This window comes from Viridibacillus arvi, from assembly GCF_001274945.1.
Taxonomy (GTDB): domain Bacteria; phylum Bacillota; class Bacilli; order Bacillales_A; family Planococcaceae; genus Viridibacillus; species Viridibacillus arvi.
Window position 1 is genome coordinate 130,779 of sequence record NZ_LILB01000007.1, and the last position, 57,671, is coordinate 188,449.

Genomic DNA, 57,671 nt, shown 5'->3' on the forward strand with positions numbered 1-57,671 from the left:
CAGTAGCTGTAGTCGCTGATCTTGTGAAATCCCGGCGATACTTGCACGTAATACGTCAAATTTCCCCGAGTCAACTGAGATTTTATATAACCAAACCGCCATAACAATAATATAACCAATGGGCCATATTCCTTGAATGGTACCTTGAATGACACTCCCAACTGATTCGCTAAAAGGTAATTTAAACACCATCATTGCGATAATGAAGGTGATCACTAAATTTAATAATGCTGCATAAATACCTTTCATTTTAAAAACGGTCAAACACAAAATAAAAACAATAATTGGAATTGCTGCAACCATTGAGGAAATGAGTAGTTGATTAAAAGGGTTGTAAGTTTCTACCAACATAGTCCGTGGCTCCTTTGTTAGAAATTCCTACTTCATTTCGGAATTACTTCCAAAATGGAGATTGAACATCTTTCAATGTTTTTACGGAATTCGCCAATTTTTCCTTTTCCTCTGGGTTTAAAGAAAGTTCTACGATACTCTTTCTTCCCCCACGATTAATGATTGTAGGAACACCAACATATACATCGCTGTGACCATATTCTCCTTCTAACAATGAGCCAACCGGTAATACGACCTCTTCATTTCGTAAAATGGCTTTTGTTATTCGAGCTAGCCCCATTGCGATTCCATAATAAGTAGCTCCTTTTGATTCAATAATTTCATAAGCTGCATCGCGAACTTGGACGAAAATTTCATCTTTTCTTTGATCAGTTAAATCAGATGCAATTAGCTTTCCTGAAATATTAGCAGTACTCCAAACTGGAAGTTCTGAATCGCCGTGCTCACCAATGATATAAGCATGAACACTTGTTGGTGCTACGCCAAATTCTTCCCCCAATAAAAAGCGGAATCGAGCAGAGTCTAAAATTGTACCAGAACCAATAACTCTTTCTTTCGGCAGACCAGAGTATTTCCAAGTTGCATAAGCTAAAATATCAACTGGATTGGAAGCGACTAAGAATATACCATTGAATCCAGAATCCATAATGCTTCCTACAATGGATTTAAAAATAGCAAGGTTTTTACTTACAAGGTCCAGGCGTGTTTCTCCAGGCTTTTGTGCTGCCCCTGCACAAATTACAACGATTGCCGCATCTTTACAATCACTGTAACTCCCATATTTAATTTTTTGAGGTATTGGAGCGTAAACAAGTCCATGATTTAAATCCATTGCATCGGCTTTAGTTTTAGCTTCGTTTATATCAACAAGTACAAGTTCTTCACATATCCCTTGATTGATCAACGCATACGCATAACTAGACCCTACTGCACCTGTTCCAACTAATACAACTTTATCTCCTTGTGTTAAATTCATCTTTCATTCCTCCAATTCAATTTTTATATTTTTACTATGCTTATCATTCGTTTAAAAGAATTTTATAAATGAATAAGCGTAGTTTGGCACTGTTTATTTGTAATATACCTTGAGCTATTTAAAGAAGTATTTCAGCTAATCCCTAAAAAAATCCCATTGGATGCTAATCCAATGGGATGATTGATTATTGTATGGGGAATTCTACTTTCGATATTGTAATATCCATTTCAGATTTTTTAATGAACTTCTTAAATGGATAGTTGTTCTATTGCCTTCTCCAAATAACTCATCAATTCATCCAGAGATATTATAACTGAATTCAAATTCTATTTGAAGGGAAATAATTCCCCTCAAAATACCTATTTTTTTCTTTTGCTTTTAGCAACTAATGTATCAAGTTCAGCTAACTCTTGAGAGAACTCCTCATTAACTTTGTCTGGCGCTATTTTTTGATTTTTAGGTGTTTGAGGTAATGTACCCTTGTTATGACTTTTCCCTTGCTTATTGTCTCTTCCCATACCAAATCGCTCCTTTCATTTTGAATTATTCTTAATATGGCATTGATACATTTTTTTATCACAAAAAAATCAACAGGATTGAAATGGTTTAAATTTTGATAACATATGGTGAATTTCAATAAACGTATATTAATCTTGATGTAAAAGTGCAAGGTTAATAATAAATTCATCAACTATTGTAACAAACCATACAATACAAACTTTAGTTGTAAAAAATTTCTCAATCCAGTATACTTTTCCCGGTAAAGAACGCATGATATTACTGATATAAAGGATGAGAATAATTGACTTTTGAAGAGGTATTACCACGTTTAAAAACTGGCGAGAAAGTGATTCGTGAAGGTTGGAGCGGTGCCGAATTGTATGTGAAGCTTGTTGGACAAAGCGAACATGATGGCGAGAATTTAAACCCATACTTTTTAATTAATGTACAAGGTGAGGGCTATACAATGTTCACACCAACAGTATGTGATTTATTAGCAGAAGATTGGATAATCGTCGATTAATAGGAAAAGCTCATGAGAAAAATCATGGGCTTTTTGTTATGGGGAGTGAAGTGTTGAAATTTGAAGAGTATACGGGGAAAACAGTATTTGTAACAGGAGCTTCATCCGGCATTGGAAAGGCTCAAGCAATCGCCTTTTTAGAGAATGGGGCGAATGTATTTGGTTTTGATCTAGAAGAGGGGGGATTAATAAGCATTAATCAAAAATATGGTGCACGCTTTGCTTACTCAATAGGTAGTGTTTGCATTAAGTCAGATGTAGTGCAAGCGTTTGAAGACGCTGTGGCTACATTCAAGCAAATAGATATTTTACTTAATACCGCTGGCGTTTTAGATGGCTTTGCGAAAACACTGGATACAGATGAGGATCTTTGGGATAAAATTATGAATACGAATGTAAAGGGTACTTATTTTGTAACAAATACAATTTTACCTCAAATGTTAAAACGAAAATCGGGTGTGATCGTGAATATGGCATCAATTGCAGGGCTTGTGGCAGGCGGTGGAGGTGCAGCTTATACAGCCTCTAAACATGCAATTGTTGGTTATACAAAGCAGTTAGATCAAGATTATTGCCGTGAAGGAATTCGTGCAAATGCGATTGCACCTGGTGCAATTCAAACACCGATGAATAAGGCTGATTTTGAAGGAGACGGTGAAATAGCAAAATGGGTAGCAAAAGAAACACCAGCGGGACGTTGGGCCCAACCAAATGAAGTGGCAAATTTAACGCTTTATTTGGCTAGTCAAGCATCTGATTATATTCATGGGGCTGTTGTACCGATTGATGGGGGCTGGATTGCAAGATAGCCTTGTTCAATGTTAAATTCTTCTGATATAATACGCAAGTAAGCAAATAGAGCTTGCACTACGGCACTTCAGATAGGGCGATAGGCTCTCTTCCTTTGGTCGTAGTTATTACTAGAATAGCGGACGTGCTATTTTACAAAGGAGAATAAAAATTGAATACATCTATTTCAAAGGATTCACCACGTACTCGTATTTCTGTAAGTGAGCTTACAAAGACTTCACTTGTAGCAGCCGTATATGTGGCAGTGACTGTTTTGTTTTCAGTCATTAGTTTTGGAGCAGTGCAATTACGTTTGTCCGAGATGTTTAACTATCTGGCATTGTATAACAAGCGCTACGTTGTGGCAGTAACAGTGGGGGTAATACTTGCAAATTTTATGTCACCAACTTGGGTACTAGATGTACCAATCGGTGGTATTTCTACTTTTCTTGTATTAATTCTTTGTCGTGCAATAACTAAAAAAATAACCAATGATATTTTGAAGATGGTAATTACCGCATTGATTTTTGCTATATCAATGTTTACAGTTGCAGGACAATTAACGATTCTTTATGACCTTCCTTTTTGGCCGACTTGGTTTACAGTAGGAATTGGTGAATTATTGTCTATGATTGTTGGAGGTATTACTATGTACTTATTAAATAAAAGAATTGATTTATCAAAATGATTTAAAACACATTCGCATTAGCGAGTGTGTTTTTTTATGCGTATAGAGCTGAATTTCAAACACTTTACTCACCCCTAGAGCAGAGATTGTAACTATTTTCAGCCTGGTTAAATATTATAAATAATGCTTAAAAGTAGGTCTTTGGCAATTAGATTCAAACAGTATGAATGAAATTTTAAGTGTTGATAACTATTCAACAATTAAATGAAAGGGGTTGAGTAATGTGGGAACAGCATGGCATGAAGATTTTATTTTCCAAATGGGGAGTCTTGTACGCCCGAAGGTATATGTAGAACTTGGATTATTTCATTGTGGTCTTTTTAATCGTATGGATTCCGTCGCTGACCAATTGATAGGCGTAGATATTAACGCAGATGCAGGCAATTATATGAAAAATTCGGCGAAAGCTCAATTTTTCCATGGTACTACGCAGGAATTTGCTAAGGAATTAGAAGTTCACCCCTTGCAAATTGATATGTTATTCATTGATGCAAATCATGCTAAAGATGCAGTGTTGCAGGATTTTAAGGATTTCTTTCCATTTGTCGTTCCTCATGGTTTAATTTTATTGCATGATACACACCCTGCAGATGAGAACATGATGCATCCAGCTTTGTGCGAAACCGCGTATCAGGCAATTGAAGAATTATCAAAGGATACTGAATCATATGAATTGATGACAATACCTATTTCACCAGGATTAACGATTTGTAGAAAACGTAAGATGCAATTATCTTGGCATGAAAAGTAAATGGTTATAGGGTAGGTTTATATACTACTCATGAATTGTTTTTTTTGTTGAAAAGGCAGCGAATTTACATTTAAATTAGATTATTGCTTGGGAAATTTAATAAGTACTTTGCTAAAAAAACTAAGAACCGTACTATATGTAAGTGCGGTTTTTTAGTTGACTGAGTATAAAGGGAAAATTGCAAGAACCTGAATAACTTTATTTTCACCACTCATATCATTTTTTTTAGGAATTTTATTATGTATCAATAGGCTTATGTTAATGAGATTGTGAAAGTTTCTACTTAAACCAACCTAGTTGATTAGCTTAAGTAGAAAAATAAAGCATGCTGATTCAAGTGTATTTTATTGAAGCTGATTTCATATATACGACTTTAAAGAATAGTTATTAAACTTAAAACATTGGTATGGGAATTTACAACTTCTAAATTATTTCTACCTTGAACAAAATTTAATCTCAATCATATGTTAATCATATGCCGCAGACCTAAAAGAAGGTTATGAATCTAGCCACCAGTTCTATATGCAATGCAATTTTGAAGCTAGGTTTTAGATCTAAATAATCTTTTCCATTCATTTTACATAAAATAAAAAACAAACTTTTTTTCACTGATTTAATGTGCTTCTTATCAAAAAAGCCAAGTAACCCAGTAATATAAAATTACTAATGTAAAAATAACTGTAGGTGGTATAACGACAATAGTGACTTTTATATATTGCCACCATGTGACTTTTACTTTTCCACGTCTTACAATGTGCATCCACATTAACGTTGCCAACGTTCCCATTGGAAGTAGTAAAGATCCTATGTCACTGCCAATAACATTTGCTAGGTAGGCAACCTTTAAGGATAGTAAATCTAAATTCATACTTGTTAAAGTGAGAGTTCCAACCATAAGGGCTGGGTGGTTATTAAAAATGTTGGATAGTACAGATAGTAATACGCCCATTAACACACTGGTATGGAGTAGACTTCCAGAAACCATAGGACGCATAAAGTCGATTAACCAGTCTGTTAAACCAATGTTATTTAAGCCATAAATAATGATGTACATACTAAATGCGAAAATAATAATATACCATGGTGTTTTTTTCAGCATATCAGTTGGAGGTACTTTTAAATATGCCCATCTCCAACCTAGAAGTACAAGTGATCCAATAACAGCCATGACAGAGATTGGAATTGAGAAGAATGAAGCGACAAAGAGACTGATACGAACCGCAAATACAAATAGTAGGATGTTTCGCATAAACTTTGAACGATCCTTCTCCGAAGAATAGATAGAATTTTGTTTGAGAGGATGGTAAGAAGGTAGTGACAGTCCGGTTACTTTAGTAGGCACAATTTTTGGTAAGTCTTTTTTAAATCGTAGGAACAGAAGCCCAACTAATAATAGTAAACCTAGAGTTGCTGGAATAAACATCATCGCCGTATGTGCATATAAACTCATATGAACGATTTTTAGAGCAATTAGATTTACAATGTTACTTACGCCGATAGGAGCACTTGAGGCGGTTGCGATTAAGCCCCCAGATAGTAAATACGGGATTTTTTGATGATTTTTTAATCCCATATTGTTTAGTAACATGACCAAAATCGGTGTTGTGATTAATATACTACCGTCGTTATTGAAAAAAAGTGTCATGAGAAAACACAAAAGATTGACATACCAGAATAATCGAATACCTGATCCTTTTGCTCTTTCAGCCAGTTTTTCTGCGACCCAGTTAAAGAACCCAAAACTTTCTAAAACTATTGCCATAACAATAGTTGCCATAATAGTTATGGCTGCACCACTTATGGTTTCTGTAATGATGCCAAGCTCAGTAAGCGAGACACTTCCACTTAGTAATACAATAATAGCACCGATTGTAGCAGGTATGGCTTCATTAATTCCTTTAGGTCGCCAAAGAATAAATACAAGAGTAACCAAGAAAGTTAAAATGGTCACCCAAGCCATTGGTTGCATATTTTTCTACCTTCTTTCTAGCTAGGTTTTTTAATTATTGTTATGAATTGAATACATAAAATGTTTAGAATGAGTTTTCCTTTATCACCCCTCTATTTACTTTTTAGTTATACTGCTCTGTATTTATATGTATATTAAATAAGACTTGCTTTGGCTTTGTACCTATCTTTTGAAAATTCAGCTTGAAAATATCAAAAAACCCTAATAAAGCCTATGATTTTGAAAGAAAATATGTAAGTAAGAAAAAATGATTAACCGCCAAATAGAATTAGGTAGTATTTTTTTGCTAGTTATGTTGTACAAAACTTTTTAGGAGAATTTTTGTCTTCAAAATAACAGATAATTCATTTTTCTAATTTAGATTGAGCTTATAGACAAGCAATGAACATTCTAGAAACTGTTTAACAATTTAAAATAGAAGTCAAAAAACTTTTAGAGGAACGTGTTTTGTTGATTCACGAAAAAAAGCAAGCCAAAGGAAGTGTTCCTAGGCTTGCTTTAATTTTTGAAGATATTGAGGAGAGTCCCTTGCCTTTAATTAAATCGCCTATATAATCACTTTCCTTCAAATAGTGAAATTCCAATATAATGCTATTAAAATAATTTAAACGTCTAAATAATACCTAGTTTTTTTCTTTCTTGTTAAAGAACCATAAATGGATAGGTCTTTCTAGTGGAGTAATATTGATAATGAAATAACCTATAATCAGAATTAAAATTATGAGTGAATATATTAATGTATCGGTAGGATGGTCATGCTCAACAATAATAAGGCGGATCATTGCAGTAATGCCAATATATATAAAATATCTAAGTGGAAAATGGTAATCTTCTTTAAAATATTTTACAATCATCGTAATAAATTCGAAGTACAAAAAGAAGATAAGGATATTTTCGAGGAATAGTTTATAGTCACTACTACCACGAGTCATTAAAATCTCAAAGAACACGATTATCTCTTTCACAAGTAAGAATGATAAAATGAGCGCTAAAATAACTAGACAAGAATTTAGGAATAATTGTAAAAATACTGGTATTTTCTTTATTATTACAGACAAATTCACTTTGTTCTTATTCATTCGATGCTCCTATTCTATTTAAATTGTTTAAAAGTTAGTATGGAAAAATAATAATGTCATTACAGTCTATGAGAACAGTCATTAATTGATGAGAAATCACTTTGAGTACATCATTAAAACTCTTTTGGTTATATTATTAGTGGCAGAAATGCCTGTGCGAGTGAATTTTCGAGTATAATTGAAGTTTGTATAAGATAATCATCTTTTCGGAAATATTAATAGTAAATAATTTAAAAATGAGGCTTAGTTATGAGTGGAAAAAGTTTTAAAGATTATAAATTAAGTAATGAAATCGTAAATGCGCTGAATAGCTTAGAATACAAAAATCCAACAGAGGTTCAAAGTAAAGTAATACCACTAGTCTTGGAGAATAAAGACCTTGTCGTTAAATCCCAAACAGGTAGTGGTAAGACGGCTTCTTACGGAATTCCAATATGTGAATTAGTTGATTGGAAAGAAAATAAACCTCAAGCATTAATCTTAACACCAACAAGGGAACTGGCTGTTCAAGTAAAAGAGGATTTCACAAATTTAGGCAGATTTAAACGAATTAAAGCAACAGCTATTTATGGAAAACAACCCTTTGCCATCCAAAAGACTGAATTAAAGCAAAAAACGCATGTAGTTGTGGGTACTCCAGGTCGTGTCATGGATCATATTGAGAAAGGCACTCTAGCTTTAGATCAAATTCGCTATCTTGTAATTGATGAAGCAGATGAAATGTTGAATATGGGATTCATTGAACAAGTGGAGGCTATTATTAAAGAATTACCACGAAAAAGAGTGACGATGTTATTTTCTGCAACTTTGCCAGAGGCTGTTAAAAACTTAGCTCTTAACTATATGAAAAAACCTACTGATATTGAAATTAAGGCTACTGGACTTACAACGGATAAAATTGACCATGCCCTAGTCGTTGTAGAAGAGAATAATAAACTTTCTATCCTGAAAGATGTAACAATTGTAGAAAATCCAGATAGCTGTATTATTTTTTGCAGAACAAAAGATCGAGTAGATACTTTGTGCGAACAATTAGCAGATTTAGGTTATAGCTGTGATAAGATTCACGGGGGCATGGTACAGGATATTCGCCTTGAAGTGATGAATGATTTTAAACGAGGTGATTTCCGTTATTTAATAGCAACAGATGTTGCTGCTAGAGGAATCGATATTGATAATATTACACACGTCATTAACTATGATCTTCCTTTAGAGAAAGAAAGTTATGTCCATCGTACAGGAAGAACTGGACGAGCGGGTCAAAAAGGGAAAGCCATCACGTTAGTGACACCATTTGAGGATAAATTCTTAAGTGAAATTGAAGAGTATATTGGTTTTAAAATTCCGAACATGGAAGTTCCATCAAAAGAAGAAGTCTTAAATAAGAAATCTGATTTTGAAGCAAAAATGAATATTGAACCAATATTGAAAAAAGCGAAAAGCGAAAAACTAAACAAACAAATTATGAAATTGTATTTTAATGGTGGGAAGAAAAAGAAACTGAGAGCTGTAGATTTTGTTGGGACGATTGCAAAAATCGACGGTGTCACAGTAGAGGATATAGGTATAATCACAATTTTAGATGCATTTTCTTATGTTGAAATATTGAATGATAAAGGTCCAATTGTGTTGAAAAACATGAAAAATACGACTATAAAAGGTAAACTATTGAAGGTATATGAAGCTAATAAGAAGTAAACTTCTAACTTGTTATATTTACTAGTAATGAAATTAGCCGTAATTAAATATTAGATACATTAGAAACCCCGTACCATAAGCAGGTACGGGGTTTTCTTTGAACTTGGTGCAATGATTCTTGCCGCAATCATCTGAACGTTTATACAGTAACAAGCATATAGTAATTGAGATGGTCTTTATTTGCGATTTATAAATATTTTAAGTGAAAGTACATGTTTATTAGTTATTTCAAATAACCTTTTCAAAGGTATATAACTGCCACTTTAATAAACCTTTTAAAGAAGGGCGCGATTCAAGTGAAAATTATTCATACAATGCCACTTATGTATCAGTCCTCGGACTTAATATTATTTGAACAATGTTTTGAGAGTTTAGGGGAATCGGATGAAAAATTTATTGTTATCTATAACCAAGGGAATCTTAGTAAATCTATTTTAGAAGAAAAGCTCGCTTATTACAAAATACCTAACGTAATTTTAGGAGATGGAAAAAACATTGGAATTGCCCAAGCGAGGCAAAAGTGTTTTGAGTATATTTGGGAGGATTTTAAAGAAGTAGGCTATATTTCTGAAATACATCTGGATATGGTGTTCCCTAAAAACTGGTATGAACCTCTAATTCATTTTTTAGAAACTACTGATGAACCCATGGTATCGCCTGGTATTTTAACTAGCAGTGGGGAGTTACAACCAGTAGGACAATTTATAGTCCTTCCTCAAAAGAAAGAGGATATGATTTCAATACTAGAAAGTCTTGCTGAAGAGGTAGTGAGTGAACGATTTGTTCATCCTGTCATTCATAAGGCAAATGCTTTAAAAGCTATTGGCGGCTATGACCTTCAGTTCTTTAAAGGAAAGCAAGGGTATGAAGATGATAGTTTACTGCTAGGCTATCTTTATTATATGGGAACCCGAACTAACTGGCGTCCAAAGTGCTATTTAAAATCTTGGGTATATCATGCTACGATGGCTCAAAGAATGTCCGTACCAGATAAACACCTGGATTTTCAGGCAAATAAAGAGGGATTGTTTTTACAATATGGAGCTTATGGAATGAAACATTTATCTCATCTCCATCAAAATCAGACTTTCTTTGATAGTCTACTCAAGGAATTTTTACAATAGCTATCGATTAGTCTTCTCAAACCGACAAATTTTGTCGGTTTTTTATTTTTATTAACGCTTCAAATACATGTTTTCTTTATAAGGATGATCAATATTCTTATTTCTTAGGCGGTGTCCACGCACTGATAAAGCTTTCTACCAGACTTGAATCGAAATAAGATTGAACAAGAGAAGCTACTAGTTATAAAAGACTCTTATGCGCATAGCGCAATCCCCTTTCTGATAAGTCATGTGCCAGATGTGGACTTTTATGGATAAATAGAAATGGTTATTCAAGAATTTACGTGACGATGGATTTTAGAACTATTTTCCAGGAAATAAGTTTTATTCACTTGAAAATTATATAATTTATTCGGCATCTGATTTTAGACGATTTAATACAAACCTCTTCTAACCCGCACTCTAACTTTAGAGTGCGGGTTTTTAGTTAATTTCTTTGAATTCTAAATATTTTAATTGTATTTATCATATTTTTTAAAAAAAAGTGGTTGTAAACATTTCCATTGTCTGATATATTTCTAGATGATAATGATAATTATTTTCAATTAAAATTAGACGGGGGATTTTTTTATAATGAAAAAGGGCTTATATGGAGCGGCATTTTTATCGGCATTACTTGTTTTAGGAGGATGCGGAGAGGATAAGGCAGAACCAGAAACAACTAAAGAAAAAGTTGTAACTAATCAAGAGAATGATGCTACGAAATCTCAAAGCAATGAAAAGGTTTCTAGTGAACATACAGAAGCTGTAGAGAAATTATTGAAACAATTTCCAGCAGAACAACCTACATCAATCGTTACAACATCAGTTTCTATTTTAGAAATGATGAATATTTTAGATGTAAAACCAGTTGGAATTCCAACTTCAACACATAAATTACCTGAGGGATTCGATAAAATCGAACAAATTGGTTCTACTATCGAGCCGGATGTAGAGAAAATTGTAAGCCTTAAACCTGACATCTTAATCGGACCAGAATCGATTAAAGATAGTTTAGATAAGAAAATAAAAAATAGTAAAGTAGCAACTGCATATATTCCAACAGATTCTTATGAGGATCTTAAAATTTCATTTGAAGTAATGGGGAAAGTTTTACATAAGGAAGATGCAGCAAAAACATATCTTTCACAATTAGAAGAGAAAGAGACAGCAGTATTAGAAGCGGTGAAAGGTAAAGACGCATCTAAAGTAATGGTGTTATTTGGTTCAGGAGAGTCATTCATGTTAATGAGCGAAAAAACATATGTTGGTAGTTTAGTGAAGAAGTTAGGTGCTACGAATATAGTTAATGAAGCGTTAAAATCAACAGAAGCGTATGTACCGATGAATATGGAAGATGTAGTTGCCTCAAATCCAGATGCAATCCTTCTTGTTTCACACGGTGATCCAACAGCAGCATTAGAACAATTTAAAGCAGAAGTGAAGAAGAATGGCGCTTGGGAGAAGTTACAAGCCTTTAAAGAAGATCGCGTTCAAGCCCTTGACTATGAAGTATTCGGTTATGCTTCAATTGAAAAAGCAACAAAAGGATTAGAGCAGTTAAACGAAATTTTATATAAGTAATATGACTTAGGATGAGGGTTGGACGTAATGAAAGTGAAACCGAAGAAAAAATTTAGCATAGGTATAACAGCTGTTCTATTAATCATTTTTATGATTTTGTCGATCGGTATTGGAAGTGTGCAACTGTCACCTATGGAAACGATAAGAACAATATTCGGTTCTGGTGAGCCATTGTCAGAAACAATCGTCTGGGATTTACGGATACCTAGAGTCCTTATTGCTGCTATAGTGGGCATAAACTTAGCTATATCTGGTGCATTGCTACAAGCCGTAATGAGAAATCCGCTTGCAGATCCAGGTTTAACAGGGGTATCAAGTGGTGCTGCAGTTACAGTATTATTTATCTTATTGTTATTTCCTGAATTCGGTAAGTGGATTCCTCTTGCAGCAGTAGTAGGCGGATTGATAGCTGTTACGCTCGTTTATGCATTGGCATGGAAGAAAAATGGTATTTCACCTGTTCGGATTATATTATCAGGAGTAGCGGTGAATGCAGTATTCGGAGGAATAACGGGGCTACTATCGATTCTTTATAGTGATCGTCTTCCTTCCGCTTTACAGTGGATGAATGGTAGTTTATCAGCGAAAGGAATGGGAGATGTAAGTATTCTTTTCCCGTATTCCATTGTTGGGTGGATTGCCGTATTATTTTGTATTCGTTCAGCGAACATTTTGAGTTTAGGCGAAAATGTGGCTGTAAACTTAGGGGAAAATACAAATAGAATCCGAATTATCTTGTCTTTAGTGGCAGTGTATTTAGCAGCTATTTCAGTATCAATCGTAGGGTTGTTAGGTTTTGTAGGACTCATTGTGCCACATATGTCTAGATTATTAGTCGGTTCAAATTATCGTCTTCTAATGCCTATGAGTATGGTATTAGGGGCTGTCGTTCTGCTAGTTGCGGATACAATTGGACGATCCCTATTCTCACCTTTAGATATTCCAGCAGGTATCGTCATGGCAATGGTAGGCGGACCTTACTTTTTATATTTAATGAGAGCGGGTGACATTTAAAATGCTAAAAGCTCAATCATTGGATATTAGCTATGATCAGAAAAAAATACTAGATAATTTTGAGATAAACGTAGAAAAAGGCGAAATCGTTTCGATTATAGGTCCGAATGGTTCGGGGAAATCTACAGCTTTAAAAGCGATGTCTAGATTGATTCCAGTGCAAAAAGAAAAAGTATTTTTAGATGGTAGAGATTTGCAGTCATTAGGAACAAAATCAATTTCACAAATGATGAGTGTTTTATTTCAATCAAATGAGCCACCTTCAGATATAACAGTTGAAGAACTAGTGAAATATGGACGTATACCTCATAAGAAATGGTATGAACGTACGAGTGATGAGGATTTAAGTATAGTTGAATGGGCCATTGAAAAAACAGGATTAACACCTTTGAAAGACCGATTAGTAGCCTCACTTTCAGGTGGAGAAGCGCAGAGAGCTTGGATTGCCATGTCCTTAGCGCAGAGACCGAAAATTTTGATGCTTGATGAACCTACAACTTACTTAGATATTGCTCATCAACTTCAATTGTTAGAACTAGTCCACACCGTTAATCGTGAATTAGGCATGACGGTTGTAATGGTACTACATGATTTAAATCAGGCGAGTATTTATAGCGATAAAATATGCGTTATTTCCAAGGGAATAGTCGTAAAATACGGTACGCCAGAAGAAGTAATGACTCAAGAAATGATTCGTAATGTTTACGGAGTGGAATGTGAAATTGATTCACATTTTCAGCATGGAAAACCACGTATAAACTTATTAGGAATCTCAAAAGTAAGTGCTCAATAATAGGAGGAAAACAAATGGTAAAACAAATTGATATCACTAAAAAGAAGGAACAATATTTACAGTTTATCGATAAGTGTAAGACAGTTGTCATTAGTAGCTTAGATAACGATGGAAACCCATTCACTAGTTATGCACCGTATGTTCAGCATGATGGGAAGATTTATATTTATATAAGTATCATTACTGATCATTATAAATTTATTGAAGATAATAATTTAATCAGTATCATGATGATTACAGATGAACAAGATTCTCCAAACTTATTTGCACGTGAGCGAGCTCGCTTCCAATGTGTTGCAGAGAATGTCGGAAATGATGGCCATGAAGAAATTTTTGCTAAGTTTGAAAAGAATCATGGCGCACCAATGATGGGCGTTTTACGAGGATTAGATCTATCTTTATTTGAACTTACGCCAAAAGAAGGCCGCTATGTAGTTGGCTTTGGTCAAGCATTTGATATTGATTTATCTGGCGAAAAATTTGAGCATGTTGTAGTAGATAAAAAGGATAAATAAGTTTTATCTTAATGAAATTATTTTTCGATACTGAGCTTTAAATGATAAAATAAACCTGGGTTAAAGGTATATATTAATATAGTAGGAAAATTGAATTCGATTAATATGAGGAGAAGTAATATCATCCACTGGTGATGATATTACTTCTCTTTTTCTTATTTATATCTGAGTATGAAGATGAAGGGTACTTTAATTTCGCAGCTCTTAAATCTCTCTTGTACTTCCTCAGTAGTTATATTAATCTTCGCTTACATACTAAGAGATTCTATCTATAGTAAAATTAATAAGAAGATCATTTTCATTAATTCTCACTACCTACGTTCGCTTCATATTGAGTTCATAATGAAATGCTAAAGTAACTATTATAAGATAGCTAAACCGTTGTATGGGAATATATAAGGAGGAATATGAACAATGAAAGAAGATATAAAAGAAAATAAATTAAAGGGTTGGCGACAGTTTGTGCAGTTAATAAAACAAACTGAACCGCCTAAGCTTTTGTTAATTATCGCACTTTGCATGAGTTTTGCGACAACAGGGGTAGGCTTTGTCGTACCGTTGTTTACAAAAAAATTAGTGGATGGTTTTTCGTTAGATTCACTTAACTATTGGCAAATAATTTTATTAGTAATTGCTTTTATTGCCCAAGCAATAGCGAGCGGACTCTCAATCTATTTGTTAAATCGTGTTGGTCATCACGTAGTAGCAAAATTGAGAGATAGGTTGTGGAAAAAACTACTTCACCTACCAATACCTTATTATGATAAGAATGATACTGGGGAGACGCTGAGCCGTGTAACAAATGATACTGCTGTTGTGAAGGAACTCATTACAGAACATCTTGCTAATTGTTTATCTGGCATTATTGCAATTATCGGTTCTGTTACGATTTTGCTATTCTTAGATTGGAAAATGACTTTAGTAATGCTTGTTGCTATTCCAGTTGCAATGGTGATATTAATGTTGTTAGGTAAGCAAATGTATGTAGTTTCAAAAGGAATGCAAGATGAAACGGCAAAATTTACTGCAGTGTTAAATCAAGTATTACCAGAATCTCGTTTAGTAAAAGCTTCAAATGCAGAGAACATAGAATATGATCGTGGAAAAAGAGGTATTACAAATCTTTTCAATTTTGGTTTAAAAGAGGCTAAAATACATGCACTTATTTCACCATTGATTTCATTTATCCTTATGATTGTGTTAGTGGCAGTTATTGGGTACGGAGGAGTCCGTGTTTCTTCCGGTGCATTAACAGCTGGCGATATGGTTGCTTTTATTTTATATTTGATTCAAATTATTATGCCGATGACGCAATTAACGATGTTCTTTACGCAATTGCAAAAAGCGATGGGAGCAACAGAACGTATTAGTGCAGTACTTGAACACGATGAGGAAGATATTAATGAAGGTAAAGAGTTAGATCTAGTGACAGAGCCTATTCATGTGAATCATGTGGACTTTGCATATGGAAAAGAAGAAATTTTATCTGATATTAATTTTACAATTGAACCGGGTAAAGTAACGGCTATTGTTGGTCCGAGTGGAGGGGGAAAGACTACTACATTTTCTCTCTTAGAAAGGTATTATCAACCTACAAAAGGAAGTATTACATTGGGGGATACACCAATTGATACATTTTCCTTACACTCTTGGAGACGCAAAATTGGGTATGTTGCTCAGGAAAGTGCACTTATATCTGGAACAATACGAGATAACATTTGTTATGGAATAGAAAAAGAGGTTACAGATAAAGAACTCGAAAAAGTCGTAAAAATGGCGTATGCAGATCAATTTATTCAAGCACTTCCAAATAAGTTTGATACTGAAGTAGGAGAGCGGGGAATCAAGCTTTCGGGCGGACAGCGACAACGAATTGCAATTGCTAGAGCACTATTACGTGACCCTCAAATTTTAATGCTTGATGAGGCTACTTCTAGCCTTGATAGTAAATCGGAAATTTATGTTCAAAAAGCATTAGACAATTTGATGAAAGGCAGAACGACACTTGTTATTGCTCACCGTCTTTCTACCGTTGTCGATGCCGACAATATAATATTTATTGAGAAGGGGCATATTACGGGAAGCGGGACACATAATTCGTTATTTCAATCACATGAGATGTACAAAGAATTTGCGAAACAACAATTACGTATTCAAGAGTAAATATGAAGGGATTTGTTGTCATGACAAGATTGTTGGTTGTGGATGATGATGAGCATATTAGAGAATTAGTAAGTGTGTTTTTACAAAATGAAGGACTAAGTATACTTGAAGCGGTGGACGGTGTTGATGCACTGTCCAAGCTAGAATCGGAAAAAGTTGATATGGTCATTATGGATATAATGATGCCGAATATGGATGGATGGGAATTATGCCGAGAAATACGAAAGTTGAATAATGATTTGCCTATTCTTATGCTGACTGCAAAAGGAGAAACCGCTCAAAAGGTAAAAGGATTTAATCTAGGTACAGATGATTATCTTGTAAAACCATTTGAGCCAGCAGAGTTAATAGTGCGTGTTAAATCTATTCTAAAGCGTTATCGTATTTCTGCATCCCAAACAGTAGAGGTCGGTAATGTTAAGATGAATCGGGAAACCTATGAACTAATGTATAGAGGAGAAAATATTACGCTTCGATTAAAAGAATTCGAATTATTATTTACATTAGCTAGTTACCCTGGGAAGACATTCTCACGAGAACAGTTAATAGAAGAAATTTGGGGATATGACTATGAAGGTGATGATCGTACAGTAGATGTTCATATTAAAAGACTTCGAGAGCGATTCCCAGAAGATAAAAGTGAATTTACAATACGGACGATCCGGGGGCTCGGTTATCGATTGGAGTTAGGGGCATGAAGAAATGGGTAATTTCGTTAAAAGTATTGAGTATGTTTATACTTTTTCTTTTAACTAATACGCTCTTTGCATTTATTTCTTATCACGTGACCTCATTTATATATGATTGGCTTGGCAAGCATCCCCAAGGTTTTTGGCAACAATTTTATACTGTAATAGGTGTATTTATCCTTTTTGCATGTACTGCTGCTATTCTCTTTTTATTTGGATTTAGAAGGCAGCGTAATTATTGGGATACAGTGGTTGATGCTATAGGGCGAATTGCGAAAGGGGATTTTAACGTCAAATTAGACTTGAAATCAGACGATGACGAAGATCATTTTGGACAACTCATTAGCGGAATAAATCATATGGCAATTGAATTAGGTGAAATAGAAAAAATGCGTCAGGAATTTATATCCAACGTTTCGCACGAAATTCAATCGCCTTTAACCTCGATTAATGGATTTGCAAAAGCTTTGAAAAACATTAATTTGACTGATGAAAAACGGCAGCATTATTTAGAGATTATTGAAATGGAAAGCCACCGATTATCGAAAATTAGTGATAATTTACTAAAGTTAACATCATTAGAATCACAACATCACCCCTTTGAGCCGAAGTCGTATCGTCTGGATAAACAATTGCGTAATGTGGTTTTATCCTGTGAACCTAGATGGATATTTAAAATTATTGAAATGGAACTCGATTTGGAAAATGTTCTGGTTTTTGCTGATGAAGATTTGATGAATCAGGTGTGGATGAATTTAATTAGTAACAGTATAAAGTTCACACCTAATGGAGGAACGATTTATATTCGCTTATTCAAACAAAGTGATACGGCCATTGTTTCTATTACTGATACTGGGATAGGAATGACAGAAGAAGATCAAAAACATATATTTGAACGTTTCTTTAAAGCCGATAAATCGAGAGCAGTATCCAACGGGGGCAGTGGCTTAGGACTTTCTATCGTGCAAAAAATTATAGATATGCATAATGGCAGTATTTCAGTGCAAAGCCAACTAGGTGAACAAACTACATTTTTTGTGACGATTCCTATAGAGCAAGATGAAACCGTTCATAAATAGCCATGAGGCATGTATTAAATAGTAATTGATTAATACTAAGAAAGACTTCTAGAGTTTGCTAGAAGTCTTTTCTACTTTCTAAAATAAGCTAGGCGAATATTTGATTAAGTAATAGATGACGTAAAGCCAGCTAAAACACCCATGTATGATGGCCCATCCTATGGAATGATATGCGGTATAAGAAATAATCATAGATAAGCATGTTCCATAGCTAATACCTTTCCTTATAACATGAGTTTGAAAGGAATATTTTTTATTATCATTTGATTTCAATACGCACTTTGCCCCCTTTTGAGTATTCTGTAAGTGTTTGTTTCTCTAAGGTTTTTCTTTGCATAAACTATATATAGGCTTCTATCAAGAACAATTTATGTAGGAGGAATCGAATGTATACTCCGCAATTTAATGATATGTGGATACATCTACTAGGGGAATATAAAGGGCAGATTGTTAATTCGGAAAAGATTATTAACGATTTTGCAATGGATGCTTATGTGTATGGATTCCCTCTTGTTCTCATGGATTTAACGAAGAGGAAGGGAGGCGTAAGTTTAGCACGGAAGAATAGATTTTATCATCAAAAGGTATTATCTACACCTCAATTTACTGAGGTGGTTAGACCTAACGTGGATACACTCTATTCTTCTGCATGGCTTGATTTGAGAGATGGTCCATTTCTATTGCATGTTCCGAATACTAAGAATAGATATTATCTCTTACCGATGCTAGATGCTTATTCAAATGTCTTTGCTTCCATCGGTGCACGTACGACAGGGACAACTGAACAGCAATTTGCCATCGTTGGCCCAAATTGGCGGGGAAAGCTCCCTTCAAACATTCCAGTTATTTATTCACCTACAAATACTGTTTGGATTACAGGAAGAACTCAAACGAATGGACCACAAGATTATCAGGCGGTGCATGCTATTCAAGATAAGTATTCTTTAAAAAGGATTTACGAATTAAATGATAACTATGCAAGTGCATCTTCAAGTGATCATTTAATTATTACTAAAGAGTCACCTAAAGAACTAATCACGACAATGGATGCACCTGCATTTTTTCAATTAATGATGGAACTTATGTATAAAAATCCTCCTTATCCTGCTATTCAATCCTATGAAATGACTGCAAAGCTATGTACATTAGGTCTTATTCCGAATGAGAATTTCAATTTCTATACACTACATCCAGCAGTTCAATGGGCATTAATAAATGCTGCACGCAATGGCCCGTTTTATATTCAATCTGCTGGTGAACAAATCTTAAATAATAATAAAAATAACGGGTGGAGTACGCTACTAAATGATATGGGTAATTACGGAACAAATTATCAGCAAAGGGCGGCTGTTGCACTAACTTTATTCGGAGCAAATGTTCCGCAGGATAGCATTTACGCGTACAATTTTGGTGATAACTATAACGTACCTTTAGCTGGCCAGTATAATTATAGAATCCATTTTGATGCCGAGAATTTGCCTCCAGTAAACGCATTTTGGTCTGTTACACTTTATAATTCTGCTGGTTTATTGGTGGAGAATCAGTTAAAACGTTATGCCATTAGCCCGCATCTTGATCCTCTAAAATATAACATGGATGGTTCATTAGATTTGTTTATTCAACATGTTTCTCCTGGAAAAGAAAGTGAGAGTAACTGGTTACCAGCACCCCTTGAATCATTTAATCTCTTACTTAGAATGTATTGGCCGCAATTGAGTGTACTAAATAGCGAATGGCGTCCACCAACTGTAACACGTATCCAAAAATAAAAGCGGGTTGATTAAACCCACTTTTATTTCATAATAAATTTACGTAGTTATTTCTCTGAAGGAGTAACTTTAGATTTGTTATTTTTCTCTTTTGGTACCATGTTTTTACCTGAACGCAAAGGAATTTCTTTTAAAAATAAGGCAATAATAACAGCCACAGCAGCCATAATAGCCCCTACTAAAAGGTAGTTGTAATGGCATAACTCAGGGCTTCTTGAACTGTATCCAGTATTTTCGTAAATATTACTTGTGATTCAGGAGATAAACTTTTTAAAGTAGCTTCGATTTTGGGTTGATCTAATAGGTTCTGTGGATTATTAAAAAGAGCAAGTTCTTCTGCTAATGCAGGATCTGTTGATACAGGTATTGTACTTTGACCTTTTATTCCGGATAGCTCAGTCATCTTATTTGTGATGCTGGTACTCATGATGCTTCCCATTACAGCAATACCAATAGTTCCGCCAAGATTACGGAATAGTTGAGATGTTGCTGTTGCTACACCGATTTGTTGAGGGGCGACTGCATTTTGTACTGTTATAGTAAATACCGGCATTGCTAATCCGAGTCCAAACCCTAGTATAAGTAGATATGCAATTAGGACATATATAGGTGTCTCAGGTGTCATAAAATACAGCAACATGATGCCAATTGTCATCACGATTAACCCTAGAATTCCTCTTTTTTTATATTTTCCTGTTTTGGTCATGAGGTTACCAGAAAGCGCTGAAGCCAGTAACATAGCGAGGGACATAGGCATTGCTACATAACCTGCAGTGGTAGGTGAGATTCCCTTTACGCCCTGTACAAAGAATGGTACATAGATGATTGCTCCCATCATCCCTGCATTTAAAAAGAAAGTAACTAAGTTGGAAACAGTAAAGATACTGTTTTTAAATAAACCAAGTGGTAATACTGGGCTTTTTACTCTTGTTTGAATCCAGATGAAGAAAATTAAAGCAACAATAGTAATCGCAAATAGTCCAATGATTTGCCACGATCCCCATGCATATTTGTTAGGGCCGTCGCCTGCCAATGATACGGCAAGAAGTAAGGGAACAATGGTTGATGTCAGGAAGAATGACCCCCAATAATCCACCGATTCTCCAGTTCTTTCCGTACCTTTAGGGAAGTTGATGAGTATTAAAATAAAAGCAATAACACCTAGGGGTAAGAAAATCCAAAATACCCAATGCCAATCAAGATGATCGACAATATAACCGCCTAGTAAAGGACCCGCTACACTGGATATTCCAAAAACTGCACTCATTACGCCAGACCATTTAGCACGCTCGCGCGGTTCGTATAGATCCCCAACAGCAGTGAAAACGGTAGACATAATAATACCAGCTCCAGCACCTTGAATAGCACGGAAGGAAATTAGTTGAAAAATATCTGTAGCAAAGCCAGATAAAATTGCACCAATCATAAATACACTAATTCCTAACAGAAGAAAAGGTCTTCTACCGTAAATATCAGAAAGTTTACCTACTAAAATTGATGAAACTGTTGAAGTGAGTAGATAGATGGTAATGGCCCATGAATAATAGTCCATACCTCCAAGTTTAGCAATAATACGTGGCATCGCAATGCCGATAATTGTTTGATTTATTGCAGCAAAAAACAATGAAGTAAGTATAGCTATCATTATAGTAATCTTCTTTTTATTGGTTAGATGTGTCATTCACTTTTCGCCTCTTTCTTTGTAGCAATATTCATTAACACATGCTGATAAATACGTATCAAATGGTTGATATCATTGTCCGGTAAACCTGAGAAAAATTGTTGTATGACACTTTTAATTTCTATTTTAAATTGTTGTAATAATTCACGCCCTTGTTCAGTAATTTCTAAAAGTACCACTCTACGGTCATTACTATCTCTTTTTCTTTGTGCATAACCATTAATAATCAACTTATCTGATAGGCTAGTAACTGCACCTGGCGTAATATGCAAGTGTTTTGCCAATGTAGATGCATTTTGTGGTCCTTTTTCTTCTAGACTTCGTAATATTGTCGCTTGTGATCCAGAAACAAGCCGATCTAAACGGTTATTCCATTCAACTGACACTTTCCGCTGAAATTCCACGTAAAGTTCTTCAAATTCGGTTAGATTATTTAAATTAGATATGATTGAACCCCCTTATTTCTAGTCAAAATAGGAAAAATTAATTTACCATTTAAATTGTTTACCCCCTATAATACTTTACAAGCTTGCACTTTATTACCTATTTTTGTAAACTCAGCCCCTAATTTTTTCAATATTTTAAATCGCACAAATTGCACATTAATATAAGTCTTTAATATGGTAGAAAAGTTCTTTTTTAATTAATATTTCATGTATTTTCTAAAAAATTACAAAATGAGGTTTTTATTTATCTTATGATTTTTCAGGAAAAATTATAAAGGAGAACATAAAGCGTTTATAGAAAAATATATTAGTAAAGTATGGATATGAGAGTAGGGAGATTATATGAATTTACAATTTTTGTTTAAAGATCCGATTAAAGAGACGCTGGAATTAAGCCCTGGTTATGAAGAGCATGCTAGTGATGTATGGTTGGTAAAAACAAATAATCAAGAAGTAGTTGTGCGTTCATCTAAAATGAAAGAAGATCCTAATAATGAATTTTGGTGGGGATGTAAAAAGTTATTTGGAATTGACCCAAGGCAAGTTTATGAATTAGAACACGTAAATAATACATTGAGTAAACTTACTTCAATACCAATACCAAGAGTAATAGATAAAGGGAGGATTCTAACAAAGGAATTTGTTGTTGTAGAAAAACTAAAAGGACAAATAGTGGGGTCATTTATTGATCAGCCATCTTCAGTTTTGCAAAGTTTTGGAGAAGGTTTAGCTAAAATTCATCGTCATAAAGAAAATTTTGTTGGTAATCCATCAAGAAGCTTTCAAGTAAGCTTGAAAGAATTTAATCAACATATGAAGGATGCTTTAATTGAACTAGTAACCCGTTTTCATTTTAAGGAAGAAAGAATAAAAAGCATGCTCCCTGAAATAAATAATTTAATCAATGGATTGCCTAAACCTGAATATTCTACGTTTGTGCTCGTTGATATGGATCCAACACAATTTTTATCGGATGGTAGAGAAATTACTGGTCTTGTCGATACGGAAGCATATGTTATAGCTCCTAGAGAGTTAGATTTTATCGCATTAGAATATGTACTAGATGTAAAATCAGCTCAAGATTTTAAAAAGGGTTATGAAAGAGTAATGGAAATTCCCAACTTAACAAAATGTAGAATGCCGTATCGATATCTATACAGATTATTAGAGGTTCAAGGTAGTGTGGATATAGAAGGTTGGATGGGACATAAGACGTTATTTTAATTATTGGCTTAAGACAATTAGGTAGTCGTCCGTAAGATAGATACTTATTACATATTTAAAGGGAGTATATGAATATAAATTGTTCTATAAAGTTAAAGGAGAAGTTATCAATGATTTCTTCTTTTTTGGTTTCTAGACCATAAGAGCAAGAATGAGGACGAATTGAATGTGAATGCCTTGTTAAAATGAGATTCAATACACCATAGGAGGAAATAAAATGACAACAATTCAGGAATTCAATAAACTTCATTCGTCGACGGAACCATTATTTTTGGGGAATGCTTGGGATCTAATATCTGCCTTAACTCTTGAAAAAGCAGGATTCAAAGCAATTGGTACGACCAGTTGGGGGATTGCCAATTCACTTGGATATGCGGATGGTGAACTAATTGATTTTGAGAAGCATTTAGAAATTATTAAGATAATTACAGATAATGTTAAAATACCTGTTTCAGCGGACATTGAAGCGGGATATAGTGAAGATATTGATAGAATTGTTAATCATGTATTAAGAACAGCAGATATTGGTGTCGCAGGAATCAATATTGAGGATTCGCTAAAAAAACAACAAGGATTAAGAGAGTTAAAGGATCACTGTAATCTTTTAACGAAAATTAGAACAGCACTAGATCAAAATGGTTTTAAAGACTTTTATATCAATGCTAGAACGGATACTTATTTACAAATGGAAAATCCACTTTTGGAAACGATTAATCGAACACGGGCGTACGTTGAAAGTGGGGCTAGCGGCATATTTATCCCAGGATTAATTAAAGAGGATGAAATTAAAGAGATCGCTTTTCTTATAGGGGCTCCTCTTAATATACTGTCTTTACCTGGTTTAACGAATTGTAATAAGCTGAAGGATATAGGTGTGAAGCGGTTTAGCTTTGGAAATGCTTTATCGGATAAGGTAATTGCTTTTTTAGAGAAAAATGCGACACAAATGCTCGATTTAAAGGATACTTCACTTTTATATGAAGATTAAACTAAAAGAACGGAGAAATTAAAGGTGAAAAATATTAATCTCTCTTTTGAAGAAATGTGGGAAAAGATTATTGCGTGTGATAGAACATACGATGGGCTATTTTTTACAGCAGTAAAAACAACAAAAATCTATTGCCGTCCTTCATGCAAATCAAGGAAACCCAAAAAAATAAATGTAGAATTCTACTATGACATAATTGAAGTTGAAAAATCGGGATTCCGTGCTTGTAAGAGATGTCAGCCAGAAGTTGAGCATACCCCGCATATCGGACTTGTAAGAAATGTAACTAGCTATTTGGTCAATAACTATAAACAAAAGGTAGCATTACAGGATATTGCCGATTACGTCGGCATAAGCCCGTATCATCTTGATCGCCTATTTAAACAAGAAACTTCAGAAACTCCGCGTACTTATTTAGAGAAAATTCGAATCGATAAGGCGATGCATCTTCTTAAAAATACTAATCACACGAATCTCGAGATTTGCTATGAAGTTGGGTTTCAAAGCACTTCCAATTTTTATAAGTCATTTCGCCGTTTAACAAATTGTTCCCCTAGCGAATATCGTACCCTTGAAGGGTAAGGAGTTGTTGAAATGAATTGGATTGATCACCAATCATATATAGAAATTTATACGCCTGAAGAATTCAATTTCGAAGAGTGTTTATTGTTCTTAAGCAGGTCTAAACAAGAGATATTGCACCAAATAAAAGATGGATATTTATATAAATTAATAAAAGTAAACCAAGAGTTAATTTTGTGTAAGATTGGATGCACTCAAAATATAATTCTAGTTAATTTTCCAATCACTCCACCCTCCAAAGGAATCCGTGAAGAAGTGGCATCGTATATATGGGAATGGTTTGATTTGGATACAGATCTTCGAGTATTTTATGATGCAGCAAAGCAGGACAAGATATTACAGGGTTTTGCTCAAAAATATTATGGCTTAAGGATCATGTGTATTCCAGGTTTATTTGAAGCACTATCATGGGCAATTATTGGACAGCAAATAAATTTAACATTTGCTTACATATTAAAAAAACGCTTTGTTGAGAACTTTGGTGAAAGTCTTACCTTAAAAGGAGATACCTTTTGGGTATTCCCGAACTATGAAAAGATCGCAACTATAAGTGTGGAAGAGTTAAGGGAATTGCAATTTTCAGTTAGAAAGGCCGAATATGTAATAGGCATAGCTAAGATTATGGCAAATGGTGAATTAACAAAGGACTTGCTACTTGGCAATCAAAATTATCAACAAATTCAAAAGTCGTTAATGAAGATTAGGGGAATAGGAGCTTGGTCCGCTGACTATGTGATGATGAAATGCTTACATCATCCATCCGCCTTTCCAATAACAGATGTTGGTCTCCATAACGCATTAAAAGTTCATTTAGGTCTCGGACGTAAGCCGACGGTAGAGGAGATCAAAGAGTTATCAGTAAATTGGGGAGGGTTGCAAGCATACGCAACCTTTTATCTATGGAGGTCTTTATATGAGTAAGTTATATAAATTAGATTATGAATCTCCAATTGGAGTGTTAGAAATAATAGGTACAGATAAAGCAATTAGTTCTATTATGTTTTCTGAACAGGATAGAGCCGTAAATAATAAACAAGACAAAACGCCAATTGTTTTAGAAAATTGCTACGATCAACTTGATGAATACTTTAAAGGGGACCGTCGTGAATTTACTTTTCCCATTAAATATGAAGGGACAAACTTTCAAAAAAATGTATGGAACGCCTTAACAAGTATTCCATATGGAAAAACGGTGTCGTATACAGATATTGCGGTTTTAATTGGAAATGAAAAAGCTATTAGAGCAGTAGGAAATGCAAATGGAAAAAATAAAATGAGTATTGTTATACCTTGTCATCGAATTATTGGATCAAACGGTAAATTAACAGGTTATGCAGGGGGCTTGTGGAGAAAGGAATGGCTACTTCAGCATGAAAAAACTAGTAGTAAATGAATTACTACAGGTTATGGAATATAGATCGATAAAATAAAAAGGGAGAATAGACAATTGCCTACTCTCCCTTTTTTGATAAGAGTACTGATTAAAGTTTTCACAGTCTCACTCATCATATTTATATCTTATTTAGTATAGTTATCAAAGTAACCTTGGATAAAGATCATTGGAGTACCTTTGTCACCACTGCCTGATGTTAAATCAGATAAAGAACCGATTAGGTCAGTTAGTTGGCGAGGTGTAGTACCTTGTGCTTCCATAGCTCCTACAAGGTCAGTTCCTTTATTATCAATATACTCAGAGATAGCTTTTTTAAGTTCTTCGCCTCTTAAATCAGCAAAGTTATTATCAGCAAGATACTTTAATTTGATTTCATTTGGTGTGCCATTAAGACCAGCTGTGTAAGCAGGTGATACAACTGGATCAGCTAGTTCCCAAATTTTGCCTACTGGATCTTTGAATGCGCCATCACCATAAATCATAACTTCAACATTTTTGCCTGTTTTTTCTTTCAGCATTTCTTGAATTTTATCTACAACAGGTTGGCAATTACGTGGGAAAAGCTTCACGCTGTTTTCTGTTGATTTATTTGATCCTAGTAGACCGTAACTTTCGTTGAAGCCACTACCATCAATTGACTCAGCTAGGATGTTATCTAGGCTGTAGATTTTTTCTCCACCGTTAGCTTCTAAAATTCTCTTTGTTCTAAATCTTGTATGGATATCACAAGTTAATACGCTCTTAGTATATTCTAAGATTGTTTTTGGATTGTTTGAGAAGATTACTTCACATTCAACACCGTATTCTTCAACTAATGATTTGTAGTAATCGATATAGTCAACTCCAGTGAAAGTATGTTTGTTATGTCCAAATAATTCGCGGAATTGTTTTTCAGTTAAAACGTCTGTCCATGGGTTAACACCTTTTTCATCAAGTATATCAAGGTCAACTAAGTGGTTACCTACTTCATCTGATGGGTAGCTAAGCATTAAAACAACTTTTTTAACACCTTTTGCAATACCACGAAGACAGATGGCAAAGCGGTTACGGCTTAAGATAGGGAAAATAACGCCTACAGTGTCATCTCCGAATTTTGCACTAACATCTTTTGCGATGTGATCGATTGTAGCGTAGTTACCTTGAGCGCGGGCAACGATTGATTCTGTTACTGTTACGATATCTTTATCTTGAATATTAAAGCCTTCAACTTCTGATGCTTTTAATACACTTTCTACAACGATATCTTCAATGCTATCGCCTTGATTGATGATTGGGCCACGAAGACCTCTTACAACTGTTCCAACTACTCTTTCCAAAATAATCGCTCCTCATTGCTATATTGTTTACTATCATTTTTTTAAAACTCACAACTTGTAATATACCTCAAAATAGTGGTATAAGTAAAATTAATATATCAAATGATAGGCATAAGGTGATGTTATATGGTGAGTAAATTAGATTTATATAAAGTGTTTTGTAAAGTGGGGAAAAGTTCAAGCTTTTCAAAAGCCGCAAATGATCTGTATATGACACAACCAGCTGTTAGTCAGGCTATTAAACAATTAGAAAAAGAATTAGATATCCGCCTATTTAATAGAACGCCTAAAGGGGTCACTTTAACATATGAAGGTAGCTTGTTATTTGAATATGCAAATTCAGCTATTAATTTGCTTCATGTTGGAGAAGAGAAGCTTTTAGAGTTTAAAGATTTAACTACGGGTGAATTGAAAATAGGTGTGGGTGATACAATTTCAAAGTATTTTTTACTTCCTTATTTAGAAGCTTTTCATAATCAGTACCCAAATATTAAATTTAAAATAATGAATGGTACGACAATGGAGCTTTGTACAGTATTAAAATCAGGAGAAGTTGATATTGCCTTCTGCAATTTCCCTATTGATGATCCAACATTAGAGCTTAAACCTTGTATTGATGTTCAAGATATATTCGTTTGTGGAGAGCAATACATGAAGACCATTACGGAGCCACTTAGCTTTGCTTCAATAGTAGATTTGCCACTAATACTACTTGAGCGCCAATCTGTCTCGAGGAAATATGTAGATGATTACCTAATGACAAAGGGTGTTAAGATTTCTCCAGAATTTGAACTAGGTTCACATGATTTATTATTAGAGTTTGCAAAAATAAATTTGGGAATAGCGTGTGTAACAAAAGAATTTTCCAAAGAGTATTTAAATAAAGGAATACTATATGAAGTCCCTTTAATGGAAGATATCCCGAAAAGGAGTATAGGCGTATGCTTTTTAAAAAGTGTGCCTTTATCGCCAGCTTCAACAAAATTTGTTGAAATCGTAGAAAGTAAACAAATATAGATAAATGAAAAAACCGCCAAAAATTTTTTAGCGGTTTTTAATGTATTTCACGTTCTTAGTACGTTTTATCACCATTAAAGATAGAGTTTTTAACGACAACATAATCTACTGTACGGATAGCGTCAAGTTTTTTGCCACCAGCATAAGAGATAGATGATTGAAGGTCTTGTTGCATTTCAGTAAGAGTATCTTTTAGAGAGCCCTTATGTTCAACATACAGTTTTTTACCTTCTACGTTTTTCTTCTCACCTTTTTGGAATTCAGAAGCTGAACCAAAGTATTCTTTAAGAAGTTTACCGTCTTTTTCGATAGTCTTACCAGGAGATTCTTCATGTCCAGCAAATAATGAACCGATCATGACCATTGAAGCACCGAATCGTACAGATTTAGCTATATCACCATTAGTACGGATACCACCGTCTGCAATTATTGGTTTAGTAGCAGCTTTTGCACACCAGCGTAGAGCAGCTAATTGCCAGCCGCCTGTACCAAAGCCAGTTTTAATTTTTGTAATACATACTTTACCTGGTCCAATGCCCACTTTAGTAGCATCAGCGCCAGCGTTTTCTAATTCTCTTACAGCTTCTGGTGTACCAACGTTACCAGCGATTACAAAGCTAGTAGGTAAGTGTTTTTTAATATGTTGAATCATATTGATTACTGCGTTTGAATGACCGTGTGCAATATCGATTGTGATGAATTCAGGAATTATCTTATCTGCTGCTAATTCTTCGATGAATGCATACTCTTCTTCTTTTACACCTACGCTAATTGAAGCGATTAATCCACGAGCTTGCATATCTTTAGTGAAATCTGCACGTTTTTGTGGTTCAAAACGATGCATTATATAGAAATATCCATCTTCAGCTAATTGAATGGCTACTTTTTCGTCAATAATAGTTTGCATATTTGCAGGTACTACCGGTAATTTAAATGTATGTTCACCTAAAGTAACTGATGTGTCACATTCAGATCTACTATTTACTATACATTTTGCGGGAACCAATTGAATATCTTCGTAATCAAATACATTTTCCATAAAACACACTCCTAAAACCGAATAATAATTATTCTTATAAATAAAACGTTCGTCTTTTAGTAATTTACATTATTTTTGGCCTTATGTCAAAAGAAAATAAGCGTTTTCATCTTTTTCTGTAGTTATACAAGAAATATTCATAAAAAAATCACGTTGGGAAGTTGAAAAAGAGTTTAAAGTTAGGGATGCTTAAGGGAGAGAAGCCTTTAGTGTCAAACGATGATATTTATTAATAGTAGCATTAGGAAATCTTGATAAAATATACATTGAAGTTTTAGAGTGTAGTTTGTAAATCGCTGTTTATATTCATATTTATTAAAAGTTTTTATTAATACCGTATGTAGTATAGTCTGATCTCCATCACTGGTAGGTACTTTGAAAAAGTTCCTTCCATTTCATTTTATAATTATTTCTGTTCTTGGAATTTCAAAATATTCACTTTAATTTAAGCAAATTATGGACATTAAAAAGCACTACATTTAGTGGTATACTAATTAAATAGATTAACCATCTGAAAGGAGATGAAAATCTTTGAAATACATTAAATCACAAATGCAACAATTAATAAATGAAAACAAAGAATTGCATACAAAATTTAAAGAGTTGAAAAAGTCTTTAGATCTTGAAAAAAACTATGCATTGAAAGCTTTATATCATGCAGAAGTTGCTGATGGCGGAAAATATCAACAAGACTATCAGGCGTTAGATGACCCAAAATACTAAGAGCATTTTATGATATATATTTGAGTATCAATAACGTAATAAAAGGCTAAATCGATAAATTTAATATAACTTATATAGGGATATCTGCTTATTGTAAAGTTATCATCTACAGAATATATTTATGGGTTAATTTAGTTTTAATTGGATAATGACAGGAAAAAAGACTTGCAAAAGACGGGTCTTTTTTCTTTTTTTTGTTTTTTTTTCTGTTAAATTAGAAATATGACGTTATTTGTAGTTAATTTTTTTATATTATGTCCGATTTGATAGTAATTCACTGTTTAAGAAGTTAATATTATAGTAACAATAATACATTTCTTGAAAGGGAGCATCGTATGATAGAGATAGAAATGAAATTGAAGAAATATTTACTTGGACAGCCTTCCATTGTAATCAATGAAGATGAAACGATGGAAGATAGTATTGAAGTACTGGATGCACGAAATGATGTCAATTACGGTTATATTGAAGTAACGGACGATAAAGAGCTGACAAACATCAATATTGATTTTGATAAACTAGTAGAAAATAACGATGTAGAGCTAGAAAGTCTAGAAGAACTTGGGATGGATGAAATTTTACATATTACAGAGTCCTTTGTGAAGGATTTTGGCCGTGAAGTAGTACAATTTAGTAATTTCTCTGAGATTGGTGAAGGGGAATATTTAGTAGTTTATGAAGCTATAGATAAAAAACTAAAACTCCCTTTACCTAATTCTGGTGCAGTTATAGAGATTAATTCATACGGTACTATTACAGCGGCTACTATATTCCAAGAGTATTATCAACTTACATATCCAAAAGTAGAAGTAACTGAAGATGAAGCAAGAGAAATTTTATGTAAAGAAACATTAGTGGAATTAGGAATCGAAGAAAATGAAGAGCAAGGAGAATTTGAATTAGTTTATCAACCTATTCGAGATTATATAGGTGTTACTGTTGATGGGGAAGTTCAAAAAGCAAGTCAGTTGTTCAGTGAAACACAGCTTGAACAATTTGCTGTTACACCCGTTCAAGTGACAAAGGCATTGCCAAAATTATTAGGTGCAACTGATCAATATGTATTACGTGAAGAAGAGGGTAATTTATATTGGTATGATGCAGAAGAGTTAGATGCCAAAGGTGAAGAAGCAGAAGCTATAATCGAAGTGCTACATTTTGATGATGCGGGCGCTAACTATGAATCTAATGTGGAATGGGATACAGAAGAAAAGACTGAGTTACCTTTTGAGCAATTGAAAGAAAATGCAATGCAATTTTTAGAGATTATTGCTGGTGATATACATTATAAATACATGCTTGAAGAACAATCTGTGTCGAATGATGATACAGAAGAATTTGATGATGATTCAGATGAGGATTTCTTCAATGTGGATGAATATGATGAAGACGAGCATGAAGATGAACATGAAGATGAGCCGACGATTATGTTTACTTTTATCCCATTTTTCCATGAATACAAATTAGACAAATACTCCGTCCTAATTGAGGTGGGTATACATACAGGAATTATTCGTTCATGTCTGTATAGCGCATTAAATATGGAGGCTATTCGAGGTGTTAATACTACACCAATGATTACATTGGAAGAAGCGGATGCTATATATAAACAGAGTTTGCAGATGAAACTTTCACGTTTTGAAGAAATAGATGAAGATGATGAAATGACAATTTATAGCTTAAATTACTCTATTAACACCCCTTCTGAAAATGGTGTAATTGATAAGATTAATGCTACAACAGGTGAAGTTACGTATACTGAATCAGATATTATTCGAGGCTAAAAACTAGTTGTAAGAAAGACAATAGTATTCTGAGTATTTAACAAAATGGTTATTGACAGTGAAAGTTCGTTACTGTAGACTGTGTACAATGATAATTGAATACAACCTCACTTTTTGATAGGTGAGGTAGAGGCGCGATATCTATTAGTCTTTAGTGGAGCTTGAGAAACTATGAAACTATTGAGAAGGAGATGTCGCCGAAGTTTGTAATACACTCGATGTTACTTGCTGGGTCTGCAGTTAATAACTGCAGGACTGTCTCAATGAACGTCCTAGTTCGTTGAGTTGAGCTATCTCATTAAGGGATAAGTAGAGGATTTAGGCTATTGTACAATGCGACCTGAGTTCATCTCAGGGCGCGTTTTTTATACGTACAATAGCCTTTTTTAGTATTTTGAAGAAAATTAAGGATATTATTTAAAGGGGGAGAATATAATATGAAAAAAACATGGGCAATTTTTTCTGCTATGACACTACTTGCTATTTTACTATTAGCTGGTTGTGGAACTAAAGATGCAGGTTCGGGATCAGGTGCATCTACTGAAGGGGAAACAAAAAAAGAAACATTCACAATTGGTATGGAAGCGGGATATCCTCCGTTTAACTGGACACAAAAAGATGATTCAAACGGCGGCGTGAAAATCTCTGGTAACGCAGAATATGCTGGCGGTTACGATGTTGAGATTGCAAAAAGAGTTGCAGAGTCTTTAGGAAAAGAATTAGTAATCGTCAAAACAGAATGGGACGGTCTAGTGCCTTCATTAACTTCAGGTAAAATTGATGCAATTATGGCGGGTATGTCTCCAACTAAAAAGCGTAAAAAGACAATTGATTTCACTGATAACTACTATACATCTAATTATGTAATGGTTGTTAAAAAGGGCAGTAAATACGAGAAAGCTACTTCAATCCAAGATTTTAGTGGTGCCAAAATTACAGGTCAATTAAATACAACACACTACGATGTAATAGATCAAATTACTGGTGTTAAAAAACAAGCAGCAATGGATAACTTCCCTGCAATGCGTGTAGCACTTGAATCTGGTGTGATTGATGGTTATGTATCTGAACGTCCAGAAGGTATTAGTTCTTCAGCTGCAAATGACAAATTTGTAATGGTTGAATTCACAGATGGCTTTAAAGCGTCCGAAGAAGATACAGCAATTGCTGTAGGAATTGAAAAAGATAGCGAGTTAAAAGATAAAATTAATGAAATTTTAAAAGGTATCTCTGAAGAAGAGCGTACAGAAATTATGGATAAAGCGATTGCAAACCAACCAGCTGCAAAATAATGTATGACGGATACCGGCTGCATATGAAGCAGTCGGTATTACTGCTTTTGAAGGAGGAACAGTATGAGTATTGACTGGATTATAAGTATAGCAACTGAAAACTGGGAAATGTTCCTTCGCGGGGCATGGATGACGTTATTAATTGCAACACTTGGTACAGTTTTCGGTGCTATCATTGGATTACTTATCGGTATTATTAATACGATTCCAAAACCTGAAAGAGGATTAAAAAGAATTGTATTAAAACTAATTAATATAATTCTTGGGATATACGTAGGATTTTTCCGAGGTACACCAATGATTGTTCAGGCAATGGTAGTTTTCTATGGTGCTGCTCAAGCATTTGGTGTAGATATGGACCGTACGTTTGCAGCAATTTTTATCGTTGCTATTAATACAGGAGCGTATATGGCTGAAATTGTACGTGGAGGTATCATCTCCGTAGATAAGGGTCAATTTGAAGCAGCTCAAGCGATAGGTATGAATCATTGGCAAACTATGATTCATGTAGTATTACCTCAAGTTTTACGGAATATTTTACCTGCAACAGGTAACCAATTTGTTATGAATATTAAAGATACATCAGTATTGAATGTAATTGGTGTTACAGAACTATACTTCCAAACAAAATCTGTTTCGGGGAATAATTTTAGATACTTCGAATCATTCTTTGTAGCATGTATTTTATACTTAATCATGACATTTGTAGTGACGAAAATTCTACACTACTTTGAAAAAAGATTAGATGGTCCACAAAACTATCAAATGATTGATGATTTAGAACAAGTAGAAGGTAAAAAAGCATGATTGCGAGCAAAGGAGATAGACTTATGAAAAATGTAATCGAGATACAACATCTAAGCAAATCCTTTGGCACTCATGAAGTTCTTAAAGACATTGATTTCTCTGTAAACAAAGGGGAAGTTGTCTGTGTCATCGGCTCTTCAGGATCTGGGAAATCTACGCTTCTACGTTGTATTAACTTATTAGAAAGACCAAGTGGGGGACAGATTGTTTATCAAGGTGAAAATATTTTAGATAACAACCATAATATAAATAATTATCGTACAAAACTTGGTATGGTATTCCAATCATTCAATTTGTTTAATAACCTTAATGTATTAACAAATTGTATTGTAGGACAAACAAAGGTTTTAAAGCGCTCTAAAAGTGATGCTGAGAATGTTGCTATGAAGTACTTGAAGGTTGTAGGTTTGGATCGATATATCAATGCGAAGCCACACCAATTATCAGGTGGTCAAAAGCAACGTGTAGCTATTGCTAGAGCGCTGTCTATGGAACCAGATGTATTGCTTTTTGATGAACCAACATCTGCACTTGACCCAGAAATGGTTGGAGAAGTTCTAAAGGTTATGAAGGAATTAGCAGGTACAGGTCTTACGATGTTAATCGTGACACATGAAATGGAATTTGCAAGAGAAGTTTCAGATCGTGTTGTTTTCATGGATAAAGGGGTCATAGTGGAAGAAGGTTCACCAGAGCAAATCTTTAACCATCCACAAAACGAACGCACAAAGGCATTTCTAAAGCGCACATTTAAACAATAGGGGTATTGAATAAGAAAGCCGTTTCCTACATCACTCGTTTGATATCAGGAACGGCTTTTTATATATGCCACTTATTGTTGATTTCTTTTATAAACATGGAGGTATTCTTTTTACTTCCCATAATAGGTGAATATACATAGGAAAAACTCCGTTTAAATACACGGTCCTCTAAACGGATAATAGCGAGTGTCCCTCTTTTTAATTCATGTTCAATAACGTTTTTGGATAGTAGTGTAAGACCATCAATTCCTTGAGTCATAAATTCCTTTAATCCTTGATTGCTGCTAATAGAGATAAGCGATTTAATATTAATGCCATTAGATTCTAGTAAATGAAGTAAGTAATTACGCGTGCCTGAGCCTTCCTCGCGAGTTAGCCATGTGTGATTATGTAAGTCTTGAATCGTAATGCTATCTTTTTGGGCAAGTACATGTGAAGGAGATGCGACTAACAATAATTCGTCTTCCATAAAGGGTTCTACAATTAACTCTTTATTGGTTGTTTGCCCTTCGATTAATCCGATATCTATCTTAAGCAATAGAACAGCTTCAACAATCTCATCCGTATTTCCGATTATTACTTCCAGGTCAAGTTCAGGATATTTTTGTTGTAAAGTAACGAGTAATGAAGGTAGTACATATTCGCCAATGGTAAAGCTTGCGCCAATAAGCAGTTTTCCTTTAATTTCATTTTGAAGTGTTAGAATATCAGATTTGGTTTGATCATAAATGGCTAACATTTGTTTAGCGCGATCATAGAGAATTTCACCAGACGGAGTAATTTTTAGAGACTTAGGTGAGCGTATAAACAATTGTGTATTAAACTCAGTTTCTAAATTTTTTATGTGTAAACTAACGCTAGGTTGAGAAATATGGAGGTATTCAGCTGTTTTCGTAAAGTTTTTAATATCTGCTAAAGCAACAAATGTCTTTAAGGCATCGTAATACATTAAATTCCCCCTTATTAGAAATACTAATAGTCATAATTACTTATCTGTATTTTACTGATTATTAATTCTCCAGTAAAGTTTAGGTACAAACAAAAATAAATGGGGTTACAAAATGAAGAAAATAATAAATGTTCTACCTGGATTGATAACTTGTATTATTATTGCCTTTATTGGAATGGTATTTGGTCGTTTCTTTCCGAGTTTAGGCAGTGGATTATTTGCTATTTTAATAGGTATTTTGGTCGGCAATTTAAAGTTTGGGTCTAACCCGATGTTAAGACCAGGAATAAAGTTTTCAGAAAGTAGCCTACTTTACTATTCAATTATTTTATTGGGTGCAACGTTAACATTTAATTCTTTATTTAATATTGGGCTAACGGGTATCACTTTTATACTTATTCAAATGGCTGGGACAATTGCTTTTGTAATTTGGTTGGGAAAATATTTAAGTTTTGGTGAGGACTTTCGTTTATTGATGGCGAGTGGTAATGCAGTTTGTGGATCTTCAGCAATTGCATCAACAGCACCAGCAATTAATGCAAAAACATCAGATACGGCTGTATCTATAACAATTGTTAATTTACTAGGTACAGTAATGATGATTCTTTTACCTGTCATTACAAGCACCGTTTTTCATAATAATGTTCTGCCATCTTCAGCTCTGATCGGTGGTACATTGCAATCCGTAGGGCAAGTAGTTGCCAGCGGGAGCATAGTTGGCGAGGCAGTGAAAGATCAGGCAGAAATTTTTAAAATCAGCAGAATCATTTTCTTAGCATTAGTCGTATTTGTTCTAACACGTATAAAGATGGCAAATCAAAAAGCTCAAGAATCTCAAGAAACTCAAAAAGTCACTAAAGGGAAATTCAACATACGTTCAATTGTTCCTTGGTATGTAGCAGGGTTTTTATTATTGTGTGTAATCAATAGTATTGTTTTATTTCCAACATCAATTACACATCCAACCAAAGTTTTTGGGAACTATTTGGAAATCACAGCACTTGCAGGTATTGGTATGAGTGTTAATATAAAAGATTTAACGCAGCATGGATGGAAATTATCTGCATACGCAGGTGGTATTGGCCTATTCCAAATTATTTTCGCGTTGATCCTAATATTCATTTTGCTTTAATACCCTGACATTACTGCTTTCAGTTGAGAAATTGGTAGTGGTGAGTCATATAAAGAAGACAGCAATATTAATGTATTTAGTTGATTGGAGCGGAGGGCGGCTCGGCTCGCCCCTAGCGGAAATCAAAGATAGTAGGTAGCATTCATCCATATTTAATATAAAAGAAAAAAGACTGTAGGCAAATTCGAAATTCTTCGAGTTTAGCTACAGTCTGAACCTCTCTTAAATGGGAGGATTAAGTCTATTTTTTAAATAACAGGTAAATAAAGTACGGTGCCCCAATTAGAGATACGATTATACCTGCTGGAATGCTACTAAAGTTTATAATGTTACGACCTATAGTATCGGCAAGTAGTAACAGCCAACCGCCTGTTAAAATGGCTACAGGTATAAATAATTGATTTCTTGGTCCTACTAATGCTTTTGCAATGTGAGGCGACAAAAGACCAATGAAGGCAATTCCGCCGGTCACTGAAACAGCAGAAGCAGCTAATGCAACAGCAGTTAACAGTAAGACAATTCTTTCTTTCTCAAGTGAAACACCTACTCCGATAGCAACAGGTTCGCTCAAGTTTAGTAAGTTCAGCTTATTTGCCTTAAAAAGAGTAAAAGGAATTAATATAACAAGCCAAGGCAGAATTGCCCAAACAAATGCCCAATCATTACCCCATATATTTCCCGCTAACCACTTGGCGATAAAATCCACTTTTGAACGTTCAGCTGATGAGATTAGAACAATCATTACGCCTGAAAGCGCCATTGAAAATCCAATACCTACCAAAACTAAGCGTACCGGTTGTAGACCTTCTTTCTTACTATAAGAAAATGCATATATCAATATAGCCGTTAGCAAAGCACCTAAAAAGGCGACTGCCGGTAAGACATATATAAATGAACCAACATCAACAGGGAAAAATAAAAAGAAAATAGCTACGCCAACTCCAGCGCCAGCATTAATCCCGATAATTCCTGGATCGGCTAAATCATTACGTGTAATGCTTTGCAAAATGGAGCCGGATAATGCGAGTGCCATACCTGCTAAAACAGTAATAAGAATTCGAGGTAGGCGTATTGAAAAGAGAACAAATTCTTCTTTGAAAGTACCGTTACCTAGAATGGTTGGAATGATACGGTCAAATGAAACAGAAGATGCGCCCATACCTAAACCGATAATAAATGTAGCTATAATTAATGCGCATAGTATAAATATGATTAATCGTTGTCTTCTAATCAAATGAGGTGCAATCATGAGAATACTTTGCCCCCTCTACGAACAATGATTAAAAAGAACGGTAGTCCTAAAACAGCAATAATAGCAGCAATAGGCGTTTCATAAGGTGCGTTAATTGTACGCCCAACTGTATCAGCTAGCAGCATAAAGCAAGCCCCTGTGATCGCTGACATGGGAATAACGAGACGATAATCCGTACCGACAATGGCACGTACGATGTGAGGTACCATTAAACCGATAAAAGCCATATTCCCTACAAGTGCCACGGAAGTTCCAACTAAGATGATAATGATGAAAAATAAAATGATTTTTACACGCATTGTATTTTGTCCTAAGCCAACTGCTACTTCTTCACTTAAACTTAGTAAAGTGAGCTGTCTTGAAAGAAGGAGAGCTACAATTAGGCCTACAATAATAATAGGTATAATTAGTTGTAACTGACTCCATGCAGTTCCGACAAGGCCACCAGCTGTCCACATAGAAACGTTTTTTGAGATTTTAAAGTATAAGGCTACCCCGTCAGCTATAGCATAAAGGAATGCAGAAACTGCAGTTCCGGCTAACACCATCCGCAGTGGAGAAAATCCACCTCTTTTTAACATGCCAATTCCAAATACTAAAACAGCCCCTATTGCGGCACCTATAAAACAAGCAATCATAATACCAAAATAGTTTATGGACGGTAGAAGAGCAAAGGTGATAGCTAGAGCAGCATTTGCACCAGCAGTTAGTCCTAGTAATCCGGGATCCGCTAATGGATTTCGTGTCATACCTTGCATAATAGCACCCGCAACAGAAAGGGCGGCACCAACAAAAATGGCGCCGACCTCTCTTGGTAAACGGATTTCTCGAATCATCGTAATGGTATCACTCGCTGAATCTGAAGTAATAGCTAGCCATACTTCTCTTACAGAAGTATTTGCAGCACCGAATACCATAGCTACTGTAAATATACAGATCAGAACGATAATTCCTACTATGAATTTAATAACAAACGGTATGGATTGTTGTTTTTCTTTTGTCATAGTTAATCATCATTCCTATTTTAAAATTAGTAATGCTTATTTTCCTAAGAAATGGTCTTTGAAGAATTCTAACTGATATTCAAGAGTTATAGGGTCATTGAAGTAGAATTCATTTGCATTTGCTTCATATACATGACCATTTTTAACAGCAGGAATGTTTTTATAAGTTTTCGTTTTTTGGAATGAAGTATCACCATCTGAGAATTTACTTAAGATAACATAGTCACCAGCATAATCAGGTAAAACTTCTTGAGATAAAGCATAGTAGCCATCTTTTAAGACTGACTCTTCTACCTTTTTAGGCATTTTTAATTTCATTTCTTGATATAAAATTTCTGTACCACGGCCCCAGTGATCGCCGTATACATATAGGTCTTTATTGAAATTTTCAATGACAGAAACTGTTGTATCTTCCCCTATTTTAGCACGGATTTCATCACCTGCAGTAGAAGCACGTTTTTTAAAATCGTCAACCCATGCTTTTGCTTCTTTTTCTTTATTTAATAATTTACCAATTTCTAAATGTTGTGTAAGGTAGTCTACTTTTCCATAAGTAAATGTAATTGTTGGAGCGATTTCTTTTAATTTATCAATGTTTTTAGCAGTTGAAAGACCAATGATTAAGTCTGGTTCAAGCTCTATAATTTTCTCTATATCTTCATCTGTTACTTCTTCAACATTTTTTAAAGTTGAATCAAAGCGAGGATTCATTTTTGCCCAAGCGTCAACACCGACAAGGGGTACATCAAGTGACATTACGTTACCTGCAAAAGAACCTAATACTATTACTTTTTGGGGGTTAGCTGGCACTTCTACTGGACCATCTTCAGATTCATATGTAATCGTCGCTGGCTCACTGTTTTTATCTGCTGAAGTATCCTCAGCTTTATCCTCAGTTTTATTGCCACAAGCGGCAATGATTAGAACGAATAATAATAAGAATGGTAAAAATAATTTTTTCATTTTTCTGCTCCTTTTAATAAATCATATGTGACACACATTGGTTTGTTTGTTCTAGGGTCTATTCCGATATGAGCATCAATCGCGAATACTTTTTCAAGTACTTCAGCTGTCATGACATCTTCACAATTGCCAGCTTTCACGATTTCTCCATCTTTTAAAGCAATAATATAATCAGCAAAACGTGCTGCTTGGTTTAAATCATGTAATACCATGATAATAGTACGTTCTTGTTCTTCGTTTAACTTTTGTAAAAGATTGAGAACTTCTAATTGATGAGCTAAATCTAGATAAGTCGTTGGCTCATCAAGGAAAATAATTTCTGTTTCTTGTGCAAGCGCCATGGCAATCCAAACACGTTGTCTTTGACCGCCCGATAATGCGTCTACAGATCGATATTTGAATTCAGTAGTTCCTGTTACATCAAGAGCCCATTCAATGACGTCATAATCCTCTTTTGTTAGTCGTCCTAACCCTTTTTGATAAGGAAATCTCCCGTAGGAAACAAGTTCTCCAACAGTCAACCCACTAACGCTCTCTGGAGTTTGAGGGAGAATAGCCATTTTGCTCGCTAAGTCTTTCGTATTTTGCTTCGCAATATTTTCACCATCAAGCAAGACAGCACCTGATTGCTGTGAAATAATACGAGTCATTGTTTTCAAAAGCGTTGATTTACCACAACCATTTGCGCCGATGATCGTTGTAATTTTTTTATCAGGAATTGAGATGCTCAATTCTTTGACAATTAAACGGTCACCATAACCAATGCTTAAGTCATCTGTATATAGGCGAACCATAATATGACTAACCTCCGTTTACAAAATAAAATTAATAGATTACAATTGAGAATGAATTTCACTATCATTGCACATGCTTAAATATAAGGTCAATGATACTGAAAGTCAATTAATTTTTTGAATTGAAGAGAATAGATAGATACATAAATTATTTAATACAAATTAGGAGTGTTAATATATGGAGCTACAAGACTTATACGATGTAACTGTCATTGGTGGAGGACCAGCTGGACTATATTCAACTTTTTATAGTGGATTACGTGAAATGAAAACAAAAATCATTGAATATCAACCTTATTTAGGTGGTAAATTACATGTTTATCCTGAAAAAATGATATGGGATGTAGGGGGACATAAGCCACTTCCTGGAGAGCAATTGATAGAGCAGTTAGTCGAACAAGGATTAACGTTTAATCCAACTGTCGTGTTAAATGAAAAAGTAGAATCTATAGAAAAAAATGATGGAAACCTTTTTGAATTAACGACAGCTTCAGGAAACAAGCATTACTCCAAAACCATAATAGTTGCAGTTGGAAGTGGTATCTTGAACCCAACGAAAATTCAACTTGAAGGTGCGGAGAAATTTGAAGTATCGAATTTGAATTACACAGTAAAATCCATTCAACGCTTCAAAGATAAAACGGTCATCATTTCTGGCGGTGGTAATTCAGCAATTGACTGGGCAAATGAATTAGAGCCAATAGCAAAAAAAGTGTATTTAACATATCGAAAAGATCAACTAAATGGACATGAATCGCAAGTGAATCATTTATTAGAAAGCACAGTTACTTCCTTTTTTAACACATCTATTACAAAATTTATTGCTAGTGATAATAGAGAAATAATTGAAAAAGTAGAATTAACAAATCATCAAAATAATGAAGTAGAATATGTAGAAATTGATGAAGTCATTATTAATCATGGTTTTGAACAAGATGCATCTTTACTTCAAAATAGCGAAGTTGAAATTGATATTGCGGATAACTTTTATATTGAAAGTAACTCTTCTGGCGAATCGTCAGTACCAGGTCTATATGCTGCAGGCGATATTGTAAAATATGAAGGTAAAGTGAATTTAATTGCTGGCGCATTCCAAGATGCAGCAAATGCAGTAAATAAGGCTAAGAAGTATATTGAACCTGAAGCAAATGGTGTTGGAATGGTTTCTTCACATAACGAGTTGTTTAAAAAACGTAATCGGAAGTTAATTGAAAAAATGATGGAATGTTAAAGTATATTGATCATTCATAAGTATTACTACTAGCCAACCAATTTTTAAAGTATAAAAAATGAAACCCGATAAAGCCAGTGCATCAACTGACTGCTTAATCGGGTTTTTATTTTTAATAAAGGGAAGCTAATCGAAAAAATTATTTATTATGGATAAACAATGCTTTTTATATGAAGATATTTTTTAACTATAAATGACTAATCTAACTGCATAGAAGCTATCTTTCACTGTATTGAGAACTAGAACGGATTAACTTGGAATTTGCTTTTAATATTTTTGGAGAAAATCTGAAGAATTTAACCAGTTTAGTAGCAAACAATTTAGGTCTTCATGTTTCTTCTTTTGACTATATTACCTGTTTAACATAAAGATTATTTTCTTAATATAAGTAGAGCATTAAGTAAATGTTTTTCCTTGTAAATAGAACAATGGTAAAATGGCTTAGTGATTGCGTTTTCATAAAATAGAGATTTTTAAGCAAATTCATTTTTATTGGTAATTTATTATAGGGGAGTTCTAATGAACAATTTAAGTATTAGATGGAGGAAGTCCGAGCTGATATGGATAATTCTCATCGCTATTTTGACAGCTATTAGCAGTGAGATAAAAGTGGCACCTTTCTATGGAGAGAATTTTCGATTTGGTCTTGGGAGCATAATGTTCCTTTTACTTATATTAATTCGCCCGCCTTATGCGATTATAAGGGCTGGGATTGTTACGGGGTTAACGGTAGTTTTATTCCGGATTATGAATGATGTAGCGTTTAATTTGTTTGATTTAACGGAAAGCTTAAAGCAAAATGCGCCCGCCTTTATTTATTACTTTATTTTTTCTAGTGGTTTTCGAATATTTGGAGTTAAAAAATACCAAGATAAACCATTGCACTTAGGCATATATGCAACACTTCTTGAAATAATAGGGAATAGTGCAGAGCATATCATTCGCGCTTTCTTAATAACTGATACGAATATTGATCTATATGATTTGGGACTATTAAGTGCAGTTGCTTTATTGAGAAGCTTTTTTGTCGTAGGTTTATATAGTTCGGTTGTTATTTCAGAGCAACATAAACGATTAGAAGAAAAGTTAACGGTAGACTCAGGTTTATATGTAGAGACGTTATATTTGCAAAAATCAATGAATCATATAGAGAAAATTACAGCTTCTAGCTATGATTTATATCGTAAATTAAAGGACATTGAGCAAAGAGAGCTAAGTGTGAAGGCTTTGCATATTGCCCAGGAAATTCATGAAGTAAAGAAAGATGCTCAGCGTATATTCTCGGGTTTATCGAACATCACGCTTCAAAAAACAAATGATGTATATTTTTTATCGAATTTACTTGATTTCGTTACAACAGCCAATACGAAATATAGTGAGTTATTAGGTAAACAAATTGTTTTTCATGTGAAAGTATCCACCGATTTTGAAACGAATCAACAAATTCCGTTATTAGCTATGCTCAATAATCTTGTAGCAAATGCGGTTGAGGCAATAGATGATGTTGGTGAAATTTCAATTGAGGTATTTGATATAGAAAAGAAGACATGCTTTAAAGTAAGTGATTCTGGTAATGGTATATCTAAAGAGGATTTAGATTTTATTTTCGAACCAGGATTTACGACGAAATACAATAAGCAAGGTGTTGCAGCAACCGGGATTGGTTTATCTCACGTGCGCGAAATTGTACAAATGCTTGAAGGGGATATTTCTGTTAGAAATTTTGAGAGTGGCTTAATTTTTCGAATCGAAATACCAACGAAGAATATTCGAAAGAGAGTTGAATAATCCTGCGTTATTTTATAGTGGACGATGATGCAGCTAGCCGCCGAATGCTTAAGCAAATAATTATTGAAGGTGATTTGGGGGTAGTAATTGGGGAGGCTGATAGTGGAGAAAGTGCATTGCCACTTATTTTGTCAAGCCATCCTGATCTTGTATTAATCGATTTATTAATGCCGAATTTAGATGGTATTGAAACAATAGAACAATTGAGAAAACAAGGATTTAAAGGTCATTTCGTGATGATTTCACAAGTCGTTAATAAGGAAATGGTGGGGCAAGCATACGAAAAAGACGTGGAGTTCTTTATCCATAAACCCATCAATCGGGTGGAAGTGCAAAATGTCCTAAAAAAAACAGCAGAGCGTTTTTTATTAAAACGATCACTGCTCACGATTCGTGAGTCATTAATAAACTTTGAAGAGACCACGAAAGAAGAGACGCATCGAACTATAAAAGATGTAGTTTTATCCATTTTAAATGATATGGGTATTGTAGGAGAAGTAGGAAGCGACGACATTCTAAGTATAATGGAATTGCTGATTAATCGTAGTGAATCTTCCATGCAATTGCCGGCTTTAAAGGATTTGTATGAGGAACTTGCATCTGAAACAAAGACTAACGGTGTTGAGATAATGAAAGAAAGTAAGGCCATTGAGCAACGAATACGTAGAACGATATTGGCCGCAATGAATAATTTAGCAACTTTGGGTGTTGTCGATTATACAAACCCTGAGTTTGAATATTATGCTCCACGCTACTTTGAGTTCTCAGAAATTCGAACATGTATGCGTTCCATTCAAGAGGATTCTAAGATGACTAGGAAGATAAAAGTGAATGTGAAGAAGTTCTTACAAGTGTTATATGTAGAGTCTTTAGAGAAGTATCATCATCCACCTAAATAGGTAAATAGTTAGTGGAAAAACAATATAATTTCTTATTTCAAAATTTTTTAATTAAATAAATGTCGGATTCTGTCGGATTTAATAAGTCGTTAATAAAATGTGAATAAGGCTTTTTCTGTAAAAAGTAAAACAGAACAAAGGGGTGACTTATTGATGAAGAAAAAATTTAAGATAAGTTTAGCTGTTCAAATATTGATCGGACTTGTTTTAGGTATTACAGTAGGTGCAATCTTCTACGGTAATCCAAAGGTTGAAACTTATTTACAACCAATTGGTACGATATTCTTGAATATGATCAAAATGATCGTTGTACCGATTATTGTTTCTACATTAATTTTAGGTGTTGCTGGAACAGGTGACATGAAACAGCTTGGTAAATTAGGTGCGAAAACTCTTATTTACTTTGAAGTTGTAACAACAATTGCAATTGTTGTTGGTTTATTGGTTGCAAATATATTCCAACCTGGTGTTGGTGTGGATATGAGTGCTATCACTAAAGGTGATATTTCTCAATATCTTCATACAACTGAAGAAGTACAAAGTCATGGTTTCGCTGATACAATTATTAATATTGTTCCAACGAATATCATTGATGCTATGGCTAATACGAACATGTTAGCAATAATCTTCTTCTCTGTATTATTTGGGCTTGGTGTAGCTTCTATTGGTGAGAGAGGGAAACCAGTTCTTGCTTTCTTCCAAGGAACAGCAGACGCTATGTTCTGGGTAACAAACACAGTTATGAAATTTGCTCCTTTTGGTGTATTCGCATTAATCGGGATAACCGTTTCAAAATTTGGTTTAGAGTCATTAATTCCTTTAGGTAAATTGGCGATTTTAGTTTATGCATCCATGATATTCTTTATAATCGTGATATTAGGTTCAATTGCTAAGCTCGTTGGTATCAATATTTTCCGTTTGCTTAGAGTATTAAAAGATGAGCTAATTTTAGCATACTCTACCTCAAGCTCTGAAACCGTATTACCAAAAGTAATGCAAAAAATGGAGAAATTTGGTAGTCCAAAGGATGTCGTATCTTTTGTAATACCTACAGGATATTCATTTAACTTAGATGGTTCTACGCTATACCAAGCAATTGCGGCAATTTTCATCGCGCAAATGTATAATGTTCCTTTAACTATTATGGATCAAATTACATTAGTACTTGTATTAATGGTTACTTCTAAAGGTATTGCAGGCGTACCAGGTGTATCTTTTGTTGTATTATTAGCGACTCTTGGTACTGTAGGTATACCACCAGAAGGTTTAGCATTTATTGCTGGTATTGACCGTATTCTTGATATGGCTCGCACAGTAGTAAATGTAGTTGGTAACTCTCTAGCTACAATCGTTATGTCTAAATGGGAAGGTCGCTTCGATTATGACAAAGCGGCAGCCTACTTTGACACACCAGAAGATTCAGTACGATAAATAGCTTAGTGGAAGAATTATATTCATTCATTTAGTATATGTAGGACATACCTTAAATAAAAAAACTCCACTAACGGCGATGTTAGTGGAGTTTTTTGTTTTTTTACTGCTATTCAATTATGTACTAGTTATCTATGACATCTAGTTGACGTATTGGAATGCTATAATGTTTGAAAAAAGAATATAACAGCGATTTGGAGGGATTTGTATGGATAAAGTACTCATTGTAGAAGATGAATTTGCGATTAGCCAAGTACTCAAGGCATATTTACAAAAGGTGAATTTTCAAACAGAGCAGGCCTACAATGGTTCTGATGCAATTAAGAAATTCCATGAATTTAATCCTAATCTCGTGTTATTAGATATTATGCTTCCGGGAAAAAGTGGTTGGGAGATTTTAAAGGAAATACGTCAAATAAGTACTTGTCCAGTTATCATGTTAACAGCTTTAGGTGAAGTTAATTATCGACTTGAAGGGCTAAATGAAGGTGCAGATGATTACATTACAAAGCCATTTGTTGCTGAAGAGGTTGTCGCACGGGTTAAAGCCGTTTTAAGAAGAACTCAAGGTGATAATGCCCCTAAGAGGAAATTTGGTAGCTTAGAAATTAACTTACAATCACATGATGTACATGTGAATAATCAAGTAATAGATTTAACGCCAAGAGATTTATCAGTATTAATGTTTCTAGCAGAGCATCCAAACCAAACATTTACACGAGATCAGTTAATTGAGCAAGTGTGGGGGTGGGAATATGACGGTAGCGACCGCGCAGTCGATTTAGCAATAAAGAGATTACGTAAATCACTACAAGACTGGCCTGTCGAAGAAGGGGAAATAAAGACACTTCGTGGATTGGGGTATCAGTTAAGTGTTAAAAAATCGTAAAAAGAAAAGGGTATCCTTAACGCGCTATTGGACTACGCGCTATTTGCTAACTCTCTGTATAGGGCTAACTATCATTGCATTTATATCAGCAATCTGGTTACGTCATACAACGCTTGTATATAGATTGGATATGATTGAGTTCATGGCAGAGGAAATGACTCATCGCATTTCAGATAATGTTGATGCAGGAATTCCAAGTGGTGATAATCCTGGACTATTCAGAGAGCGGGATCGGTTTATGAATATGGACATTAAGCCGGTTATTTATATAGTAAATACTGAAGGGAAAATCATTTCAAGTAATCGCCCTAAAGGACCGCGAGAGCAAACTATTCAAGCCGATATTTTATCATCTAGTGATGAGGTACAAAAGCTCACTTATAATGGAACATCAAAAGTTTTTTATGCAGTAAAGAAGAAAATTGAAATTGCCGATGAACAAGTCGGTTGGGTAGTTATTGTGGAGTCAAAAGAGAGGCTTACACATTTAAACCAAGAGTACGGTCAGTTGGCGATTATGATAGGTAGTTTAGCTTTGTTAGGTTTAGGTGCAATTTATTTTTTATCAAGAAGGTTAGCTACACCAATTAAAGAGGTTGCTGCCGCAGCAAAACAAGTACAACAAGGTAACTATAATATCAAACTCCCTGAAAATTTAAAGGAAGAAGAAGTTTACGAACTTGTTCGTTCTTTTAAAGAGATGGCAATGCGCTTGGAACAACTGGAGTCAATGCGAACCGAATTGTTAGCAGGTGTTACACATGAACTGAAAACACCTGTAACCTCTATTAGTGGTCTGTTACAAGCCATTCAAGATGGAGTTGTTTCAGGTGATGATGCTCGCGAATTTGTTAAAATGGCGATAAATGAAACATCAAAATTAAAAACAATGGTTGGTGATCTATTGGCATTCAACTCATTTGCTGTAAACGCCATTCCTGTGAAATTTGAAGAACTTGAAATTAACCAAATGTTAAAAGACGTAGTTAATCAATGGAGGTTAATGCAGGACACTGACGACATCCAGTTAACACTTACTACATTAAAAGAGTTAGTAACGGTGAATATTGATGCTATTCGTTTTCAACAGATTTTCACCAATTTATTTACAAATGCTGAACAAGCTATGAAGGGGCAAGGCAATATTAACGTCGTTTTGTATGATGAGAAGGAATCGGTTGTTATTACTGTATCTGATCATGGACAAGGTATTCCAAAAGAAGAACAAGATTTAGTTTTCGAACGTTTCTATCGAGGTGAAAACAAGAAATACGAAGTGCGTGGCTTAGGTCTAGGTTTACCGCTTAGTAGAATGATGGCGCAATCCATCCATGGCGATCTACAACTGGTAGAAAGCTCTGAGAAAGGTACAACATTCAAATTAATAATTCCAAAAGCAACTAACTGATAATGACCTAGAAATCCAATTCGATCACAAAATCGAATTGGATTTTTTTCTTTCAAAAATATAAATCCCGACATTTAGCTGACACATTGATTCTGTAAAGTGGGTTTTGTAAAGAACAGAACATAAGGAAGGATGATATAAATGACAAACGAAATACCAGAAGATAAAAAGGGGAAGGGGAAACGCCTCATACTTGTTATCGGAATCCCGCTAATTTTACTAATGGCGTTAATTACCTACTATGTAACAGTTCCAAAAACAGATGATTACGTCGCCAAAATTAACGGTGAAATAATAACTCAATCAGAGTTAAATAAAGAACTTGTTTCTCAATATGGGACTGACGTGCTTAGTACACTGATCACAAGTAAAGTCATTGAGCTAGAAGCCGTTAAGAAAAAAATTACTGTTTCAGATAATGAGATTCAGGCGGAGCTAGATGACTTGCAAAATTCTTATGGAGGTAAAGAAGCATTTGAAGCTGCGCTAGAATCTAACGCTATGACATTACAAGGTGCAAAGGACAACATCAAGACGTATTTAACAACTACAAAATTAATTGAACCAACAATAGATATTACCGAAAAAGAGCTGAAAACATATTTTAAAGAAAATAAAGATACTTTTTCTCAAGAAGAGCAAGTACAAGCAAGTCATATATTAGTTGAAGACAAAGATACAGCAAAAGAGGTACAAAAGAAAAGTGAAAAAGGTGAAGACTTTGCAGAGCTAGCTAGTGAGTATTCAACTGATACAGCAAGTGCTTCGAATGAGGGTAACCTAGGCTATTTTGGAAAAGGTGAAATGGACGAAAGCTTTGAAAAAGCTGCCTTTTCAATGAAAGTGGATGAAATAAGCGATCCTATTAAAACAGATTATGGCTACCACATTATTAAAGTCACAGGTAAAAAGGCAGCAAAGGAAGCTACATTTGAAAATTCAAAGGATGATGTAAAAACAGCTTTAATGAACGAAAAGATAAATGCCAATTATTCAACATGGTTGTCTTCTTTGTATGAGGAATATGAAATCGAAAATGCATTAGCTGGCGAAAAATAAGAGCGGAAAAGGGAGCAGGAAATTATGAGATACCAAGATGAGTTTACTGTTAAAGGTCGAAAAGAACTCAAACATGCCATCTCACAAATGGATTACACCATATTACGAAATAAACTACAACATGTGATGAAACTTGATGCGCATGCTGGTGGTGATGGAAAGTATTTAATTCGTAGTGTGTATTTCGATAACTTTGAAAACAAAATCTTGAATGAGAAAAAAGAAGGTTATTTCAAGCGTGATAAATATCGCGTCCGTATTTACGGGCATAATTCAGCACTCAGTAACCTTGAAAAGAAAAGTAAGAGAAATAATTTAACTTTTAAAGAAAAGTGCCGTATTTCATCTGATGAATATGAATCAATGCGTATTGGACAGATTAACTGGATGGAAGAGGACGAGCGTCAACTTATTCGTGAACTATTTATTCAAATGTCTTTATATCAATTGAAGCCGATGACAGTTGTTGATTATGTTCGCGAAGCATATGTTTATCCATTTGGGAATGTACGCGTAACATTTGATGGCCAAATCAAAACAAGCTTTCGCAATACAGATATTTTTAATCCAGATTTACCAATGGCATCTGTATTTGATTCAACACAAGTAATTTTAGAAGTGAAATACGATGAATATTTGCCAGATGTAATCAAAATGATGTTGCAAATGATGGATCGTAGACCTGATGCATATTCAAAATATCAATTAAGCCGTATGTACGGTTAATACTTTTTGGAGGAATTAATAATGGATACAACAAATTTCACAGATATTTTCAAATCAAGTTTTATAGAGAAAACATCAGCTTTCTCATTAACAGATGCATTAATCGGACTCTTTGTCTCATTTATCATTGGCCTTTTTATTTACGCAGTATATAAAAAGACATTTTCAGGTGTAATTTATTCACACACTTTCAATATTTCATTAATGATTATGACAATGGCCACGGCATTAATTATTATGGGTATTTCTTCAAATGTCCTATTGTCCCTTGGTATGGTCGGTGCTTTATCAATTGTTCGGTTTAGAACACCTATCAAAGACCCAATGGATTTAGTCTTTTTATTCTGGTCTATCGTATCAGGTATTTTATGTGGTGCGGGATTTATTCCATTAGTAATCGTAGGTTCAATATTAATTGGTTTAGTGCTAGTACTATTCGTCAATAGAATCACAATTGAAAACCCATACTTATTAATCATAAAATATGCAGATTCAACAGTTGAAGATACGATGGAAAAAGTTATTTCATCTCAATCTAAGAAACACGCTTTAAAATCAAAATCGGTGATGCCTGGTGAAGAGTTAGAAGTGACTTACGAAATTCGAGTAAAAGAAAATGATTCAAACTTCATGAATGATTTAACAGCTATTCAAGGTGTGAAATCAGCAGTAATGCTTAGCTACGATGGTAACTTCACAGCTTAATACAAGGACCATAAATCATCGTAAAGGAGTTACAGCATGATCAAAAATAGAGTAGTATACGGCATTCTCGCTGTACTCGTGATTGTGTTCATATGCGTTGTAGGAATCTTACCCAATCTTTCTTTGGATTCTAAGAATACAGAAACAACTTATACAAATAAGGTATTTAACAAAGATAAAGTAACAACGGTCGATCTTGAAATTTCTGAAAAGGATTGGCAAGACATGTTAGACAATCCACTGGATGAAGAAATTAAAGAAGCAAATGTTACTGTAAATGGTAAAACCCTTGAGCATGTCGGTATACGTACAAAAGGTAATTTGTCGTTGCGCGAGGTGGCAAGTGACGAAGATTCAGATCGATACAGCTTGAAAATCGACTTCGATTACTACAATGACGAGCAAAGTTTATATGGTTTGAAAAAACTGAATTTGAACAACAATTATAGTGATTCAACTCTAATGAGAGAATATCTTTCTTATCAGCTAATGGAAGAAATGGGCTTGCCAACTCCTTCATACTCATACATGTATGTAACGGTGAATGGTGAAGATAGAGGACTTTTCCTAGGCGTTGAACAAGTGGACGAAACTTTCTTAGCCAAAAATTTCTCAACAAATACCGGGTCATTATATAAACCAGATGGTGCAGGCAGTGATTTGAAATGGATTAGTGACAATATCGATGATTACACTGGTTTGAATGCAAAAACAAGTACAGATGATTCTGATGATGAAGCGATGATTAATTTCTTAAGTGCCATTAATAGTAAGGGTGCTAGTATAGAAGATACAGTTGATGTGGACAATATGTTGCGCTATTTTGCAACAAATACAGCACTAGTAAATCTAGATAGCTATCAAGGAAACATGAAGCATAACTATTACTTATATGAAGAAAAAGGCAAGTTATCCATTATACCTTGGGATTACAATATGAGCTTTGGAGGTTTTGGTGCAGGGGGAGGAGGTGGCAGCCGTGATAGATCCCAAGAAAACACTATCGAAAATACTGAAAAAGATTCTTTAGCTACTAAAGGTGATAGCGATCCTGAAACAACTTCAACTACTGAGGGTACTCCAGCAGACTCAACTAGTGATGAACAAGGGGATATGAATGGTATGCCAACACCCCCAGAAGGTACACAAGGCCAGCCACCAAGTGATGGTGGACAAATGCAGCCACCACAGGAAAATAACGTAGCAAGACCAAATCAGGAACCTACAAGTAATGAAGAACTAGAAGTATCAGCAGACGCTAAAATAGGAACTGAATCAAACAAAAAAGAGGTTGACGGAACATCAGATGCCACTAAGGATAAAAATATTATCGGAAAACGTGGAGGTATGGGAGCAGGGAATGGTCAGTTGATTTCTGATTCAAGTATCAATTTCAGTGTAACAACACCGGTCTCCGGGACGTCTATTGAAGAGCGTCCATTATTAAATGCTTTACTATCAAATGATGAATATCGTAAAAAATATGAAGAATATTTAAATGATATCGCTACTAAATATTTAACAGAGGATAAAATTGCCGTAGAAACAGCCAAAATCGCAAAATTAATCACGTCTTATGTTGAAAAAGATCCAACGAAATTTTACACAACAGAAGAATTTAAAGCTGCAGTAGCAGGCGACAATAGCTTACCTGAATTTGCAAAACAACGCTCACAATCAATCTTGAAGCAATTATCAGGTGATTTAGTTGTAGATTCATCCACCTCTACAGGTGATAAAGTGAATCAAAAAAATCAACTAAATACAAATGCTGATAAAGATTCTACCGCAAAAGCTAACACAGAAATCAAAGTAGAGGTTATGCCAAATCAACCTGACGGAGAAGGTTTTGATCCTAATAATATGCCTGAAAGAGGACAATGGGGAGGAGGACAACCTCCTAATGGTATGCAATGTGGTCGCGGAGGAGATGGTGGGAAGAATCCAGGCATACCTGAAAAAAATAATCAGCAAACAACGGGTTATTCAAGAGACACGATTATAGTAAGTTCTATAGCTGTTGGATGCCTAATTATAGCCACGATTTTCGTCTTCCTATTCAAACGTAGACGATAAAACGAACAAACGAATAACCACTGCCGGTACCTGATTGCCGGTGCTGGCAGTGAAACCCACCCAACTTACACTTTAGAAGAGACAAAAGGTTGCCAATTGATTGTTTAGCACATCAATCAATGGCAACCTTTTGTTATCTAAACAATATGGTACTGTTAACTATTTCAACGGATATTAGTTAAAATTCTTATATGTATGTCTTACTAATATTATTAATACACTAATGAGTTAGATTTTGTTAAAGTTAATCAAAAATAACTTGAAGAATAAAAAAAGAAGCTAGCTGTGTCGAGCAGCTAGCTTAAAAGAATGGTATTTTGTCGTTGAAACAATTAATGAGTGGAACTTATCCTTTAGATTTTGAAATTCAAAGTTCACTGCCCATTTAAGCATTTAATAAAAACGGATTGAAAAGAGTGAGTTAGAAAATGAATGAAAAAATCTAGCCTCCGTTGCTAGACCTTAAAGTCCATTAATAACTTCTCGAACAATTATTAGAAAGGTTGGATTCAAATCTGATCGATGTGAATTACGAAGTCGTTGCCTTAGGAAGTTGAATTCCAAGGTGAATTCGTTTGTAATGTACTTTTCCTCATTGAACGAACGGTTTCTTTAGCATAAAAACGAGTGACACTCATCAATTACGACACCACTACTAGTAATGATGGAAGCTCGTTTTTGCTAAACAAGTCGTTTTATTCACAAATCCTATGCCGTTTAATTATTATTAAATTGTGAGACTATTATAAAGGAAATTTATTAGATAATCAAAAGTTTTAATTTTAAAATATTTAATATTAAATAGAAGGTGCTAAAAATATGAATGACCAACAATTTGATCAGCATTTACATATTGAGACTACAGGCAATCAGTATGGCTATCCAACATTGACGCATTACCACCGTTATGAGCCTACGCCATACGCCGCACTAGACCAACTTTTTGAAAAATATAGTCTTGAAAGTACAGATTGTGTGGTGGATATGGGATGTGGTAAAGGACGTGTCCCTTTTTATGTACATCACCGCTTTCATACAAATGTTGTTGGGGTTGAAATGAATTCAACTTTTTATGAAAATGCTCTAACGAATAAAATTCAATATATGAAGAAATACAGTGTGAAAAATAATGCTATTGATTTCCAATGTGTGTTTGCACAAGACTATTTAGTTCAGCAGAAGGATAATGTGTTTTTCTTTTTTAATCCATTTTCAGTTCAAATATTTCGTAAAGTAGTAAACAATATATTACGCTCAGTTGAATTGGAGCCTCGTCAAATTAGCCTCATTTTATATTATCCATCAATAGATTATGTACAGTTTTTACAATATGAGACTAATTTTGAATTAGAGAATGAGATATTTCTCGAAGAAGTTTCTGTTCGTAATGTAAATGAGCGAATATTAGTGTTTAAAAATATGTGAATTATATCCATAAAAAGTTACCGTAAAGACTTATATAGTATAACTTTTATGAATCAATAGGTTTTTAAAAGAAGAACTTTCATTTCACTAATAAATATTTTAGTGTTAAACTATACTCATGAATAAAAGGAGTTGTGATTAATGGGAAAATTAGATGAAAAAGTAGTAATTATTACCGGCGGAGCTGGCGGTATCGGTGGCGGTATGGCAAAAGCAATGGTTAAAGAAGGCGCAATCGTTGCAATCGTTGACTTAAACGAAGAAGCTGGAGAAGCAATGGCTAAAGAATTACAAGAAATTTCTCCGAAATCATCATTTATCCAAGCTAACCTTATGGATCGTGATAATTTAGGTAATATCGTGAAGACAGTGGCTGAAAAATATGGTAAAATTGATGTCTTAGTAAACAATGCTCATGCATCAAAACAAGTATCTATTGAGGAAACAACTCAAGCAGATCTTGATCTATCATTTGGTACTGGTTTCTACGCAACATTCTATTTAATGCAAGCTGCACTTCCATACTTGAAGGAAACAAAAGGTAATGTTATTAACTTTGCTTCAGGTGCTGGTTTAGCTGGACATGAAACACAAGGTGTATATGCTGCAGCAAAAGAAGCGATTCGTGGTATTACACGTGTAGCTGCTAACGAATGGGGCCGTTTTGGTATCAACGTTAACATAATTGGACCGCTTGCAAATTCTCAAGGTGTAGAAGCTTGGGCAAAAGCTCAACCAGAATATTATGAAGCAGTTAAAAACAAAATTCCTTTGGGACGTTTTGGTGATGTTGAAAATGATATCGGTCGCGTAGCGGTATTCTTAGCTTCTGAGGATTCTCAATATATTACTGGTCAAACAATTATGGCTGATGGTGGATCAATAATGCTTAGATAAGTTTTTCTGCAATCAGGGGAGGACAAATTGAGAGACACGAATATTTTTAAACTTATACATGCAGTTGAATTAGTTAACAATGCTAATATCATTCGATTTTCACAAATGTTTCCACATAATATAGGGATATCACCTATATTAGCTCTGAGTGAGTTAAAAATAAACGGGGCACAAAAACAGACTGTTTTAGCAGATAAGCTTGGTTATACTCCAGGTGCTATGACAAATATTGCAACTAAACTAGTGAAAAATGGCTTTGCAGAACGTCAATATAATGCTAATGACCGTCGTCATGTTTTATTAGCTATTACAGAAATGGGAAGTAAAGTGTTAATTGATGCCCAGTCAAAGGGACATGATTTAGCAATGGAACTTTTCAGTGTATTAAGTGAGGAAGAGGTCGATCAATATTTGGCCATCCAAAATAAATTGTTGAAAAATGTAGCAAAAGAAGAGTTATAATAAAAAGCTTAGTTCTCTCATGGGAACTAAGCTTTTTTTATGAGATTATAAGCTTGTAATGCACGTTTTCTTGCAAAATTATGTTCAACAATAGGAAAAGGATAGTCTTTACCTAATTCTAAATGTGCTAATGCTAATATTTCCTGGGAGGCTTCCCATGGTTTATGAATAAATTTTTGGGGAAGATTCTTCAATTCGGGTATCCATTGACGAACGTAATCGCCATTTGGATCAAAACGTTTCCCTTGTGCAACTGGGTTAAAGATACGGAAAAAGGGGGCAGAATCAATGCCACAGCCAGTTGTCCATTGCCAGCCCATAGCATTATTGGCGACATCAAAATCGATTAGCTTTTGCGTGAACCATTTAGATCCCTCTGTCCAGGGAACAAGTAAATGTTTAACCAAGAATGAAGCAACTACCATTCGCACTCGATTATGCATATAGCCTGTCGCTAGCAATTCCCGCATACCAGCATCCACTAATGGATACCCAGTTTGTCCCAACTTCCATTTGTTGAAATCACTTGATGAACCTTCCCATGGAAAAGTGTTATATGCTTCTCTCAATGGCTTTATAGGCATAGTAGGAAAGTGGATTAGCTGGTCATATGCAAAATCGCGCCAAACCAGTTGTCTTAAAAACGTTTCAGTAGATGGACCTTGTATTTCGTGGGATTGAATAGAATGCCAAATCGACTTCACACTAATATTCCCCCATACTAAATAAGGGGATAGAAGTGAAGTAGCCTGTGCGCTAGGGAAATCTTTATAGCGTTCATATTTATTAAGTCCATATTCTAGAAACTCTGTCCAATGACTAATCGCTTCTTGTTCCCCAATTTCCCAATGTTGATCTAGCCTAGATTCTAAGCTGTTAGTTGATAATAACTGTAGTTCATGTATTTCTAATGATGCAGGTAATGTAGCTAGAGTAGAAGTCATCTTCGGAATGGCATAAGGAGTGGAGACATGTTCTTGCATAGTTCTCTTCCAGTAAGAAGTGAATACTTTATACGGTTCATGGTTTTTATTTAAAATGTTGAATTGTTGATAGAGAAGATTACCGTGAAATGATTGTACTTCAATTTTGGACTTAGAAAGTTGTATTTCAATCTCAAATAAGGATTGCACCATGAAAGGTTCGTAGCATCTATTATAAAAAACCGCATCAGCAGAAGTTTCTTTTATAAGCTGCAATAATTCTTTTTGGATATTTCCTTTACGTATAATAAGAGGTATTCCTTTTGCTGCTAAATTTTGTCTCAGTGAAATTAATGATTGATGAAGTGACCACTTTGCAGCAATACTATCCGCATATTCGAATTCTTGCTCAGATGGCCAAATAAAAACAGGTATTATACATCCTTGTTGAGCAGCTTCAAAAAGTGCGGCATGATCGTGTATTCTTAAATCTTTTCTGAACCAAACGATTATTTTTTTCATAGTAATACCTCCATTTATAGTCCAGTAAACAATTAGAGAAGGATGATGG

Annotated in this window: 53 protein-coding genes, 1 pseudogene and 1 riboswitch (1 of these 55 only partly in view); of the genes and pseudogenes, 39 read left to right on the forward strand and 15 right to left on the reverse strand. The window is 34.6% G+C overall.

Going from position 1 to position 57,671, the window contains the following annotated elements:
• The 3 genes from AMD00_RS18080 to AMD00_RS22970 form a co-directional block, all read right to left on the reverse strand.
• Positions 1-351, reverse strand: partial view of an L-lactate permease gene (locus tag AMD00_RS18080; protein ID WP_053418445.1) — the 5' end (the start) only. It extends 1,224 nt beyond the left edge of the window; only the first 351 of its 1,575 coding nucleotides appear in the window; it begins with the start codon at positions 349-351; its stop codon lies beyond the left edge, outside the window.
• A gap of 43 nt (positions 352-394) precedes the next feature.
• Positions 395-1,327, reverse strand: a complete 933-nt coding sequence (locus AMD00_RS18085) for an L-lactate dehydrogenase (protein ID WP_053418446.1) — start codon at positions 1,325-1,327, stop codon at positions 395-397.
• Positions 1,328-1,686: 359 nt separating this feature from the next.
• Positions 1,687-1,845 carry a YfhD family protein gene (locus AMD00_RS22970; protein ID WP_083446296.1) on the reverse strand — a complete coding sequence of 53 codons (159 nt, stop codon included), beginning with the start codon at positions 1,843-1,845 and terminating at the stop codon, positions 1,687-1,689.
• A 284-nt stretch (positions 1,846-2,129) separates the two neighbouring features.
• Here AMD00_RS22970 and AMD00_RS18090 point away from each other — a divergent pair, with 284 nt between their 5' ends.
• From AMD00_RS18090 to AMD00_RS18105, 4 genes are all read left to right on the forward strand, one after another.
• A complete protein-coding gene (locus AMD00_RS18090) occupies positions 2,130-2,351 on the forward strand; it encodes a DUF2829 domain-containing protein (RefSeq protein WP_053418447.1) in 222 nt (73 codons plus the stop codon).
• Between the two features lie 53 nt (positions 2,352-2,404).
• Positions 2,405-3,160, forward strand: a complete 756-nt coding sequence (locus AMD00_RS18095; RefSeq protein WP_083446305.1) for a 3-oxoacyl-ACP reductase — start codon at positions 2,405-2,407, stop codon at positions 3,158-3,160.
• Positions 3,161-3,312: 152 nt separating this feature from the next.
• A complete protein-coding gene (locus AMD00_RS18100) occupies positions 3,313-3,828 on the forward strand; it encodes a QueT transporter family protein (protein ID WP_157059299.1) in 516 nt (171 codons plus the stop codon).
• Positions 3,829-4,051: 223 nt separating this feature from the next.
• Positions 4,052-4,579, forward strand: a complete 528-nt coding sequence (locus tag AMD00_RS18105; protein WP_211258671.1) for a class I SAM-dependent methyltransferase — start codon at positions 4,052-4,054, stop codon at positions 4,577-4,579.
• A gap of 628 nt (positions 4,580-5,207) precedes the next feature.
• Here the strand turns inward: AMD00_RS18105 and AMD00_RS18110 are convergent.
• Positions 5,208-6,539, reverse strand: a complete 1,332-nt coding sequence (locus AMD00_RS18110; RefSeq protein ID WP_083446306.1) for an arsenic transporter — start codon at positions 6,537-6,539, stop codon at positions 5,208-5,210.
• Positions 6,540-7,171: 632 nt separating this feature from the next.
• Positions 7,172-7,627, reverse strand: a complete 456-nt coding sequence (gene psiE, locus AMD00_RS18115; RefSeq protein ID WP_053418449.1) for a phosphate-starvation-inducible protein PsiE — start codon at positions 7,625-7,627, stop codon at positions 7,172-7,174.
• Between the two features lie 249 nt (positions 7,628-7,876).
• On the opposite strand from psiE, the gene AMD00_RS18120 reads away from it, so the two are divergent.
• The 10 genes from AMD00_RS18120 (at position 7,877) to AMD00_RS18165 (ending at position 20,034) form a co-directional block, all read left to right on the forward strand.
• Positions 7,877-9,325, forward strand: a complete 1,449-nt coding sequence (locus AMD00_RS18120) for a DEAD/DEAH box helicase (protein ID WP_053418450.1) — start codon at positions 7,877-7,879, stop codon at positions 9,323-9,325.
• A gap of 296 nt (positions 9,326-9,621) precedes the next feature.
• Positions 9,622-10,449, forward strand: coding sequence for a hypothetical protein (locus AMD00_RS18125; RefSeq protein WP_211258672.1), 828 nt, complete (start codon positions 9,622-9,624; stop codon positions 10,447-10,449).
• Between the two features lie 573 nt (positions 10,450-11,022).
• Positions 11,023-12,012 carry an ABC transporter substrate-binding protein gene (locus AMD00_RS18130; RefSeq protein WP_053418451.1) on the forward strand — a complete coding sequence of 330 codons (990 nt, stop codon included), beginning with the start codon at positions 11,023-11,025 and terminating at the stop codon, positions 12,010-12,012.
• A 27-nt stretch (positions 12,013-12,039) separates the two neighbouring features.
• The gene (locus tag AMD00_RS18135; RefSeq protein WP_053418452.1) at positions 12,040-13,026 is read left to right on the forward strand and encodes a FecCD family ABC transporter permease; all 987 of its coding nucleotides are present in this window, start codon (positions 12,040-12,042) and stop codon (positions 13,024-13,026) included.
• Position 13,027: 1 nt separating this feature from the next.
• The gene (locus AMD00_RS18140) at positions 13,028-13,819 is read left to right on the forward strand and encodes an ABC transporter ATP-binding protein (protein ID WP_053418453.1); all 792 of its coding nucleotides are present in this window, start codon (positions 13,028-13,030) and stop codon (positions 13,817-13,819) included.
• A 14-nt stretch (positions 13,820-13,833) separates the two neighbouring features.
• The gene (locus AMD00_RS18145) at positions 13,834-14,334 is read left to right on the forward strand and encodes a HugZ family pyridoxamine 5'-phosphate oxidase (RefSeq protein ID WP_053418454.1); all 501 of its coding nucleotides are present in this window, start codon (positions 13,834-13,836) and stop codon (positions 14,332-14,334) included.
• Positions 14,335-14,748: 414 nt separating this feature from the next.
• Complete coding sequence (locus tag AMD00_RS18150) at positions 14,749-16,497, forward strand: ABC transporter ATP-binding protein (protein WP_053418455.1); 1,749 nt, start codon at positions 14,749-14,751, stop codon at positions 16,495-16,497.
• A gap of 20 nt (positions 16,498-16,517) precedes the next feature.
• Positions 16,518-17,195: a response regulator transcription factor gene (locus tag AMD00_RS18155; RefSeq protein WP_053418579.1), complete on the forward strand. Its 678-nt coding sequence runs from the start codon at positions 16,518-16,520 to the stop codon at positions 17,193-17,195.
• Entirely contained in the window at positions 17,192-18,265 is a 1,074-nt protein-coding gene (locus AMD00_RS18160; RefSeq protein WP_053418456.1) for a HAMP domain-containing sensor histidine kinase, read from the forward strand. Before AMD00_RS18155 ends, AMD00_RS18160 begins: the two co-directional genes overlap by 4 nt.
• Before the next feature lie 386 nt (positions 18,266-18,651).
• Entirely contained in the window at positions 18,652-20,034 is a 1,383-nt protein-coding gene (locus tag AMD00_RS18165; RefSeq protein WP_053418457.1) for a DUF1254 domain-containing protein, read from the forward strand.
• Between the two features lie 47 nt (positions 20,035-20,081).
• Here the strand turns inward: AMD00_RS18165 and AMD00_RS18170 are convergent.
• Positions 20,082-21,715, reverse strand: a pseudogene (locus AMD00_RS18170) (MDR family MFS transporter).
• On the reverse strand, positions 21,712-22,101 hold the full coding sequence (locus AMD00_RS18175) for a MarR family winged helix-turn-helix transcriptional regulator (protein WP_245639561.1): 390 nt from the start codon (positions 22,099-22,101) through the stop codon (positions 21,712-21,714). The pseudogene AMD00_RS18170 and the gene AMD00_RS18175 overlap by 4 nt, the downstream one beginning before the upstream one ends.
• 402 nt (positions 22,102-22,503) lie before the next feature.
• On the opposite strand from AMD00_RS18175, the gene AMD00_RS18180 reads away from it, so the two are divergent.
• The 5 genes from AMD00_RS18180 to AMD00_RS18200 all read left to right on the forward strand — a co-directional run bounded on the left by AMD00_RS18180 (position 22,504) and on the right by AMD00_RS18200 (position 26,348).
• A complete protein-coding gene (locus AMD00_RS18180; RefSeq protein WP_053418459.1) occupies positions 22,504-23,385 on the forward strand; it encodes a phosphotransferase in 882 nt (293 codons plus the stop codon).
• Between the two features lie 217 nt (positions 23,386-23,602).
• Complete coding sequence (locus tag AMD00_RS18185) at positions 23,603-24,373, forward strand: isocitrate lyase/PEP mutase family protein (RefSeq protein WP_053418460.1); 771 nt, start codon at positions 23,603-23,605, stop codon at positions 24,371-24,373.
• Positions 24,374-24,427: 54 nt separating this feature from the next.
• On the forward strand, positions 24,428-24,955 hold the full coding sequence (locus tag AMD00_RS18190; protein ID WP_053418580.1) for a bifunctional transcriptional activator/DNA repair enzyme AdaA: 528 nt from the start codon (positions 24,428-24,430) through the stop codon (positions 24,953-24,955).
• 12 nt (positions 24,956-24,967) lie between these two features.
• On the forward strand, positions 24,968-25,876 hold the full coding sequence (locus tag AMD00_RS18195; protein WP_053418461.1) for a DNA-3-methyladenine glycosylase family protein: 909 nt from the start codon (positions 24,968-24,970) through the stop codon (positions 25,874-25,876).
• Positions 25,869-26,348: a methylated-DNA--[protein]-cysteine S-methyltransferase gene (locus tag AMD00_RS18200; protein ID WP_053418462.1), complete on the forward strand. Its 480-nt coding sequence runs from the start codon at positions 25,869-25,871 to the stop codon at positions 26,346-26,348. Before AMD00_RS18195 ends, AMD00_RS18200 begins: the two co-directional genes overlap by 8 nt.
• Positions 26,349-26,473: 125 nt before the next feature.
• Here the strand turns inward: AMD00_RS18200 and AMD00_RS18205 are convergent, their stop codons facing one another.
• Positions 26,474-27,664 carry a coenzyme F420-0:L-glutamate ligase gene (locus tag AMD00_RS18205; protein WP_053418463.1) on the reverse strand — a complete coding sequence of 397 codons (1,191 nt, stop codon included), beginning with the start codon at positions 27,662-27,664 and terminating at the stop codon, positions 26,474-26,476.
• A 126-nt stretch (positions 27,665-27,790) separates the two neighbouring features.
• Here AMD00_RS18205 and AMD00_RS18210 point away from each other — a divergent pair, with 126 nt between their 5' ends.
• Positions 27,791-28,681: a LysR family transcriptional regulator gene (locus AMD00_RS18210; protein ID WP_053418464.1), complete on the forward strand. Its 891-nt coding sequence runs from the start codon at positions 27,791-27,793 to the stop codon at positions 28,679-28,681.
• Positions 28,682-28,736: 55 nt separating this feature from the next.
• On the opposite strand, the gene guaC is transcribed toward AMD00_RS18210, so the two are convergent.
• Positions 28,737-29,720: a GMP reductase gene (guaC, locus tag AMD00_RS18215; RefSeq protein ID WP_053418465.1), complete on the reverse strand. Its 984-nt coding sequence runs from the start codon at positions 29,718-29,720 to the stop codon at positions 28,737-28,739.
• 531 nt (positions 29,721-30,251) lie between these two features.
• On the opposite strand from guaC, the gene AMD00_RS18220 reads away from it, so the two are divergent.
• From AMD00_RS18220 to AMD00_RS18240, 5 genes are all read left to right on the forward strand, one after another.
• Positions 30,252-30,443, forward strand: a complete 192-nt coding sequence (locus AMD00_RS18220; RefSeq protein WP_038178903.1) for a hypothetical protein — start codon at positions 30,252-30,254, stop codon at positions 30,441-30,443.
• 335 nt (positions 30,444-30,778) lie between these two features.
• Positions 30,779-32,227: a hypothetical protein gene (locus AMD00_RS18225; protein WP_053418466.1), complete on the forward strand. Its 1,449-nt coding sequence runs from the start codon at positions 30,779-30,781 to the stop codon at positions 32,225-32,227.
• Positions 32,228-32,346: 119 nt separating this feature from the next.
• Positions 32,347-32,528, forward strand: a riboswitch (Lysine riboswitch).
• A gap of 136 nt (positions 32,529-32,664) precedes the next feature.
• The gene (locus tag AMD00_RS18230) at positions 32,665-33,519 is read left to right on the forward strand and encodes a transporter substrate-binding domain-containing protein (RefSeq protein WP_053418467.1); all 855 of its coding nucleotides are present in this window, start codon (positions 32,665-32,667) and stop codon (positions 33,517-33,519) included.
• A gap of 63 nt (positions 33,520-33,582) precedes the next feature.
• Positions 33,583-34,326, forward strand: a complete 744-nt coding sequence (locus tag AMD00_RS18235; protein ID WP_053418468.1) for an amino acid ABC transporter permease — start codon at positions 33,583-33,585, stop codon at positions 34,324-34,326.
• Positions 34,327-34,349: 23 nt separating this feature from the next.
• Positions 34,350-35,087 (forward strand): amino acid ABC transporter ATP-binding protein, encoded by a 738-nt coding sequence (locus tag AMD00_RS18240; protein WP_053418581.1) that lies wholly within the window; start codon positions 34,350-34,352, stop codon positions 35,085-35,087.
• 58 nt (positions 35,088-35,145) lie between these two features.
• Here AMD00_RS18240 and AMD00_RS18245 read toward each other — a convergent pair whose 3' ends face one another.
• Positions 35,146-36,036 (reverse strand): LysR family transcriptional regulator, encoded by an 891-nt coding sequence (locus AMD00_RS18245; RefSeq protein WP_053418469.1) that lies wholly within the window; start codon positions 36,034-36,036, stop codon positions 35,146-35,148.
• 112 nt (positions 36,037-36,148) lie between these two features.
• On the opposite strand from AMD00_RS18245, the gene AMD00_RS18250 reads away from it, so the two are divergent.
• On the forward strand, positions 36,149-37,168 hold the full coding sequence (locus tag AMD00_RS18250; protein WP_053418470.1) for a YeiH family protein: 1,020 nt from the start codon (positions 36,149-36,151) through the stop codon (positions 37,166-37,168).
• A 241-nt stretch (positions 37,169-37,409) separates the two neighbouring features.
• Here AMD00_RS18250 and AMD00_RS18255 read toward each other — a convergent pair whose 3' ends face one another.
• Genes AMD00_RS18255 through AMD00_RS18270 form a run of 4 tightly spaced genes read right to left on the reverse strand, consistent with a single transcriptional unit; the run spans position 37,410 to position 41,181 of the window.
• Complete coding sequence (locus AMD00_RS18255) at positions 37,410-38,417, reverse strand: FecCD family ABC transporter permease (RefSeq protein ID WP_053418471.1); 1,008 nt, start codon at positions 38,415-38,417, stop codon at positions 37,410-37,412.
• Positions 38,414-39,424, reverse strand: a complete 1,011-nt coding sequence (locus tag AMD00_RS18260) for a FecCD family ABC transporter permease (protein ID WP_053418472.1) — start codon at positions 39,422-39,424, stop codon at positions 38,414-38,416. Before AMD00_RS18260 ends, AMD00_RS18255 begins: the two co-directional genes overlap by 4 nt.
• Before the next feature lie 36 nt (positions 39,425-39,460).
• Entirely contained in the window at positions 39,461-40,387 is a 927-nt protein-coding gene (locus AMD00_RS18265; RefSeq protein WP_053418473.1) for an iron-hydroxamate ABC transporter substrate-binding protein, read from the reverse strand.
• Entirely contained in the window at positions 40,384-41,181 is a 798-nt protein-coding gene (locus AMD00_RS18270) for an ABC transporter ATP-binding protein (protein ID WP_053418474.1), read from the reverse strand. The genes AMD00_RS18265 and AMD00_RS18270 overlap by 4 nt, the downstream gene beginning before the upstream one ends.
• Positions 41,182-41,359: 178 nt before the next feature.
• Between AMD00_RS18270 and AMD00_RS18275 the strand changes: the two genes are divergently transcribed.
• The 13 genes from AMD00_RS18275 to AMD00_RS18335 all read left to right on the forward strand — a co-directional run bounded on the left by AMD00_RS18275 (position 41,360) and on the right by AMD00_RS18335 (position 56,177).
• Entirely contained in the window at positions 41,360-42,412 is a 1,053-nt protein-coding gene (locus tag AMD00_RS18275; RefSeq protein ID WP_053418475.1) for an NAD(P)/FAD-dependent oxidoreductase, read from the forward strand.
• A 519-nt stretch (positions 42,413-42,931) separates the two neighbouring features.
• On the forward strand, positions 42,932-44,200 hold the full coding sequence (locus AMD00_RS18280) for an ATP-binding protein (protein ID WP_053418476.1): 1,269 nt from the start codon (positions 42,932-42,934) through the stop codon (positions 44,198-44,200).
• A 2-nt stretch (positions 44,201-44,202) separates the two neighbouring features.
• Complete coding sequence (locus AMD00_RS18285; protein ID WP_053418477.1) at positions 44,203-45,099, forward strand: response regulator; 897 nt, start codon at positions 44,203-44,205, stop codon at positions 45,097-45,099.
• A 153-nt stretch (positions 45,100-45,252) separates the two neighbouring features.
• Complete coding sequence (locus AMD00_RS18290; RefSeq protein WP_053418478.1) at positions 45,253-46,530, forward strand: cation:dicarboxylate symporter family transporter; 1,278 nt, start codon at positions 45,253-45,255, stop codon at positions 46,528-46,530.
• A gap of 208 nt (positions 46,531-46,738) precedes the next feature.
• Positions 46,739-47,419, forward strand: coding sequence for a response regulator transcription factor (locus AMD00_RS18295; protein WP_053418479.1), 681 nt, complete (start codon positions 46,739-46,741; stop codon positions 47,417-47,419).
• The gene (locus tag AMD00_RS18300) at positions 47,403-48,827 is read left to right on the forward strand and encodes a HAMP domain-containing sensor histidine kinase (RefSeq protein ID WP_053418480.1); all 1,425 of its coding nucleotides are present in this window, start codon (positions 47,403-47,405) and stop codon (positions 48,825-48,827) included. The genes AMD00_RS18295 and AMD00_RS18300 overlap by 17 nt, the downstream gene beginning before the upstream one ends.
• A gap of 141 nt (positions 48,828-48,968) precedes the next feature.
• Complete coding sequence (locus AMD00_RS18305) at positions 48,969-49,886, forward strand: peptidylprolyl isomerase (RefSeq protein ID WP_053418481.1); 918 nt, start codon at positions 48,969-48,971, stop codon at positions 49,884-49,886.
• A 24-nt stretch (positions 49,887-49,910) separates the two neighbouring features.
• Positions 49,911-50,612, forward strand: a complete 702-nt coding sequence (locus tag AMD00_RS18310; RefSeq protein WP_053418482.1) for a polyphosphate polymerase domain-containing protein — start codon at positions 49,911-49,913, stop codon at positions 50,610-50,612.
• Positions 50,613-50,633: 21 nt separating this feature from the next.
• Complete coding sequence (locus AMD00_RS18315) at positions 50,634-51,317, forward strand: DUF4956 domain-containing protein (protein WP_053418483.1); 684 nt, start codon at positions 50,634-50,636, stop codon at positions 51,315-51,317.
• Positions 51,318-51,353: 36 nt separating this feature from the next.
• The gene (locus tag AMD00_RS23605) at positions 51,354-53,393 is read left to right on the forward strand and encodes a CotH kinase family protein (protein ID WP_053418484.1); all 2,040 of its coding nucleotides are present in this window, start codon (positions 51,354-51,356) and stop codon (positions 53,391-53,393) included.
• Between the two features lie 819 nt (positions 53,394-54,212).
• On the forward strand, positions 54,213-54,818 hold the full coding sequence (locus AMD00_RS18325) for a class I SAM-dependent methyltransferase (protein ID WP_053418485.1): 606 nt from the start codon (positions 54,213-54,215) through the stop codon (positions 54,816-54,818).
• Between the two features lie 141 nt (positions 54,819-54,959).
• Entirely contained in the window at positions 54,960-55,715 is a 756-nt protein-coding gene (locus tag AMD00_RS18330; protein ID WP_053418486.1) for an SDR family NAD(P)-dependent oxidoreductase, read from the forward strand.
• 27 nt (positions 55,716-55,742) lie between these two features.
• A complete protein-coding gene (locus AMD00_RS18335; RefSeq protein WP_053418487.1) occupies positions 55,743-56,177 on the forward strand; it encodes a MarR family winged helix-turn-helix transcriptional regulator in 435 nt (144 codons plus the stop codon).
• A 26-nt stretch (positions 56,178-56,203) separates the two neighbouring features.
• Here the strand turns inward: AMD00_RS18335 and AMD00_RS18340 are convergent, their stop codons facing one another.
• Positions 56,204-57,622 (reverse strand): cryptochrome/photolyase family protein, encoded by a 1,419-nt coding sequence (locus AMD00_RS18340; protein WP_053418488.1) that lies wholly within the window; start codon positions 57,620-57,622, stop codon positions 56,204-56,206.
• Positions 57,623-57,671: the final 49 nt, after the last annotated feature.

Excerpts from the sequence above, each read along its gene's own strand:
- AMD00_RS18210 (WP_053418464.1), top strand. The coding sequence starts at position 27,791 with ATGGTGAGTAAATTAGATTTATATAAAGTGTTTTGTAAAGTGGGGAAA.
- psiE (WP_053418449.1), bottom strand. The coding sequence starts at position 7,627 with ATGAATAAGAACAAAGTGAATTTGTCTGTAATAATAAAGAAAATACCA.
- AMD00_RS18270 (WP_053418474.1), bottom strand. The coding sequence starts at position 41,181 with ATGGTTCGCCTATATACAGATGACTTAAGCATTGGTTATGGTGACCGT.
- AMD00_RS18165 (WP_053418457.1), top strand. The coding sequence starts at position 18,652 with ATGTATACTCCGCAATTTAATGATATGTGGATACATCTACTAGGGGAA.
- AMD00_RS18255 (WP_053418471.1), bottom strand. The coding sequence starts at position 38,417 with ATGATTGCACCTCATTTGATTAGAAGACAACGATTAATCATATTTATA.
- AMD00_RS18135 (WP_053418452.1), top strand. The coding sequence starts at position 12,040 with ATGAAAGTGAAACCGAAGAAAAAATTTAGCATAGGTATAACAGCTGTT.
- AMD00_RS18250 (WP_053418470.1), top strand. The coding sequence starts at position 36,149 with ATGAAGAAAATAATAAATGTTCTACCTGGATTGATAACTTGTATTATT.
- AMD00_RS18260 (WP_053418472.1), bottom strand. The coding sequence starts at position 39,424 with ATGACAAAAGAAAAACAACAATCCATACCGTTTGTTATTAAATTCATA.
- AMD00_RS18305 (WP_053418481.1), top strand. The coding sequence starts at position 48,969 with ATGACAAACGAAATACCAGAAGATAAAAAGGGGAAGGGGAAACGCCTC.
- AMD00_RS18315 (WP_053418483.1), top strand. The coding sequence starts at position 50,634 with ATGGATACAACAAATTTCACAGATATTTTCAAATCAAGTTTTATAGAG.
- AMD00_RS18085 (WP_053418446.1), bottom strand. The coding sequence starts at position 1,327 with ATGAATTTAACACAAGGAGATAAAGTTGTATTAGTTGGAACAGGTGCA.
- AMD00_RS18110 (WP_083446306.1), bottom strand. The coding sequence starts at position 6,539 with ATGGCTTGGGTGACCATTTTAACTTTCTTGGTTACTCTTGTATTTATT.
- AMD00_RS18230 (WP_053418467.1), top strand. The coding sequence starts at position 32,665 with ATGAAAAAAACATGGGCAATTTTTTCTGCTATGACACTACTTGCTATT.
- AMD00_RS18160 (WP_053418456.1), top strand. The coding sequence starts at position 17,192 with ATGAAGAAATGGGTAATTTCGTTAAAAGTATTGAGTATGTTTATACTT.
- AMD00_RS18325 (WP_053418485.1), top strand. The coding sequence starts at position 54,213 with ATGAATGACCAACAATTTGATCAGCATTTACATATTGAGACTACAGGC.
- AMD00_RS18130 (WP_053418451.1), top strand. The coding sequence starts at position 11,023 with ATGAAAAAGGGCTTATATGGAGCGGCATTTTTATCGGCATTACTTGTT.
- guaC (WP_053418465.1), bottom strand. The coding sequence starts at position 29,720 with ATGGAAAATGTATTTGATTACGAAGATATTCAATTGGTTCCCGCAAAA.
- AMD00_RS18290 (WP_053418478.1), top strand. The coding sequence starts at position 45,253 with ATGAAGAAAAAATTTAAGATAAGTTTAGCTGTTCAAATATTGATCGGA.
- AMD00_RS18120 (WP_053418450.1), top strand. The coding sequence starts at position 7,877 with ATGAGTGGAAAAAGTTTTAAAGATTATAAATTAAGTAATGAAATCGTA.
- AMD00_RS18265 (WP_053418473.1), bottom strand. The coding sequence starts at position 40,387 with ATGAAAAAATTATTTTTACCATTCTTATTATTATTCGTTCTAATCATT.
- AMD00_RS18200 (WP_053418462.1), top strand. The coding sequence starts at position 25,869 with ATGAGTAAGTTATATAAATTAGATTATGAATCTCCAATTGGAGTGTTA.
- AMD00_RS18310 (WP_053418482.1), top strand. The coding sequence starts at position 49,911 with ATGAGATACCAAGATGAGTTTACTGTTAAAGGTCGAAAAGAACTCAAA.
- AMD00_RS22970 (WP_083446296.1), bottom strand. The coding sequence starts at position 1,845 with ATGGGAAGAGACAATAAGCAAGGGAAAAGTCATAACAAGGGTACATTA.
- AMD00_RS18185 (WP_053418460.1), top strand. The coding sequence starts at position 23,603 with ATGACAACAATTCAGGAATTCAATAAACTTCATTCGTCGACGGAACCA.
- AMD00_RS18155 (WP_053418579.1), top strand. The coding sequence starts at position 16,518 with ATGACAAGATTGTTGGTTGTGGATGATGATGAGCATATTAGAGAATTA.
- AMD00_RS18275 (WP_053418475.1), top strand. The coding sequence starts at position 41,360 with ATGGAGCTACAAGACTTATACGATGTAACTGTCATTGGTGGAGGACCA.
- AMD00_RS23605 (WP_053418484.1), top strand. The coding sequence starts at position 51,354 with ATGATCAAAAATAGAGTAGTATACGGCATTCTCGCTGTACTCGTGATT.
- AMD00_RS18195 (WP_053418461.1), top strand. The coding sequence starts at position 24,968 with ATGAATTGGATTGATCACCAATCATATATAGAAATTTATACGCCTGAA.
- AMD00_RS18190 (WP_053418580.1), top strand. The coding sequence starts at position 24,428 with ATGTGGGAAAAGATTATTGCGTGTGATAGAACATACGATGGGCTATTT.
- AMD00_RS18225 (WP_053418466.1), top strand. The coding sequence starts at position 30,779 with ATGATAGAGATAGAAATGAAATTGAAGAAATATTTACTTGGACAGCCT.
- AMD00_RS18235 (WP_053418468.1), top strand. The coding sequence starts at position 33,583 with ATGAGTATTGACTGGATTATAAGTATAGCAACTGAAAACTGGGAAATG.
- AMD00_RS18145 (WP_053418454.1), top strand. The coding sequence starts at position 13,834 with ATGGTAAAACAAATTGATATCACTAAAAAGAAGGAACAATATTTACAG.
- AMD00_RS18295 (WP_053418479.1), top strand. The coding sequence starts at position 46,739 with ATGGATAAAGTACTCATTGTAGAAGATGAATTTGCGATTAGCCAAGTA.
- AMD00_RS18180 (WP_053418459.1), top strand. The coding sequence starts at position 22,504 with ATGAATTTACAATTTTTGTTTAAAGATCCGATTAAAGAGACGCTGGAA.
- AMD00_RS18280 (WP_053418476.1), top strand. The coding sequence starts at position 42,932 with ATGAACAATTTAAGTATTAGATGGAGGAAGTCCGAGCTGATATGGATA.
- AMD00_RS18245 (WP_053418469.1), bottom strand. The coding sequence starts at position 36,036 with ATGTATTACGATGCCTTAAAGACATTTGTTGCTTTAGCAGATATTAAA.
- AMD00_RS18240 (WP_053418581.1), top strand. The coding sequence starts at position 34,350 with ATGAAAAATGTAATCGAGATACAACATCTAAGCAAATCCTTTGGCACT.
- AMD00_RS18330 (WP_053418486.1), top strand. The coding sequence starts at position 54,960 with ATGGGAAAATTAGATGAAAAAGTAGTAATTATTACCGGCGGAGCTGGC.
- AMD00_RS18140 (WP_053418453.1), top strand. The coding sequence starts at position 13,028 with ATGCTAAAAGCTCAATCATTGGATATTAGCTATGATCAGAAAAAAATA.
- AMD00_RS18150 (WP_053418455.1), top strand. The coding sequence starts at position 14,749 with ATGAAAGAAGATATAAAAGAAAATAAATTAAAGGGTTGGCGACAGTTT.
- AMD00_RS18340 (WP_053418488.1), bottom strand. The coding sequence starts at position 57,622 with ATGAAAAAAATAATCGTTTGGTTCAGAAAAGATTTAAGAATACACGAT.